Annotated in this window: 48 protein-coding genes (1 of these 48 running past the window's edge); 18 read left to right on the forward strand and 30 right to left on the reverse strand. The window is 69.3% G+C overall.

Going from position 1 to position 40675, the window contains the following annotated elements:
• The 4 genes in view from LPA44_RS09230 to LPA44_RS09245 are tightly spaced (at most 60 nt apart) and all read right to left on the reverse strand, a layout consistent with a single transcriptional unit that may run on beyond the window.
• A protein-coding gene (locus tag LPA44_RS09230; RefSeq protein ID WP_230889294.1) for a glycerophosphodiester phosphodiesterase crosses the window boundary here: on the reverse strand, window positions 1-489 show its 5' portion. The gene continues 267 nt to the left of window position 1, outside the view; the window shows 489 of its 756 coding nt (coding positions 1-489); it begins with the start codon at window positions 487-489; its stop codon lies beyond the left edge, outside the window.
• On the reverse strand, window positions 489-761 hold the full coding sequence (locus LPA44_RS09235) for a ubiquitin-like small modifier protein 1 (protein WP_230889295.1): 273 nt from the start codon (window positions 759-761) through the stop codon (window positions 489-491). The genes LPA44_RS09230 and LPA44_RS09235 overlap by 1 nt, the downstream gene beginning before the upstream one ends.
• A 60-nt stretch (window positions 762-821) precedes the next feature.
• Window positions 822-1973: a TrkA C-terminal domain-containing protein gene (locus LPA44_RS09240; protein WP_230889296.1), complete on the reverse strand. Its 1152-nt coding sequence runs from the start codon at window positions 1971-1973 to the stop codon at window positions 822-824.
• Window positions 1973-3190, reverse strand: a complete 1218-nt coding sequence (locus LPA44_RS09245; protein ID WP_230889297.1) for a potassium channel family protein — start codon at window positions 3188-3190, stop codon at window positions 1973-1975. Before LPA44_RS09245 ends, LPA44_RS09240 begins: the two co-directional genes overlap by 1 nt.
• A gap of 82 nt (window positions 3191-3272) precedes the next feature.
• On the opposite strand from LPA44_RS09245, the gene LPA44_RS09250 reads away from it, so the two are divergent.
• Window positions 3273-4436, forward strand: a complete 1164-nt coding sequence (locus LPA44_RS09250) for an NAD-binding protein (protein ID WP_230889298.1) — start codon at window positions 3273-3275, stop codon at window positions 4434-4436.
• Here the strand turns inward: LPA44_RS09250 and LPA44_RS09255 are convergent, their stop codons facing one another.
• The 6 genes from LPA44_RS09255 to LPA44_RS09280 are packed head-to-tail and all read right to left on the reverse strand — an operon-like array spanning window position 4437 to window position 10381.
• Window positions 4437-5879, reverse strand: coding sequence for an HPP family protein (locus tag LPA44_RS09255; RefSeq protein ID WP_230889299.1), 1443 nt, complete (start codon window positions 5877-5879; stop codon window positions 4437-4439). It lies immediately after the preceding gene.
• Between the two features lie 45 nt (window positions 5880-5924).
• The gene (locus tag LPA44_RS09260; RefSeq protein ID WP_230889300.1) at window positions 5925-6653 is read right to left on the reverse strand and encodes a nucleoside phosphorylase; all 729 of its coding nucleotides are present in this window, start codon (window positions 6651-6653) and stop codon (window positions 5925-5927) included.
• 44 nt (window positions 6654-6697) lie between these two features.
• Window positions 6698-7633, reverse strand: a complete 936-nt coding sequence (locus tag LPA44_RS09265; protein ID WP_230889301.1) for a WD40/YVTN/BNR-like repeat-containing protein — start codon at window positions 7631-7633, stop codon at window positions 6698-6700.
• A 36-nt stretch (window positions 7634-7669) separates the two neighbouring features.
• Window positions 7670-8560: a carbohydrate kinase family protein gene (locus tag LPA44_RS09270; RefSeq protein WP_230889302.1), complete on the reverse strand. Its 891-nt coding sequence runs from the start codon at window positions 8558-8560 to the stop codon at window positions 7670-7672.
• Between the two features lie 23 nt (window positions 8561-8583).
• Window positions 8584-9402, reverse strand: a complete 819-nt coding sequence (locus LPA44_RS09275) for a DUF63 family protein (RefSeq protein ID WP_230889303.1) — start codon at window positions 9400-9402, stop codon at window positions 8584-8586.
• Between the two features lie 34 nt (window positions 9403-9436).
• Window positions 9437-10381: a ribose 1,5-bisphosphate isomerase gene (locus tag LPA44_RS09280; RefSeq protein ID WP_230889304.1), complete on the reverse strand. Its 945-nt coding sequence runs from the start codon at window positions 10379-10381 to the stop codon at window positions 9437-9439.
• Window positions 10382-10460: 79 nt separating this feature from the next.
• Between LPA44_RS09280 and deoC the strand changes: the two genes are divergently transcribed.
• Together deoC and LPA44_RS09290 are read left to right on the forward strand one after the other, a co-directional pair.
• Entirely contained in the window at window positions 10461-11099 is a 639-nt protein-coding gene (gene deoC / locus LPA44_RS09285; RefSeq protein WP_230889305.1) for a deoxyribose-phosphate aldolase, read from the forward strand.
• 73 nt (window positions 11100-11172) lie between these two features.
• Window positions 11173-12426 carry a tRNA (N(6)-L-threonylcarbamoyladenosine(37)-C(2))-methylthiotransferase gene (locus tag LPA44_RS09290; RefSeq protein ID WP_230889343.1) on the forward strand — a complete coding sequence of 418 codons (1254 nt, stop codon included), beginning with the start codon at window positions 11173-11175 and terminating at the stop codon, window positions 12424-12426.
• A 3-nt stretch (window positions 12427-12429) separates the two neighbouring features.
• Here the strand turns inward: LPA44_RS09290 and LPA44_RS09295 are convergent, their stop codons facing one another.
• Both LPA44_RS09295 and LPA44_RS09300 read right to left on the reverse strand, forming a co-directional pair.
• Window positions 12430-12930, reverse strand: a complete 501-nt coding sequence (locus LPA44_RS09295) for a hypothetical protein (protein WP_230889306.1) — start codon at window positions 12928-12930, stop codon at window positions 12430-12432.
• 68 nt (window positions 12931-12998) lie between these two features.
• Window positions 12999-13145 (reverse strand): hypothetical protein, encoded by a 147-nt coding sequence (locus tag LPA44_RS09300; protein WP_230889307.1) that lies wholly within the window; start codon window positions 13143-13145, stop codon window positions 12999-13001.
• A 101-nt stretch (window positions 13146-13246) separates the two neighbouring features.
• On the opposite strand from LPA44_RS09300, the gene LPA44_RS09305 reads away from it, so the two are divergent.
• Complete coding sequence (locus LPA44_RS09305; protein ID WP_230889308.1) at window positions 13247-13519, forward strand: hypothetical protein; 273 nt, start codon at window positions 13247-13249, stop codon at window positions 13517-13519.
• Here the strand turns inward: LPA44_RS09305 and LPA44_RS09310 are convergent, their stop codons facing one another.
• On the reverse strand, window positions 13520-14413 hold the full coding sequence (locus tag LPA44_RS09310) for a cation diffusion facilitator family transporter (RefSeq protein ID WP_230889309.1): 894 nt from the start codon (window positions 14411-14413) through the stop codon (window positions 13520-13522).
• A 40-nt stretch (window positions 14414-14453) separates the two neighbouring features.
• Window positions 14454-14996, reverse strand: a complete 543-nt coding sequence (locus LPA44_RS09315; RefSeq protein WP_230889310.1) for an HIT family protein — start codon at window positions 14994-14996, stop codon at window positions 14454-14456.
• Between the two features lie 121 nt (window positions 14997-15117).
• Between LPA44_RS09315 and LPA44_RS09320 the strand changes: the two genes are divergently transcribed.
• On the forward strand, window positions 15118-15318 hold the full coding sequence (locus LPA44_RS09320; RefSeq protein WP_230889311.1) for a DUF7835 family putative zinc beta-ribbon protein: 201 nt from the start codon (window positions 15118-15120) through the stop codon (window positions 15316-15318).
• Here the strand turns inward: LPA44_RS09320 and map are convergent.
• The 5 genes from map to LPA44_RS09345 all read right to left on the reverse strand — a co-directional run bounded on the left by map (window position 15315) and on the right by LPA44_RS09345 (window position 19795).
• Window positions 15315-16205: a type II methionyl aminopeptidase gene (gene map, locus LPA44_RS09325; protein WP_230889312.1), complete on the reverse strand. Its 891-nt coding sequence runs from the start codon at window positions 16203-16205 to the stop codon at window positions 15315-15317. The genes LPA44_RS09320 and map overlap by 4 nt on opposite strands.
• A 59-nt stretch (window positions 16206-16264) precedes the next feature.
• Window positions 16265-16714 (reverse strand): NUDIX domain-containing protein, encoded by a 450-nt coding sequence (locus tag LPA44_RS09330; RefSeq protein WP_230889313.1) that lies wholly within the window; start codon window positions 16712-16714, stop codon window positions 16265-16267.
• 180 nt (window positions 16715-16894) lie between these two features.
• Window positions 16895-17707, reverse strand: a complete 813-nt coding sequence (locus tag LPA44_RS09335; protein WP_230889314.1) for an ABC transporter permease — start codon at window positions 17705-17707, stop codon at window positions 16895-16897.
• Complete coding sequence (locus LPA44_RS09340; RefSeq protein WP_230889315.1) at window positions 17707-18639, reverse strand: ABC transporter permease; 933 nt, start codon at window positions 18637-18639, stop codon at window positions 17707-17709. The genes LPA44_RS09335 and LPA44_RS09340 overlap by 1 nt, the downstream gene beginning before the upstream one ends.
• Window position 18640: 1 nt before the next feature.
• A complete protein-coding gene (locus tag LPA44_RS09345) occupies window positions 18641-19795 on the reverse strand; it encodes an ABC transporter substrate-binding protein (protein WP_230889316.1) in 1155 nt (384 codons plus the stop codon).
• 214 nt (window positions 19796-20009) lie between these two features.
• On the opposite strand from LPA44_RS09345, the gene LPA44_RS09350 reads away from it, so the two are divergent.
• A complete protein-coding gene (locus LPA44_RS09350; protein WP_230889317.1) occupies window positions 20010-21119 on the forward strand; it encodes an ABC transporter ATP-binding protein in 1110 nt (369 codons plus the stop codon).
• A 168-nt stretch (window positions 21120-21287) separates the two neighbouring features.
• Here the strand turns inward: LPA44_RS09350 and LPA44_RS09355 are convergent, their stop codons facing one another.
• Window positions 21288-22184 carry an isoaspartyl peptidase/L-asparaginase gene (locus LPA44_RS09355; RefSeq protein WP_230889318.1) on the reverse strand — a complete coding sequence of 299 codons (897 nt, stop codon included), beginning with the start codon at window positions 22182-22184 and terminating at the stop codon, window positions 21288-21290.
• A 152-nt stretch (window positions 22185-22336) separates the two neighbouring features.
• Between LPA44_RS09355 and icd the strand changes: the two genes are divergently transcribed.
• Entirely contained in the window at window positions 22337-23596 is a 1260-nt protein-coding gene (gene icd, locus LPA44_RS09360) for an isocitrate dehydrogenase (NADP(+)) (protein ID WP_230889319.1), read from the forward strand.
• A gap of 158 nt (window positions 23597-23754) precedes the next feature.
• Window positions 23755-24045 (forward strand): translation initiation factor, encoded by a 291-nt coding sequence (locus tag LPA44_RS09365; RefSeq protein ID WP_230889320.1) that lies wholly within the window; start codon window positions 23755-23757, stop codon window positions 24043-24045.
• An 11-nt stretch (window positions 24046-24056) separates the two neighbouring features.
• Here the strand turns inward: LPA44_RS09365 and LPA44_RS09370 are convergent, their stop codons facing one another.
• The 4 genes from LPA44_RS09370 to LPA44_RS09385 all read right to left on the reverse strand — a co-directional run bounded on the left by LPA44_RS09370 (window position 24057) and on the right by LPA44_RS09385 (window position 26805).
• Window positions 24057-24308, reverse strand: coding sequence for a lipoyl domain-containing protein (locus LPA44_RS09370; protein WP_230889321.1), 252 nt, complete (start codon window positions 24306-24308; stop codon window positions 24057-24059).
• Window positions 24305-25336: an alpha-ketoacid dehydrogenase subunit beta gene (locus LPA44_RS09375; protein WP_230889322.1), complete on the reverse strand. Its 1032-nt coding sequence runs from the start codon at window positions 25334-25336 to the stop codon at window positions 24305-24307. Before LPA44_RS09375 ends, LPA44_RS09370 begins: the two co-directional genes overlap by 4 nt.
• Window positions 25336-26349, reverse strand: a complete 1014-nt coding sequence (locus tag LPA44_RS09380) for a thiamine pyrophosphate-dependent dehydrogenase E1 component subunit alpha (protein ID WP_230889323.1) — start codon at window positions 26347-26349, stop codon at window positions 25336-25338. Before LPA44_RS09380 ends, LPA44_RS09375 begins: the two co-directional genes overlap by 1 nt.
• Before the next feature lie 63 nt (window positions 26350-26412).
• A complete protein-coding gene (locus tag LPA44_RS09385) occupies window positions 26413-26805 on the reverse strand; it encodes a hypothetical protein (protein ID WP_230889324.1) in 393 nt (130 codons plus the stop codon).
• 66 nt (window positions 26806-26871) lie between these two features.
• Here LPA44_RS09385 and LPA44_RS09390 point away from each other — a divergent pair, with 66 nt between their 5' ends.
• Window positions 26872-27396, forward strand: coding sequence for a DUF5817 domain-containing protein (locus LPA44_RS09390; protein WP_230889325.1), 525 nt, complete (start codon window positions 26872-26874; stop codon window positions 27394-27396).
• Window positions 27397-27442: 46 nt separating this feature from the next.
• Window positions 27443-27784 carry a hypothetical protein gene (locus LPA44_RS09395; protein WP_230889326.1) on the forward strand — a complete coding sequence of 114 codons (342 nt, stop codon included), beginning with the start codon at window positions 27443-27445 and terminating at the stop codon, window positions 27782-27784.
• Here the strand turns inward: LPA44_RS09395 and LPA44_RS18080 are convergent.
• The 3 genes from LPA44_RS18080 to hmgA all read right to left on the reverse strand — a co-directional run bounded on the left by LPA44_RS18080 (window position 27781) and on the right by hmgA (window position 29581).
• Window positions 27781-27915 carry a hypothetical protein gene (locus LPA44_RS18080; RefSeq protein ID WP_269069896.1) on the reverse strand — a complete coding sequence of 45 codons (135 nt, stop codon included), beginning with the start codon at window positions 27913-27915 and terminating at the stop codon, window positions 27781-27783. The genes LPA44_RS09395 and LPA44_RS18080 overlap by 4 nt on opposite strands.
• A gap of 63 nt (window positions 27916-27978) precedes the next feature.
• Window positions 27979-28323, reverse strand: a complete 345-nt coding sequence (locus LPA44_RS09400) for a hypothetical protein (protein WP_230889327.1) — start codon at window positions 28321-28323, stop codon at window positions 27979-27981.
• Window positions 28324-28369: 46 nt separating this feature from the next.
• A complete protein-coding gene (hmgA, locus tag LPA44_RS09405; RefSeq protein WP_230889328.1) occupies window positions 28370-29581 on the reverse strand; it encodes a hydroxymethylglutaryl-CoA reductase (NADPH) in 1212 nt (403 codons plus the stop codon).
• Between the two features lie 109 nt (window positions 29582-29690).
• On the opposite strand from hmgA, the gene LPA44_RS09410 reads away from it, so the two are divergent.
• The 4 genes from LPA44_RS09410 to LPA44_RS09425 are packed head-to-tail and all read left to right on the forward strand — an operon-like array spanning window position 29691 to window position 32957.
• The gene (locus LPA44_RS09410) at window positions 29691-30032 is read left to right on the forward strand and encodes a thiamine-binding protein (protein WP_230889329.1); all 342 of its coding nucleotides are present in this window, start codon (window positions 29691-29693) and stop codon (window positions 30030-30032) included.
• A complete protein-coding gene (locus LPA44_RS09415; RefSeq protein WP_230889330.1) occupies window positions 30029-31183 on the forward strand; it encodes a thiamine ABC transporter substrate-binding protein in 1155 nt (384 codons plus the stop codon). The genes LPA44_RS09410 and LPA44_RS09415 overlap by 4 nt, the downstream gene beginning before the upstream one ends.
• A 57-nt stretch (window positions 31184-31240) precedes the next feature.
• Window positions 31241-32758 (forward strand): amidohydrolase, encoded by a 1518-nt coding sequence (locus tag LPA44_RS09420; RefSeq protein ID WP_230889331.1) that lies wholly within the window; start codon window positions 31241-31243, stop codon window positions 32756-32758.
• Between the two features lie 37 nt (window positions 32759-32795).
• Window positions 32796-32957 (forward strand): hypothetical protein, encoded by a 162-nt coding sequence (locus LPA44_RS09425; protein ID WP_230889332.1) that lies wholly within the window; start codon window positions 32796-32798, stop codon window positions 32955-32957.
• 6 nt (window positions 32958-32963) lie between these two features.
• On the opposite strand, the gene gpmI is transcribed toward LPA44_RS09425, so the two are convergent.
• Both gpmI and LPA44_RS09435 read right to left on the reverse strand, forming a co-directional pair.
• On the reverse strand, window positions 32964-34493 hold the full coding sequence (gpmI, locus tag LPA44_RS09430; RefSeq protein WP_230889333.1) for a 2,3-bisphosphoglycerate-independent phosphoglycerate mutase: 1530 nt from the start codon (window positions 34491-34493) through the stop codon (window positions 32964-32966).
• 52 nt (window positions 34494-34545) lie between these two features.
• Window positions 34546-34809: a hypothetical protein gene (locus tag LPA44_RS09435; protein WP_230889334.1), complete on the reverse strand. Its 264-nt coding sequence runs from the start codon at window positions 34807-34809 to the stop codon at window positions 34546-34548.
• A gap of 160 nt (window positions 34810-34969) precedes the next feature.
• Between LPA44_RS09435 and LPA44_RS09440 the strand changes: the two genes are divergently transcribed.
• From LPA44_RS09440 to LPA44_RS09450, 3 genes are read left to right on the forward strand one after another with little or no spacing between them, the layout of a single operon-like run.
• A complete protein-coding gene (locus LPA44_RS09440) occupies window positions 34970-36214 on the forward strand; it encodes a DNA double-strand break repair nuclease NurA (RefSeq protein WP_230889335.1) in 1245 nt (414 codons plus the stop codon).
• A gap of 60 nt (window positions 36215-36274) precedes the next feature.
• On the forward strand, window positions 36275-37033 hold the full coding sequence (locus LPA44_RS09445; RefSeq protein WP_230889336.1) for an ABC transporter ATP-binding protein: 759 nt from the start codon (window positions 36275-36277) through the stop codon (window positions 37031-37033).
• A gap of 1 nt (window position 37034) precedes the next feature.
• The gene (locus LPA44_RS09450; RefSeq protein WP_230889337.1) at window positions 37035-38642 is read left to right on the forward strand and encodes a hypothetical protein; all 1608 of its coding nucleotides are present in this window, start codon (window positions 37035-37037) and stop codon (window positions 38640-38642) included.
• Here LPA44_RS09450 and LPA44_RS09455 read toward each other — a convergent pair.
• Window positions 38639-38980 (reverse strand): DUF7113 family protein, encoded by a 342-nt coding sequence (locus tag LPA44_RS09455; RefSeq protein ID WP_230889338.1) that lies wholly within the window; start codon window positions 38978-38980, stop codon window positions 38639-38641. The genes LPA44_RS09450 and LPA44_RS09455 overlap by 4 nt on opposite strands.
• Window positions 38981-39073: 93 nt before the next feature.
• Here LPA44_RS09455 and LPA44_RS09460 point away from each other — a divergent pair.
• The coding region (locus tag LPA44_RS09460; RefSeq protein ID WP_230889339.1) for an ATP-binding protein at window positions 39074-40675 on the forward strand (1602 nt) is incomplete at its 3' end.

The following is a 40675-nucleotide window of genomic DNA, read 5'->3' on the forward strand; positions in this document are numbered from 1 at the left end:
CGGCAGCACTTCGGTGGCGGCTTCGAGCGCGCCGTCGAAGAAGGAAGAGAGCACGACCGGCGCGTCGCAGTCCGCGAGCGCGTCCGCGACGGACTCGACGAACGGCCGCCAGACGGCTGCGTCCGGTCCCGAAAGGCCGAGGCGGGCGTCCTCGTGGCCCGGGTTCTTCAGTTCGACGTGGAACTCCACGTCGGCAGGCACGAGGTCCGCGACGTCGGCTAACGTCGGCACACCCTCGCCACTCCCGAGTACGTCCACGTCCGCGAGCGTGCTCGGGTCCGCGTCCCAGACGAAGCCCTCGGCGTCCGTGACGCCGCGCGAGTCGCCGTCGCCGTCGAGGCGCTGGTCGTGGAAGACGACCGGCGTGCCGTCGGCTGCGGGCTGGACGTCCACTTCGATGCCGTTCGCGCGCTCGCGGGCCGCGCGGACCGCCGCTGCGGTGTTCTCGGGCGCGACGCCAGCGAACCCGCGGTGGGCGATGGTAAACATCAGCCGCCGCTCACCGGCGGGAACAGCGCGAGCTCGTCGTCCGGGTCGAGTTCCGTGTCGAGGCCGTCCGCGTGGGCGACGTTCTCGCCGTTGCGCAGGACGTTGATGTGCTCGTGGACGTCGCCGTCGTCGGTCAGCACGCGATCTCGGAGCGCGGGGCGGTCGGCGAGCAGGGCGTCGAGGGCGTCGCCAACCGTCTGGGCCGACTCGTCGACGGTGATTCGGCGGTCGCCGCCGACCTCCGCGAGGTCCGCGAACAGCTTCCACTCCATGTACGACCCTCGGCGACGGCGACGCATAGGTGCTACGGGGTCGGCAGCGCGTGCAACGAGCTACTGGCTCGGCGACTCCTCGGCCGGTTCCTCGGCCACGGCTGCGGCGGCGTCGACGCGGCGCGCGACGTCCGGCCGCGCGACCACGTAGAGCGTGTCGCCGGCGGTGAGCGTCCGTGACGCGCTCGGGATGGCGGAGACGCCCGCTTCGCTGCGGACCGCGACGACGGTTCCATCCACTGTCGCGACGGTCGCGCCGTCGAGGCTACTGTCGGCTTCGACGGTGACGACGACCATCGTCTCGTCGGCGGCCCGCAGCAGGGACGCGAATTGGCGGTCCGCGCCCGGCTCGTACGGCAGCGTGAGCAGTCGGTAGTCGCCGCCCGCGAGCTTGCGAGCGTCGTACTCGTCCAGCGACAGCGTCACGGTGTCCTCGCGGGTCGCACGAATCTCAGCGGTGGCGACGCGCTCGGCGGTCTGGTCTTTCGTGCTCGGCTGCCACACCTGCACGAGGTCGCCAGGACCGGCTGCGTTCGGCGGGTCCGCGTGCACGCCGACGGCCGCAGTTCCGGGTGGGAGCGTCGGGCCGATGCCGGCGGTGCGGCTCCCGAGCGCGAGGTAGGTCGCGGTGCCGTCGTCAGCGAGTTCGACGTCGACGTAGCCCACCTCGTAGTCGTCTTTCAGCCGCGTGACGACGCGCTCGCGGAGCTCCTCGACGGTGAGCCGGCGCGGGAAGATGAGGGTCTTCCCCGACAGCTCGGCTTTGACGTTGTCGGCGACCGGGTCGTACCCCTCGATGTCCTCGATTTCCTCGGGGAGTTCGACCGCGACCGCACGCCCCACTGCTTTCACAAGCCGGCCGACGTCGCCTTCGAGCTCGCGGACGCCGGTCGCGGCCAGAATCTGGATGCCGACACGGTCGCCGCCGCGGCGCGCGGCGGGCGCGACGAGCACCGCAGCGCCGAACACGGCGAGGTTGAACACGACCGCTTCGAGGGAGAGCACGTCCGTCCGACCGGCGATGGCCTGCCCGAGCGCGACCCGCGTGTTGAGGTAGAACGCGACCACGGAGACGTTCACGAGCAGCGCCACGCCGGACGGGAGTTCCTGCCGGAAGTACCACCGGAACGCGGCCGCGAGCACGGCGACAGAGACGCCGGCAGCGAGGATGACGCCGCCGCCCTGCGCAATTTCGGTCGTCGACACCGGCATCACTTCGCCACCTCCTCGAAGGCGTCGAGTTCACGGCGCGGCCCGGCGACGAACAGTTCGTCGCCGGCCGACAGCGCGACGTCGCCGTTCGGAGCGACCGTCCACGAGCCGTCGTGGCGGACCGCCAGCACTGTGATACCGTACGTCTCTCGGACGTTCGCCTCGCCGAGCGTGGTTCCGACGACGGGGGCGTCCGCGCGGAGCGTGAGCCGACGGACGCGCTGGCCGCCCCGGCGCAACAGTCCGAGGAGTTCGTACTCGCGGCGGGTACCACGGGCGCGCACGACGATGCGCGTTCGGTCGGCGGCGAGTAGGGACTCCGCCTCCGGCCGTTGCACGGCGACGGTGACGCGGCCCTCGCCACCAGTCGTCGTCGGCGCGGGCGTCGCCGCGGGTTCGGCCTCCTCCGCTTCCTCGGCCGCGGGCGCGGTCGGTTCCGTCGCGGGTTTCGTGCCGGATTTCGCGGAGACGACGGTGCCGTCAACGCGCTCCTCGCCAGCCAGCACCGAGACATCGTCGCCGCGCGCGATGCCCGTGGGGACGAGCGCGGGCACCGACACCGCGCGCTTTCCGACCGGCGTGCGCTTAGAGACGCCCGCGGCGGGCGGCGCTGCGGCGACGGTCGCGCGACCGTGCTCGTCGACAGTGACAGTCGCTTCCTCGACGTCGAAGTCCGACCGCAGGCGGTCGACGAACCGCGTCTCCAACTCCGAGAGCGGGAGGTCGGCGGGGAAGCGCCACTCCGCGTCGTGAATCGACGTACGCAGCGACTCCGGCAGCGGCGGGTAGCCTTCGAGGTCGCGGACGCCGCCGACGACGCTCACCGTGACCTCGTTGCGGCCGCCGACGAATTCGATGGCGTCGGTGTGGAGCGTGCGCTCGCGCAGCGACTTCAGGCTGAGCCGACGCGGCAGCGACGCGCCCATCTTGTCGCCGACCGAGTGCGTGTAGAACGTCAACATCGCGACGACCAGCAGCGCCACCACCAGCGTCGTCGAATTCGCCGCCTGCGTGATTGTCGGGTCCGCGAACGCGAGGAAACCGCCGTTGACCCCCGCGAGCGCGACGCCCAGCACCACGACACCGAACGCGGGCACGGAGAGCCCGGTGACGTACCGGAAGAGGAAGCCGAACCCGAACGACACCAGCGCCGGAATCACGCCAGCCAGCAGTCCGAGATAGATGCCGTGCAGCGCTTGCACGGGAGTGGAAGTCATACGACCGAGCACTCGCGCCCGGGACAAAACGCTACCGACGCGTGCCGCCGTGTTTAAGACGGGCGACCACGCCCGTGGTGACATGGACGTACCGGGCGTGAAGCGAGTGACTGGACGGGTCGCGGTCGCGTTGACCCTCGCAGTCGCCGCGCTGTCGGTCGGCGTCGGCATCCTCGGCATCGTCAATCCGACCGCGAACTTCGGGCCGTTCGCCCAGCACATTCCGCCCGCAATCAGCCAGACCGCCGGGTTCACCGGCTCACTCACCGGCTTCTTGATGGTGATGAGCGCGTTCGGCCTGCGCCGCGGCCTCCGGGTGGCGTGGTACTCGACGATGGTGTTGCTCCCGGTCACCGCTGGCCAGGGGCTCGTGCAGGCGACGCCGTACTCGGTGCCGCTGGTCGTGTTGTCGATTGTCGCGTTCCCCGTGCTCGCCGTCGCGCGCAGCCGCTTCGACGAGCCGATTTCGCTGTCCACCAGCCAGTTGGCAGCGGGCGGCGCGCTCGCCGGCGTGCAGGCGTACGGCACCATCGGCACGTACGCGCTCCGCGGCGAGCGCGGGTTCACGGGCGTGAACACGATGCTGGACGCGTTCTACTACACGCTCGTCACCTCCAGCACCGTGGGCTACGGCGACCTCACCCCGACCACGCAGGAGGCGCGGCTGTTCTCGCTGTCCGTGCTCGTGCTCGGCACCGCGAGTTTCGCCGTCGCGCTCGGCGCGCTTCTCGGCCCCGCCCTCGAAGCCCGGTTCGCGAGCGCCCTCGGACGCATGACACAGAGCGACCTAGAGTCCCTCGACGGCCACGTGGTCGTCGCGGGCTACGGCGACCTGACGGAACCGATTCTGACCGAACTCGCCGCCAGCGGCCGCCAGTTCCTCGTGGTGGCCCGCGGCGGCACCGACACCTCGGAACTCCGCGACCGCGACATCGATGTCCTCGCCGGCGACCCCGCCGACGAGAAAGTCCTCGAACGGGCGGGCGTCGAGCGCGCCCGAGCGGTCGTCGCGGCGACCAACGACGACGGCGAGGACGCGCTCGCGATTCTCACCGTCACCGAGGCGTTCCCCGACGTTCGCGTGGTCGCCGCCGCCACCGAGCAGGAGAACGAGCCGAAACTCCGCCGCGCGGGCGCGAACACCGTTATCAGCCCGATGGTCATCGGCGGTCGGCTGCTGGCCCGCTCCGCGCTCGGCGACGACCAGGCCGAGCAGGACGCCGCCGACGTCGTCGACGAAGTGTAGTCAGGCGGTGTGGACGACCGCGATGTCCGTCTCGAGGTCGCGGACGCGCTCGTAGGTCGGCCGCGAGAAGAACTTCGAGGCGGCCGAGCGGTCGGTGCTCGCGCCGAGGAAGACGAGGTCGTAGTGGGCGTCGTTGCGCTCGACGAACTCCTCGATTGACGACCGCGAGACGCGCGTCTCACAGCGCGTGCCCACGGTCTCCGTGAGGTTCGCGAGCATCGACTCGGTGCGGCGGCGCTCGCGCTCGGTGTCGATGCACGAACAGACGCTGATAGAGCCGTTCCGGCCGGCGAGGCGCTCGGCGTAGTCCAGCATCGCGTGCGCGACGTCGGAGGCGCTGCGCACGGGAACCATGATGCGCTTCCAGCGTGTGCGCTCGCCGGTCGACTGGAGCGCGACGACGTCCACGCCGCTCCCGAACAGCGTCCGCAGGAACGGCGTCAGTGCGCCGTCCTCGTCGCACTCGAAGGGCGTGACGACGAGGTCGCAGTTCGCCTCGTCGGCGGTCGAGAGCACTGTCCCCGCGGGGTTGCCGTTCGCGACCGCGACCGCCACGTCGCAGGGGACGCCGACGCTCGTCTCGATGCGCGCGGCCTGCTGTTCGAGTTCGCGCGCGGCAGCGTCGGCGGCCCGCTCCTCGCCGGTGGACTCGGCGTCCTCGACGTAGTCCGCGCCCTCGCCGCCGATGCACTCGCGCTCGGCGGCCGCGATTTCCTCGTCGTCGACGACGTCCAGCAGCACGACCTTCCCGGCGTCGTGGGCGGCCGCGATGCGCGCACCCAGCATCGCGGTCTGCTCGGCAGTCTCCCCGCGCATCGGCACGACGACATGGTCGTCGGCCTCCGTCGTCCGGTAGAGGTAGCGGGCGCGCTCCTCGTAGAACTCGCGGCGCCACAGCACGAACACGACCGCGACCAGCGACGCCGACAACGCGACGGCGACGACGTACGCGAACTGCGCGGTGCCCGTGACGAGCACGAGCAACGCCGTCGAGAACGCAGTCGGGAGTTCGAGGTCCAGTGCCCACGTCACAGCGGCCGTGAGGAACACGCCGAGCGCGGCCGCGCCCGCGTCGAGCCCGACCGCAGAGGTCGGGACGCCGTACGCGAGCGCGGTGAGTTCGACGGCGCCCCACCCGCAGAGCGCGCCGACAGTCAGCCCGCCGACAAACGTCCGTGGGTTCGAGTAGCGGCCCTCGGGCTCGGCGAACAGCGTATACGTCCCCGACGCAAGCGGCGGGAACAGGAGGAACGAGACCACGTCGACCGTCTCCGAGAGCAGCGTCACGAGCCCGACGAGTAGCGGCACGAACAGCAGCACGGAGACGTGGAGGAGGTTGCTCGTCGTCTCCAGCCACTTCCGGAACGAGCGGAGTTCGCGGCGCTCGATGCGCGCGGCGCGCTGCCGGGCCGCCGCGAGCCGCCGCCGCAACTCCGAGAACATGTGCACGCAGTCGGCGAGCCCGGCAGTTGGGTGTTTCGGCTGTGCCTACGCGAGTCGCGTCACGGCGTCCAGCGAGATGTCGATGGCGCGCGCGACGTTGTTCTTCGCCTTCTCGGGGAGTTCGTCGTCGCTGTCCGCGCCCTTCTGCGTGCCCGCGACGAGGTTGCCGTCGACCGTGCAGATAGCGCCCGCGGCGAGGCCCTTGCGGCGCGCCAGCGAGAAGACGGTCGCGGCCTCCATCTCGACGGCGAGCAGGCCGGCGTCGTTCCAGTCGTCGACGAAGTCCTCGTCCTCGTTGTAGAACGCGTCGTCGCTGACGATAGGGCCGACGTGCACCTTCTCATCGTTGGCTTCGGCGGAGTCGACGACGCTCGTGAGCACGTCGTAGTCCGGGACGGCTGGGTAGACGGCGGACTCGTAGCGCTTGCTCGTGCCCTCCTCCTTGGCGGCGCCGGTCGCAACGATCATGTCGCCGACCTCGATGTCCGCCTGGAGCGCGCCGATGGTGCCGACGCGGAGGAACGTCTCCACGCCCACGCGCGAGAGTTCCTCGACGGCGATGGCTGCCGAGGGACAGCCGATGCCGGTCGAGGAGATGGTGAGGTCGACGCCGTCGTAGGTGGCGTTGACGACCTTGTACTCGCGGTTCTCAGCGACGACCTCGCTGTCGTCGCAGTGGCTGGCGATGCGGTCGACGCGGCCCGGGTCGCCGGGCAGCAACGCGATGTCGTGGACGTCGCCTTCCTCGACTAGCAGGTGGGGCTGTTTGGCCATGCCAGCGATTCGACGCTCGCGGAGAAAAAGAGCGGGGATTGCGGTCAGCGCGCGACCAGCCCGCGCGGGCGCTCGGATTCGAGCGCAGCAGGCCACTCCGCGTCGATGCGGGTCCACGACGCGCCCCAGTCGTCGGTCCGGAAGAACCCGCGGTTCGTCGCAACGACGGCTTCCCCGGGCCCAGTCGCCACGAGCACGGACGCGAGCAGCCCGTTCGGACCGGGCAAGTCCTCACTGCGCTTCCAATCAGCATCTGCGCCGTCCTTCCGGAAGACCGCGCTGCTGGCGGTCCCGGCGTCGTGGGCGCTGCGCGGGCCGTTCGCGGCGGAGACGAGCACGCGCTCGGGGTTGGCGGGGTCGCAAACGACGCTCCAGCAGTACGAGCGGTCCAAACCCGCTTCCACGGTGCGCCAGGAGTCGCCGCCGTCCTCGGTGACGTAGAAGCCGTCGCCGGCGGCCGAATACGCGAGGTCCGGGCGGTCGTCGTGGGTTGCCATCGAGTGCGTGTCGTACGGACCCGACGGAACTCGGTCCTGCCACGTCTCGCCGCCGTCCGGAGACCGCACGAGCGCACTGGCTTCGACGGCGACGTAGAGCCGTTCGGGCGTGGGTTCGAGCCAACGGACGTGGTGCGTGGAGGGACGTGGCGGGAACGCCCAGTCGTCGCTGGACGGCAGGTCGGTGAGCCCCTCTCGCTCGGTGAACGTCTCGCCGCCGGGCGCGTGGTAGACTGCGCTCGGCTCGGTTCCCGCCCAGACGCCCGACTCGTGGACGGCGACCGCGGTCACGTCGCCGACGGCCGCGACGCACGTCCACTCCTCGGTGTCGGTGTCGGACTGGCGGTAGACGCCGTCGCTGGTTCCGCAGTAGACGCCGAATGGGCCGGCGTCGAGACACTGCACGTCGCCGGAGAAAACGGTCTGGAGGCTGCCGTCGTCGAACGAGAGCACGCGGTCGGGGAACGCCGCGAGGAGTCGCATATGCCGTACTACGAGCGCCACCTACCTAAACGTCAGTCAGAACTGCTGGTCGAGGAACGCCTCGACTTCCGGGTACGTCGGCGCGGTGCGCGCACCTTCGGCCTGGGCGGCGAGCGCGCCGCAGGCGTTCGCGAACTCCAGCGCGCGCTCGTAGTCGTCGGGATGGTCGAGGAGGACGGCGATGAAGCCGGCGGCGAAGGCGTCGCCAGCACCCGTCGTGTCCACGGGTTCGACGTCGAAGCCGGGGTGTTCGAACGAGCCCGCGGGCGTGTGGACGGTCGCGCCCTCCGCGCCGTGTTTCACGACGACGACGCGGTCGCCGACCTCCGATTCGGCGTACGTGGCGTCCTCCTCCAGAATTTCGAGGGCTTCGCGGTCATTGACGAAGAGGACGTCGCAGCGCTCGATGGTCGCCGCGTAGTCGCGCTCGTCGAGGCGGCGGCCGGGGTCGAACGAGACCGTGGCGCCGGCTTCGGTGGCGAGTTCGGCGATGCGCGTGGCGGTCTCGGGGCGCTGGCTGGTGAGGTGGACGTGGTCGGCAGCCCGGACGTAGTCGGCGTCGACGTCCGCGGGCGCGACGGCTTCGTTGGCGCCGTCGTTGCCGAGCACCATCACCTCACCGTCGCCGTCCACGACGAGGTACTTCACGCTGGTCTCGGCGTCCTCGACGACGCGGAGGCCGTCGAGGTCGACGCCGACGCGGTCGAGCTCCCGGCGCGCGAGCAGCCCGTTCTCGTCGTCGCCGACGCTCCCGACGAGCCCGGTGTCGACGTCGAAGCCCGCGAGCGCGACCGCCGCGTTGGCCGCACTGCCGCCCCCGGAGCGGCGCTGGGAGACGATGCGGGCTTCGCCGTCGGGCTCGGGGAGGGCGTCGACGCGGAGCGTGACGTCCCAGTTGACGTGACCGGCGGCGACGACACGAACCATGGCCGGCGGTTGGGTCGGTCGCGCTAAAACCCTGCGGGATTCGCGGCGACGAACAGGAGGACGTTGTGCGCGCCCGGACCGAGGCCGACCGCGGCGACGACGGCGAGCAGAAGGCTCCCTTCGACGGGGTCCTCGCGGACGTACTCGGCGAGCAGGAGGACGACCGCGGCGCCGAGCGCGGTCTTCACGAGGACGAACAGCCAGCCGACGCCGATGATGGAGGCAGTGGGGAGTTCGGCGGCGGCGTGCATGATAGCGGCGGAGAGCGGCGTCTGCTCGCCGAATCCGAGCACGTCCACGCCGACCGCGGTGGAGGTGCCGTCGAGGACGTGTGCGAAGACGGCGAGCGCGCCCGCGGCGCCGACGGCGGCGACGTCGTCCGGTCGCAGTTGCTCGACGGCCCACCACGCGACGTGCCCGATGACGGCAGCGGCGACGACGGCGGCGAGGGGCCACGCCAGCGTCAGCGTGTCGTGCGCGAGGCCGTAGCCGACGGCGGCAGCGGTGGGGAAGACAGCGAGCACGCCGCCGACGGCTGCGGTGGCGAGTAGTGGACGAGCGGTGCGCCGCGCGGCGAGCCACGTCGCGCCCGCGACGGCGAACGTGGTCGCGTAGACGGTCGGGGAGCCGAAGAAGGGCGCGACCGTGCTGGGGTAGAGGTCGAGTTGGAAACAGACGTACAGCGTCGACCCGAGCACCATCCACGGGGCGAACGCGAGGACCGTGCGGTCGGTGACGGGCGGCGCTTCGCGGACGAGCAGCCACCCGACCGCGAGCACGGCGGCGGCGACGACCGCGAGGTACGGGAGCGACGGGAGCGCGAACCCGGAAGGCAGGACCATACCGAGAGGGTGGACGCGCCGCGTGAAAACCTTGTTATTCCTCCGCCCAGGGCTCGCTGGTGCCCTCGCCGTACAGTTCCCGCATCAGCGTGACGACGCTCTCCGGGGGGAACTGGCCGCGCTCGGTGACGATGGCGTCGACGTAGCGCGGCGGCGTCACGTCGAAGGCGGGGTTCTCCACGTCCGGATTCCCCATCTCCGCGCGCTCCTCGTCGCCGAGGACCTCGGTCTCGTCGCGCATCTCGATTTCGACGGTGTGGCCGGTGAGCGTGTCCGGGTGGAGTTTGAGCGTCTGCGCGGCGACCATCACGGGGACGCCGCGCTCGCGGGCAGAGACGGCGAGCATGCTGGTCCCGATTTTGTTGACGACGGAGCCGTCGGCGGCAATGGAGTCCGCGCCCACGAGCACGTGGTCGACGTCGTCGAGGTAGCGCCGCGCGGCATTGTCTACGACCATCGTCACCGGGACGTCCCACTCGCGGAGCTGTTTCGCGGTGATGTGGCCCTGCTTGCGCGGGCGTGTCTCCTTGACGACGGCCTCGATTTCCTTGCCGTCGTCGAGGGCGGCTTCGACGCACGCCAGCGCGTCCGTCGAGTGGCAGTGCGTCATGATGGTGTCGCCGTCCCGCAGGCGGTTCGCGCCGATTGCGCCGAGGTCGTCCTGCGCGCGGTCCAACTGGTCGCGGAAGCGCTCGGTCGCCTCGATAGTGGACGCGCGGAGGGCCGCCACGGAGTCGCCGTCGACCTCGTTGAGCACGTAGCGGAGCGCGTTCGGCAGGCTGACCGCGGTCGGGCGGGTGTTCCGCAGGCGGCGCGCGGCCGCCCGGAGTTCCTCGCGGAAGCCCGCGGGCGTGTCGGCGTCGCTGTCGCGAGCCTGCGCTTCCAGCGCCTCCGCGGCGGCGCGCGCGATGGTCGCCGCACCCCTGACTTCCATCTCCGCGATGTCCTCGGCGGTAGTCTCGACCTCCGGTGCGAGCATGCCCCTCGGTTCGTGCCGCGGGTAAAAGGGGTTGGCGTCCACCGGCCGACTTTTCACGTGGCCCCACCTCGCCTCGGGTATGAACCGCGAGGAGCTCGCCGCGCGCATCGACCACACCGTGCTCGGCCCCGTGACGACGCCAGCGGACGTCGAGCGCGTCGTCGAGGAGGCTACCGAGTACGGGATGAACGTCTGCATCCCGCCGTGTTACGTCGCCGACGTGCGGAGTTACGCGCCCGACGACCTCACCGTCGCCACCGTCGTCGGGTTCCCGCACGGCCAGCACGCCACGGCAGCGAAGGTCAGCGAGGCCCGCATCGCGCACGCCGACGGCGCGGACGAACTCGACGTCGTGACGAACGTCGGCCGCCTGAAGGCCGGCGAACTGGACGCCGTTCGCGAGGACCTCGAAGCGGTCGTGGACGCCACGCCGCTGCCCGTGAAGGTCATTATCGAGACGCCGCTGCTCGACGACGAGGAGAAACACGACGCGTGCCGGGCCGCGAAAGCCGCGGGCGCGGACATGGTGAAGACTGCGACCGGGTTCTCCGACGGTGGCGCGACCGTGCCGGATGTCGAACTGATGAGCGAGTACCTCCCCGTGAAGGCCAGCGGCGGCGTCGGCGACTACGAGGACGCGCAGGCGATGTTCGACGCGGGCGCCGAGCGCATCGGCGCGAGTTCCGGCGTGAACATCGTGGAGACGTTCGACGAGTAGGCAGTCCTCGCCGGGAGCGTCGCCGGCTATCGTCGTACTTTTGGCCGCGGACGGCCAACGATTGAGTCAACGCATGGCCCAGTACCACATCGAGACGTACGGGTGTACCTCGAACCGCGGCGAGAGCCGCGAAATCGAGCGACGCCTCCGCGACGCCGGCCACCACAAGGTCGAGGGGGCCGACGAGGCGGACGTCGCCATCCTCAACACCTGTACGGTGGTCGAGAAGACGGAGCGCAACATGCTCCGGCGGGCCGAGGAACTCGAAGACGAGACGGCCGACCTCATCGTCACCGGCTGCATGGCGCTCGCGCAGGGCGAAGAGTTCGCCGACGCGGAGGTCGACGCTCAGGTCCTACACTGGGACGACGTGCCGGAGGCCGTGACGAACGGCGAGTGCCCGACGACGACGCCGGACGCCGAACCCATCCTGGACGGTGTCATCGGCATCCTCCCCATCGCCCGCGGCTGCATGAGCAACTGCTCGTACTGCATCACGAAGCAGGCGACCGGGCGCGTGGACTCCCCGCCGGTCGAGGAGAACGTCGAGAAGGCGCGCGCGCTCGTCCACGCCGGCGCGAAGGAGATTCGCATCACCGGCCAGGACACCGGCGTCTACGGCTGGGATAAAGGCGAACGGAAGCTCCCCGAACTACTGGAGCGCATCGCCACCGAAATCGAGGGCGACTTCCGCGTTCGCGTCGGGATGGCCAACCCCGGCGGCGTCCACGGCATCCGCGAGGACCTCGCGGAAGTGTTCGCCGAGCACGACGAAATCTACAACTTCCTGCACGCGCCCGTGCAGTCCGGCAGCGACGACGTGCTCGAAGACATGCGCCGCCAGCACGAGGTCGAGCAGTACGTCGACATCGTGGAGACGTTCGACGACTACCTCGAGGAGTGGACACTCTCGACGGACTTCATCGTCGGCTTCCCGACGGAGACCGACCACGACCACGAGCAGTCGATGGCGCTGCTGCGTGAGACGCGTCCGGAGAAAATCAACGTCACGCGGTTCTCCAAGCGCCCCGGCACCGACGCAGCCGAGATGAAGGGCCTCGGCGGACAGACGAAGAAGGACCGCTCGAAGGCGATGACCGACCTCAAGATGGACGTGGTCGGGGACGCCCACGAGTCGATGGTCGGCACCGAGCGCGAGGTCCTCGTCACCGAGCAGGGGACCGGCGACTCCGTGAAGTGCTACGACGGCAGCTACCGCCAGATTATCGTGCAGAACGCCTCCGACTACGGGTTGGAACCCGGCGACTTCGCCACTGTGGAGGTCACCGGCCACCAGACCGTCTACGCGTTCGGCGACCCCGTCTAATTCTCACGCGCCCAACTCACCCGCGGACCGCCGCGCGGCGTACTCGATGCCGACCGTGAGCGCGGTCGCGGCCGACAGTATCGGCCCGAAGAAGAGTGCCCACACCCACAGGATGTCGGTCTCGCCGCCGATGCGGAGGAACAGGTACCACGTCGCGGCGACGGCGGCGAACACCGCGACCGGGCCGGCGACGAGCCGCCAGCGGGCGAACGCGTACGCGGCGAATCCGGCCTGCGCGACGGCGACGACGAACGCGAGGGCGAGCCAGGCCGCAAGCAGGTGTAGGCCGCCGTAGTCGGGGAACGGGTACGCGGCCCAGTACCGGACAGCCCACCACAGCACCAGCGACGCGACAGCCACGGGGACGCCGACCAGCGCGGCAGCGTGTCGGGGCGACCGGTCGGCCACGTGCACGGTCGCGAGCGCGGCGACGAGCGCTGCGTTGCCCGCGACGGCGACCGTCGCGGCGGTGCTGCCGAGGACTGGCCAGGGCTGTCCGGGCATACACGTCGACTCGCAGCGACGCCACTTGACGGTGCGGGGCACTCTCGAACGTGCTGCGAGCGCGCCGACTACCGCTTCGTCTGGACGTTCGTGCTCCCGCACTCGGGGCACTTCGTCATCGACCCGAGCGTGGGATGGGTCCCGGACTCCCAGTTTCCGTTCGGCGGGTCTGTACGGCCGCATTCGAGACACTGGAGCTGTCGGGTCTCGCTCATGGGAGAGGCTTCGGTAGACCCCCTCATAGAACTTCCCGCCGAACGGTCCTGACAGCCACAGTACCTTTGTGGCTGTGAACGTGTGTCACAACTGACCAGCGATGGTAGCACTCGTCGAACAACTCTACGACGTGCGACCGGGCGACGACGTCGTCGTCGAGACGGACGACGGTACGCGCGTCGCGGGACGGCCGTCGCGTATCGAGCGCGACGAGGCTGGCGTCCGCATCGAACTCTGTCCCGGGCCGCGGAACGCCCCACAGTACCGGGTGCGCGCTGTCAGAACACCGGGCGGCTGGGAATCGCCGCGCGTCGAACGCCGACCGATGGGCGGCGAGTGGACGGACTGCGGCGAACTCGCGGCGCTGGCGTAGTCACTCGGTGTCGGCGGCCTTCCACTCGCCGAGTTCCTTCGGGTCGACGTGGACGAACACGTCGTCGACCTCCGGAATCTCGCGCACCGACTCGATGATTTCGGTCTCGATGTCGTGGGCCTCGTAGAGGCTCATCTCGCCCTCGACCTCGACGTGGAGGCTGACGTCGACCTCCGGGCCGACGTAGTGGGCGACGACGTCGTGGGCACCCTCCACTTTGGGGTGGGCGAGCGCGCGGTCGAGAATCTCCTCGCGGAGGTTCTCGGGAGGCGCGGCGCCGACGAGGTAGTTGACGTTGTCGCGGACGATTTCGTAGCCCGTGTAGAGGATGCCGAGCGCGACCACGAGCGCCGCCACGGGGTCCAGAATCGGGTAGCCAGCGGCGGAGCCGAGGACGCCCGCCAGCGCCGCGCCCGCGGTGAGGATGTCGTTGCGGTTGTCGAGGGCGGTCGCGCGAATCGCCGGCGAGTGGTAGCGCTCGGCGACGTCCAGACAGTAGTAGTAGAGCGCGTACTTCGCGACCGCAGTGCCTGTGAGCACGACGACGCCCGCGAGCCCGGCGCTACGGCCGTACGTCCCCGCCAACAGGGAGGTCGACGCCGACCAGATGACGGCGGCACCGGCCGCGAGCACGCCGACGGCGACGAACAGCGAGACGAACGGCTCGATGCGCTCGTGGCCGTGCGGATGCTCGAAGTCCGGCGGCTGCGTCGTGAGGTAAAGCCCGCCGAGCACGACCAGCGAGTACGCGACGTCCGCGAGGCTGTTGACTGCCTCGGAGCCGACCGCGATGCTGCCGGTCGTCCACCAGACGACGGCTTTCGCGGCGACGAGGGCGAGGTTCGCAGCGAAGACGACGCCGCCGACCCGCCGGACCGCGCGTCTCCGGTCCATCGACACGACCTACCCCGCCCGGGTGGTTCGGTGTTTCGATTCAGTCGAAATCGAGGCGCGGCGCCCCAGAGTCCGTCTCGACGGCGGCAGGATGGTCGGCGAAGGCCTCGTGGAGGCGGTCGTAGGACTCGTCGAGGGCTTCGACGATGACCTTCGTGTCACTGATGACAGGCATAAAGTTCGTGTCGCCGCTCCAGCGCGGCACAACGTGCGTGTGAAGGTGGTCGTCGATGCTGCCGCCGGCCGCGCCGCCACCGAGGTTGAGACCGGCGTTGAAGCCGTCCGGCCCGAACGCGTCGTCGAGGGCGTCGAACGTCGCCTGCTTGAGACGCGCGTGGCTGAGCAGCGTCTCGTCGTCGAGGTCGGTGTAGTCGCCGGTGTGCGTGTGCGGGACGACCATGCAGTGCCCGGGGCTGTACGGGTAGTTGTTCAGCATCACGAACGCGTGCTCGGCGCGCGCGACGACGAGGTGCTCGCGGTCGTCGCCGCGCTCAGGGTACTCGCAGAACACGCAGTCGACGTCCTCGTTCTTCTCCTCGCGTTCCACCCACTCGATGCGCCACGGCGCGAACACCTGGTCCATAGGCGGGAGTTGGGAGCCCGCGTCAGGTGCTTTTCGGTGCCAAGTGTGCTAGTTGTTCACATTCACCGTTTTAGTCGGTTATTTACTGGTAGCGACGAAAATGACAACTGGAGTGGTACCGATGGCCAGCAAGACACCCCAGGCCGACGCGATGACGGAGCCGTGTCAGAACTGCGGGTACGAGACCCCGCACACGGTCACCGTCGAACTCCGGACGGAGAGTGCCGACGACCAGAACGCGGCGTTCTCCCGGGAGCCCTATCGGGTAGCGACCTGCCGCGAGTGCGGCGACGTGCGGGCCAAGCGGATGAACGACGCCTAGTTCGTCGTGATTTCGCAGCCGTCCTCGGTGACGATGAGCGTGTGCTCGTCTTGGCTGACGAGCGCGCCCTCGCTCTCCTTCAGTACCGGGTACGACCGAACGATGTCCGCCATCTCGAGCCGCCGCAGACTCATCTCCGCGCGCGGCGCGTCGACCCAGCGCGCGGCGAACGGGAGCCCGTCGAACTGTTCGAGGTCGTCCAAGAGTTGGCGCGCGCGGCGGTCCCGGACGCTGCCCTCGCCGACGACCTCGTAGATTTCGGTGGCCGAGCCCTCCGAGACCTTCCCCGTCCCGTCGGTGGCGAACGGCTCGATGGCGAGCACGTCCCCGACCTGCAGTTCGGTGCCGGACTCGACCGAGCGGTTTGGGACGCTCGGCCCCGTGTGCGCGTCGTAGACGTCGACGCCGTGACCCGTCAGATTGACCACGGGGTTGTAGCCGTACGCCTCGATGACGTCCTGAATTTCGGCGCCGATTTCGCCCGTGTGGACGCCCGGTGCCACAGCGTCGACGGCAGCATTGAGGGCTTCCTCGGCGGCTTCCACGAGTTCGGGGTTGCCGGAGAGGTCGACGGTCGTCGCGGCGTCCGCGATGTGGCCGTCGACGTGCACGCCCACGTCCAGGCACACCATCTCCTCGCCGAACTCCGTGTCGTCGTCGGCGCCCGGCGCGGCGTGGCTGGCCTCCTCGTCGACGCTGATGTTCACGGGGAACGCCGGCTCGCCGCCGAGTTCGCGGATGCGCTCCTCGGCGAACTCCGCGACCTCCAGTTGCGTGACGCCGACCTCGACGCGGTCGGCTGCCTCCTCCATCACGTCCGTCAGAATGTCGCCGGCTTCCACGTACTTCTCGTACGCCTCGGAGCCGACTTCGACGCTGTCTGCCATGCCGTAGTCTTGGCCCGAACGCGGGAAAGAGGTTGCGGGATTGCGTGCTCGACGCTGGATTACTCCTCGAGGAACCACTCGACGTCGCCCCAGAACGCGTCGTCGGCGGCGCGCTCGGGCACGCTCGCGAACCAGTCGTCGGCCCACTCGTCGCGCTCGCTGCTCCGCTTCGCTTCGAGGTGGTCCATCGGCGTCGGCTCGTTCAGCGGCCGCGCGCGGAACACCACGTCGTAGCCCGTGGTCTGTCGCGTCGCCGACCCCGCGAGCCGGTAACTCGTCCGCTGGACACGCTCCACGCGATCGAGGTTGACCGCCAGCCCGGTCTTCTGGGCGACCCAGCGCCGCGCCACTGCCGCCCAGTCGTCGCCCGCCTTCACCGGACTCGCAGGTAGTCGCCACCCCTCCGGGCCGTTCACGAGTAATACGTCGCCGTCGTCGTTCAGCACCGCGACCGCAGCCGTCCCCGCCCACGTCTCGTGGCCGTTGAACGCGCCGCGGTCGTCGACCACCTCGGTCTCCTCGCGGAACAACACGTCCGTGCGCTCGCGGCACTGCTCGGGGTCCAGCAGACACGTTTTCGAGAAGCCGTCGTACGTGGGGCGGAGGGGGATGGTGAAGTGCTGGCGGCGCGCCAGCGTGGCAATCGCGTACGACGCGAGAGGTAAAGGACGCTGTGCCGGTTCGGAGTGCTACTCGCCAGCGGTGACGGCGCCGACGACGTCGCCGACGTTCATCGCGACGGCGAGCACCACCGCGAGCACGAGCAACACGAGCGTCGCGATGACGTTGAGCCGGGGCGCCGTGCCGTACGCGAGCATCGCGTACATCGTCGTGGTGAGGACGTCCGTCGTCCCGGAGACGAAGTACGCACGCACGAACTCCTCGAAAGAGCGAATCCACGCGAACAGGAACCCGGCGGCGACGGCGGGCGCGACCGCGGGCAGCGTCACGTCCCGGAACGCTTCGAGGGGGGACGCGCCGAGGTCGCGCGCGGCCTCTTCGAGGCTCTCGTCGAAGGCGGCGAGCCGCGCGGAGACGAGCAACACGACGAACGGCAGCCCGTAGACGGCGTGCGTGAGCACGGTCGGGACGAACCCGGGCGTCACGTCGAGGACGGTCCGGAGATAAATCAGGAGGCCGATGCCGAGCACGACGCCCGGCACCACCATCGGCAGGACGACGGCGACCCGGAACGCGCCCGACAGCGGGAAGTCGTAGCGCACGAGCGCGACGCTCCCGGGGACGCCGACGGCGGTTGCGGCAGCGGCCGCCAGCGTCGCGATGCTGAAGCTGTTGGCGACGCTGCGGAGCAACTCCTCGTCGGCGAGCGTCGCCCGGTAGTGCGCGAGCGTGAGCCCCTCGAAGGGGAACAGCGTCGACGCGTTCTCGGCGACCGAGAGCGCGACGATGAACACCAACGGCACCCAGAGGAACGCGAGCACGACTGCGGTCCACCCAGTGAGCGCGTATGAGAGTAGCCGGCCGCGCGTGGTCGCCGCCATCACTGCTCACCCCCGGCGGAGGCGCCGAGACGGGCGTATCGCACAGCGACGCCGAACGCGACGGCGACGAGCACGACCACGAACGTCGCGGCCGCGCTCGCGCTGGCGATGTTGTACGACTCCACGCGGCCGGCGATGAGCTGGCCGACCATCAGCACGGTCGAGCCGCTGAGGAACTGCGGCGCGACGAACGCGCCGAACGCCGGCACGAACACGAACAGCGACCCGGCGACGACGTTCGGGAGCGTGAGCGGCCAGAGCACGTCCCGGAACACCGCGACGCGGGATGCGCCGAGGTCGCGCGCGGCCTCCACGAGTTCGAAGTCCACGGCGTCGATGCCGGCGTACAGCGTCAACAGCATGTACGGGAACTGGGCGTGCGCGAGCCCGACGACGATGGCGGGGATGCCGAAGTCGAACGCGCCGACGGGACCGACGCCGAGCAGCGCCGCGAGGTCGTTGAGCACGCCACCCTCTCCGAACAGCAGGTACCACGAGTAGACCCGCACGAGGTACATCGTGAAGAACGGCAGCAGGACGAGGAACAGGACGATGCGGCGGCCGCGCTCGCGGCGAGCGAGCGCGTACGCGACCGGGAACGCCGTCACCAGACAGACCAGCGTCGTCGCGGCCGCGACGCCGATGGAGAGCGTCAGCGACTGGAAGAACGGCGTCGTCCAGAACGGCGTGCCGTCGAACAGCGCGGCGTAGTTCGCCGCCGACGGCTCCCAGATTATCTCGTAGGCATCGCCGATGCGCGCGAACGACAGCGCGACCATGAACGACAGCGGCGCGAGCAGCAGCGCGACGAGCAGGCCGCCGCTTGGCGCCAACAGCGCCGCCAGCCGCGTGCGTCGAGAGCCGAATATGCGCTGGAGTGCGCCGCTCTCCGGGGTTCTCGTGCCGTTCGCGTCGGCGTCGGCGCCCGCCATCTCAGGCCGTCTTCACTTCCTCCCACACCGACCGCCAGGCGTCCTCGTTCTCGACGGCCTTGAACGGAATCATGCCGTCGAGGCGGCTGGGGTCGATGGAGCCGTAGAGCTCGTTGCGGCGCTCCGAGAGGTGCTCGGAGGTCTGGGGGTTGACGCTGGGCGCGTGCCCCTCACGGGCGAGCGTCGCGCCGCTCTCGGGTGCGATGTACTCGTCGATGACTTCCCACGCGAGGTCGGAGTGGTCGGTCTGCTTGGAGACGACGGCCGCCTCGAACCACGACATCGACCCCTCCTTCGGCGTCGCCATCTCCACCCAGTCGTTGCCGTCGATCCACATGTTGGTGAGGTTCATGCGGCCGGAGTGGCCGACGTGGAAGTCGCCCTTCTTGATGCCCTTCACGAACGAGGCGTCGCCGGCGATGTAGCTGGAGAGCAGCGACTGTTTCTGGTCGACGAGCACCGACTTCACTTTCTCCAACTGGGACTCCGAGAGCGTGATGCGGTCGCCCTCGAAGGCGTCGTTGTAGCCGAGGTGGAGCGCCGCGGCGGTCATCGCCTTGAAGTGGTTGTCGTAGAGCGCGACCTTCCCGTTCAGGTCGACGCCGTCGACGCCCTCGAAGAGCACGCTCCAGGACTCCTCGTGCTCGGGGACGTCGCGGGAGTCGTAGCCGTAGCCGTAGAACCCGAAGCGAATCGGGACGCCGTACGGCGTCCCGTCGACCGACAGCTGGCCGTCCGTGAATTCCTGGAACTTCTCGTAGATGTTCGGGTAGTTGTCGAGGTCGTCCAGCGGCGCCGGCTCGACGAGCCCGGCCTCCGCGAACCGCGGGACGTAGTTGTTGTTCGGGACGGCGATGTCGTACTGCTCGTCCTGCCCGGACTGCCACCCGGAGAACATGTCCGCCGAGGACGTCGACTTCGTGATTTCGAGGTTGACGTCGACGGCCGACTCGACGGCCTCCACGACGTCGTCGCGGGCGTAGTGCTCCCACGTGATAACGTTGAGCGTCGGCGTGTCCGACCCACCGCCGATGCAGCCCGCGAGCGCCGTCGTCGTCGCCGCTGCGCCGGCGGCCGCGAGGAACGACCGGCGGTTCACCGTGCCGCGGCCGGCGCCGTCCCGGGCGCCGCTCGCGGTGTCGTCGTGCGTAGTCATTATAGTGGCCCACTGTAATTGCGCCCCGCGAATAAGGGGGCGACTACATGCAACACGTTCGCCGACGCGTGACACCGCCAACAGCCGTAATCACGAGTGTGTCACCACGAGCGCTCCCCTACTAGCATAATCCGCCGATTCGGGGCGTGACGGAAAGCGGCAACATAGTCGGAAGACAACGGGCGCATACGCGCCTACGGGCTAGCGTGAGTCGATGGACGCAGGTGCAGACGGACGCGGCGCCGCGACGGACGGGACCGACGGCGACGTCCTCGTCGAACTCGACGGCGTGCGAAAGACCTACGGGGAGACGACGGCCGTCGAGGACGTGACGCTGCGCGTCGAGCGCGGCGAGTTCTTCACGCTCGTCGGACCGTCGGGCTGCGGGAAGACGACGACGCTGCGGCTCGTCAGCGGGTTCGAAGCGCCGACGGACGGCGCCGTCCGCATCGACGGCCGCGACGTCACCGGCGTTCCGCCGGAACACCGCGACACGAACCTCGTCTTCCAGCACCACGCCCTGTTCCCGCACATGACCGTCGCGGAGAACGTCGGCTACGGCCTCCGCAAGGACGCCAGCGTCTCAAGCGACGAGCACGACCGACGCGTCGCCGAGATACTCGACCTCGTCGACCTCGACGGGTTCGGCGACCGGTCGCCGACGGACCTCTCGGGCGGCCAGCAGCAGCGCGTCGCGCTCGCCCGCGCCCTCGTCAACGAGCCCGCCGTCCTGCTGCTCGACGAGCCGCTGGCGAGCCTCGACCGCAAGCTCCGCAAGCAGATGCAGTCGGAGCTGCGCCGACTGAACGACGCCGTCGACGGCTCCTTCTTCTACGTCACCCACGACCAGGAGCTCGCGATGGCGACCTCGGACCGAATCGGCGTGATGCGCGACGGCGAAATCGTGCAGGTCGGCACGCCCGAAGACGTCTACCGGAACCCCGCGTCCCCGTTCGTCGCGGACTTCGTCGGCGACACCAACCTGCTCGACGGCCGCGTCGAAACCGCGGCCGGCACGCCGACGCTGACCGTCGGCGACTGGCTCTCGACCCCCGTCGAGACGGACGCCACCGGCGACGTCACCGCGTCGATTCGCCCCGAGATGCTCCAGCGCGTCGACGACTCCACTACCGACGGCGCGTTCCCCGCAGACGTCCGCGAACGAACCTTCCAGGGCGAATCGGTCCGCTACCGCCTCGTTCCCATCGAAGCAGCGGGCGACGTCGAACTGCTCGCGTCAGTCCACGACCCGAGCACACCGCTGTCCCCGGGAGACGAGACGACGTTCGCGGTCACCGGCGACCCAGTCGTCTTCGACGACTGACGGCTCGCTAGCGTTGGTATCGTACTCGGCTGCTTACGGTCTCTTGTTTCGTAGCAGTTCGGTACGCTCCGCGTTCGTTGTAATGTGGTTCTCGCTCGCTGCTGCTCGCTCCGAACCACGCTGCTCGCGGGTCGCTTCGCTCCCCGCTCGCCGTGACGAGAGCCCTCCCTACGGTCGGGCTCTCGCTGTCTGCATCTGCTCGGAGTTGAACGCCTCTCCGACCGTCCCGTCGCTCCCGAGCACGATGACGCCCGCAGACGACCCAGTGAGTTCGCCGAACTCCTCGATGGCGCGGTCGGCCGCTTCCTGCGCGTCGAGCCCCGATTCGAGGTGGCGGACGGCGCGCCGCGTCAGCGTCGTCTTCGCGATGTCCTCGCCCGCGCCGGTCGCGGATGCAGCACCCGCGGGCGCGGCGTAGAACCCCGAGCCGATTTGCGGGACGTCGCCGACGCGCCCCGCGAGTGCGAGCCAGCGGCCACCTGTCGACGTCGCTGCAGCGAGGTCCTGGCCGTCGAATGCGACCGCGCCGACGGTGTCGTGGTCCTTCGAGGACGCTTCGCCATCCCTCCCCTCGGGGTCTGTCGTGCCGAATTTGTCTTGAATCCACTTCAGGTGGTCGAGCGGGCTGCCCTCGGGTTGGTCGTCGAAGTCGTCCCAGCGCTGCTGAGTGTCCTCGCTCCAGAGGTCGCACTCCACGTCGACGCCGACGTCCGCAGCGAAGTCGACGGCGTGGACGCCGTTCAGGAGGACGTGGGGTGTCTCTTCCATCACGGCACGCGCGACCGAGACGGCGGCCTCGACGCCGGGCATCGACGCCACCGCACCAGCATCACGGTCGCTGGTCATCACGCCCCCATCCGTCCGAATCACGCCGTCTGACTGGACCGCGCCGCCCGTCCCGGCGTTGAACCGGGTGTCGGCTTCGAGCACGCGAATCGCGGCCTCGACCGCGTCCACGGGGTCGTCCGCGCTCGCGCCCGCGTCGGCAGCCTCGTCGAGTGCCGCCTGGCGCGGCACCGGTTCGTCCACGCTCGTGCCCGCGCCGCCGTGTACGATGACCTGCATACGCCGACCTGCCGGGCCCGGACGCTTAGTGTGTGCGGGTTCGGGCCGCGTACCGCGGGAGCGCGGCGGTTCCGCGCGCGCTACGTCACGTGTTGACGTACCTGCGCGAAACAGCAGTCCTTTTAGGCGCCTCGGGTGACCTTCATACGACTATGAGCTACGAGAACGTCGACATCCCCGAGAGTGGGGAGAAGATTACCTACGACGAGGACGCCGACGAAATCGAGGTTCCGGACAACCCGATTATCCCCATCATCTTCGGGGACGGCATCGGGAAGGACGTCGCACCCGCTGCACAGAAAGTACTCGACGCCGCCGCGGAAGCGACGGGACGAAACATCGAGTGGGCGCGCGTCCTCGCTGGAGAGTCCGCACGTGAGGAGTACGGCGAGAACCTCCCCGAGGAGACCGTCGAAGCCATCCGCGAGCACCGCGTCGCCATCAAGGGCCCGCTGACGACGCCCGTCGGCGCCGGCTTCCGCAGTCTCAACGTCGCGCTCCGCAAGAAGCTCGACCTCTACGCGAACGTCCGTCCGACCTACTACCTCGACGGCGTCCCGTCCCCCGTGAAGAACCCCGAGGAGATGGACATGGTGAACTTCCGGGAGAACACCGAGGACGTCTACGCTGGCATCGAGTGGGAGGCCGGCACCGACGACGTCGAGGAGGTACGCGACTTCGTCGAGGACGAGATGGGCTTCGACGAGACCATCCACCAGGGCGACGTCGGCATCGGCATCAAGCCCATCTCGGAATTCGGCACGAAGCGCCTCGTTCGCCGCGCCATCGAGTACGCCATCGAGAACGACCGTGACTCCGTCACGCTCGTCCACAAGGGCAACATCATGAAATTCACCGAGGGCGCGTTCCGCGACTGGGGCTACGAGGTCGCCGCCGAGGAGTTCCCCGAGGAGACCATCGACGAGGACACCCTCTGGGAGGAGTACGACGGCGAAGCCCCCGAGGACAAGGTCGTCGTCAAGGACCGCATCGCGGACAACATGCTCCAGCAGCTGCTGACGCGCACGGAGAACTACGACGTTCTCGCGATGCCGAACCTCAACGGCGACTATCTCAGCGACGCCGCGGGCGCCCAGATTGGTGGTCTCGGTATCGCGCCCGGCGCGAACTTCGGCGACGGCCGCGTGCTCGCCGAGCCCGTGCACGGCTCCGCGCCCAAGCACGCCGGCAAGGACAAGGCGAACCCGACCGCGCTGATTCTCTCCGGCAAACTGATGCTGGAGTCCATCGGCTGGGACGACGCCGCCGACCTCGTCCACGAAGCCGTCGAGGACCAGATCAGCGAGCACCGCGTCACCTACGACCTCGAACGGCAGGTCGAGGGCGGCGTCAAGCTCTCCACCTCCGAGTACGCCGAGGAAGTCGTCGAGCGCATCGAAGAACTCGCCTGAGGCGAGTTCTTCGGGCCATCGGCTCGCGCCGAGGATATCGAGGACCTCGCGTAACGAGGTCTTCGCGCCGTCTCTAACTCGCTTCTTCTTTCGCCACACCACCGGCCAGCAACGCATCGGCGACAACGCATATGCGTCTCGGTAGCGTACTTCGGGGCGTGCCAGAGGACGACGACTTCGGCGGCATCGACGTACCGGGGATGGAAGATATCGCGCGGGCCGAGCAAGAACTGTCGGTCCACGTCGAGCGCCGCACGTACGACAAGCCCGTCACGGTCGTCGAAGGGTTCGACCCAGAAGTCACCGACGTCGGCGACATGGCGACCACGCTGAAGAAGCGTCTCGGCGCGGGCGGCACGGCCAAAGAGACCAGCGTCGAGGTGCAGGGCGACCACGAGGACCGCGTGAAAGACATCCTCGAGGAGGAAGGATTCACCGTCGAGGACTGACGCGGCGAGCGTCAGTCCGGGTCGATGCGTCCGAGCACGTCACCGCGGCGGAACTCCTCGTTCTCCGCGACGGTCCGCTCGACGAGCGTCCCCGTCGCGGGCGCGGGCACGTCGATGCTGACTTTCTCGATTTGAATCTCGCAGACCGCCTCGCCGGCGTCGACGTCCCCGCCCTCACGGACGAACCAGTTCGCGACGACGGCCTCGTCGACGTCCTCGGCGTCCTCGGGCCAGACCGCGGCCGAGTCGATGGCCACCGTCATTTGATCGATTCGATGGCCGCCACGATGTCGTCTGCGCCGGGGTTGACCTCGTTCTCCAGCGGCCGCGAGTACGGCACCGGGACGTCCGGGAGCGCGACGCGCTCGACGGCCTCCAGCGAGCCGAGCGCACGCTCGGCGACCCGGGCGGTGACTTCGCCGGTCACGCCGAACGACTGGTAGTCCTCGTCGACGACGACGAGCCGGCCGGTCTTCTCGACGGAGTCGACGACGGTCTCGGTGTCGAACGGCACGAGCGTGCGGAGGTCGATTACTTCGACGTCGACGTCGCCCGCGAGTTCCTCGGCGGCTTCGAGCGCGCGGTGGACGTGTAGGCCGAGCGTGACGACGGTGACGTCGCTCCCCTCGCGTTTCATGTCCGCTTCGCCGAGCGGAATCGTGTAGTCTTCCTCCGGAACCGGTGTCTTCGGGCCTTCTGGCGCGGGCATCCAGCCGATCCCCATCAGGCGCTTGTGGAACATGTAGACGACGGGGTCGTCGTCGCGGATGGCGGCGTGCATCAGCCCCTTCGCGTCGTACGCCGTCGACGGCACCACGACTTTCATCCCGGGGAGGTGGGCGAATAGCCCGTACAGCGTCTGGGAGTGCTGGGCGGCGTCGTTGTACGTGCCGCCGACCGCGGTCGTGAGTACCATCGGGACGTTGACCGCGCCGCCGCTCATGTACGTGTTCTTCGCCATCTGGTTGTACACCTGGTCGAGGCAGACGCCGACGAAGTCCGCGAACATGATTTCCGCGATGGGGCGCATCCCTGCCTGTGCAGCGCCGACCGCCGCGCCGACGTACGCGGTCTCACTGATGGGGACGTCCATGATTCGGTCACGGCCGAACTCCTCGAGCAGGCCTTCCGTGGAGTCGAAGATGCCGCCGTAGTCCTGGACGTCCTCGCCCATGTAGAAGACGTCGTCGCTGGCGCGCATCTCCGCGGCGACGGCGTCGACCATCGCGCGACTCATCGTGAGTTCGCGGTCCGCGCCGCCCGTCCCGGGGTCGCTGGCGGGCTTGGACATCAGTCCTCACCCCCGCTAGCCGCGGCAGTACCGTCCACGAACACGTTCTCGTAGGCGTCCTCCGGGGCGGGCTCGGGCTGGTCGCGCGCCCACTCGATTGCGTCCTCGACGCGCTCCTCGGCCGTCTCGCGGATTTCGTTCAGTTCGGCGTCGTCGACGCCGTGCTCGCGGAGGTCGTCGGCGAGACGTTCGATGGCGTCGAGGCGCTGTGCGCGCTCCTGGTCCTCGTCGGGTCGGTAGCCTTCGGCGTCTCCCATGAAGTGCCCCATCCGGCGGTGGACCTGTACGTCGAGCAGCGTCGGGCCGTTGCCGTCCCGCGCCCGGCCGACTGCGTCGCGGGCGGCCTCGTAGACGGCGACGGCGTCGTCGTGGTCGACGCGGACGCCAGGCATGTCGAAGCCATCGGCGCGTTCGGCGGTGTTCTCGACGTCGGTGACGCGCTCGACGGGCATGCTAATCGCCCAGTCGTTGTCCTCGACGACGAACACAACCGGGAGGTCGTGGAGGGCCGCGAGGTTCAGCGACTCCAGGAACGCGCCCTGGTCGACGGCACCCTCGCCGAGGTACGCGACGGCGACGCTGTCCTCGTTGCGCTTCTGGGCGGCCATCGCGGCGCCGACTGCCGGGGGACAGCCCTGCGCGATGATGCCGCTGCACGCGAAGTTCACGTCCGGGTCGAAGAGGTGCATGTGACCGCCTTTCCCCTTGCAGAGGCCGGTTTCGCGCCCGAGTATTTCGGCGGTCATCCGCGGGAGGTCGACACCCTTCGCGATAGCGACGTGGTGCGGGCGGTGGGGCGCGGTGACCGTGTCCTCGTCCCGGAGGTGTGCACAGACGCCAGCGGCTGCGGCCTCGTGGCCGGCTGCGAGGTGGAGTTCGCCGGGAATCGTTCCCGCGGAGATGTCGAATGCAGGCTGTTTACCCTCCAGGTAGACTTCCTGCAGGCGCTCCTCGTAGTACCGCGCCGTCACCATGTCCTCGTACATCGACTGTATTGTGTTAGCGCCCACCATACTCGGTCGTGCGTCGGCAACCACGATAAAAGTTCGCGAAAGAACATGAATGATAGTCGCCAATCAGCGCTCGTCCGCGAGCGGATTCGCGGGCACGCCGACCTGCTCGTGGCGCCGATAGACGTAGGCGGCGGCGACCAGCGGAGCGACGAGCGGGACGACCATCAGGAAGTACAGCGCCGATGGGTTCCACGCTCCCGTGGCGGCGAGGTACTGTTTGTCGAAGTAGACGAACGCCGGCGAGCACAGCGCGAGCAGGAAGCCGAGCGCGACGACGGCGAACACCGGGAGCATCGCGACCGCGTCCGGCGGGAGGACGACGCTGAGCGCGAGCGTGACGGGGAACGTCGCCGCGAGGAGTGCAATTGGCACCCACCAGCGGTCGCTGCTCCCGTGTCGGCGGGTGAGTCGGTCACGACGGAGACGACGACACGGGCCGGTATCAGTATTGTCCATGTTCGCGCCGACAGCGAGCGCGTGGGGACGGGACGTTTATCAGCGAAGCCGCCCGAATCGGAGGTGATGACGTACGCGGTCGTCGGCTGTACGGACTGTGGCGCGCTGTGGGTCGTGGAGGGACGCCCCGACACCTCGGGGTGTCCGCGCTGTGAGCGGCGCCACCAGTTCTCAAAGCTCCGGAAGTTCGTCCAGGCCGACGACGAGGACCACGCCCGCGAGGTGCGGGCGTCGATGCTGGCGAACCGCGCGGGCCACGGCGACGCGTTCGCGGAGCTGGACGACTTCACGACGCTCGGCGACTTCGCGGAGGACGCCGGGATGAGCGACGAGGAGTTCCTCGACTCGGCAGGCGTGGACGTCGAGGAGGTGTCGGCCGTCGAGGAACGCGTCGAGCAGTCCGGGCGCAGCCTCGGGAAGCGCGAGGCCGTGCGGACGGCGCTGCGCGAACTCGACGAACCCACGGAAGCGGAGGTGAAGGCGTTCGCGGCCGAGCACGGCGTCGACGGGGAGTACGCCGAGCGCGCGCTCGACAAACTCCGGCGTGCTGGCGACGTCACCGAGTCCGGCGACGGGTTCCGGCTACTGTAGCCGGCGACCCACACGTTCTTGCCGGTGGCTGTGCGAGGTTCCGACGATGGACGGACGGCTGGCGCGAGTCTGGCAGGTTGTCGTCGGTGTGACGCTCGTGAGCGCAGCGGTCGTGGTCGTGCTGGCGAGCACGGACCCGTCGTGGCCGGTGCCCGGCGTGTCGACGCTGGCGGCGCTGGCTGGCGTGTTCGTGGCCGGGTTCACGCTCGCCGCAATCCTGCGCGTGCTCGCCGGCGAACACAACTACGGCGTCGGGAACCTCCTCGCAGTTATCGGCTGGCTCCTCCTGCTGTTCGGCGAACTGTTCGAGAGCGAGGCCGCGACTGTCGGCGGTATCGCGGTCGTGCTCGCGGCGGGCTCGTACCTCGTCTGGCTGGCCCTCGATTAGAGCGGGCCGCTGGGGAGCGCGCGCAGCAGCGTCAGCACGAGGACGAGTACCGTCAACAGCAGCTTCAGCACCCGGAGCACGCGCACCGCCCGCGACCGTCCCTCCGGCTCGTCACCCGAGTGTGCGTTCATATTCCAGTCCAGGGAGTGCGGTAAAATAACTCCGTGTCTGCCGCGGGGTGAAACTGAAAGTGCTCAGAACGTGGCGGCCAACAGGACCGCGCCGGCGACGCCGACGCCGGACAGCCAGCATACGACGTCGAGCGGGTCCGGAACGGGGAGGATGCGGTCTGGCTGGTGGTCCGACGGGTCGCCGGCCTCGGCCCCGACGAGGACGCTTCCAGCCGCGGTCTCGATGCCGGCGTCCGTGGCACCGACGACGGCGGGGACGACCAGTAGCGGGACGCCGAGCGTCAGCACGCCGAGCAGTTTCAGGGGGAAGTCCACGAGCACGGCGACGCCCGCTAGCAGGGCGACGGTGACGGGGCCAGCGACGACGCCGTAGCGAAGCGCCGCCGTACGGAGGGAGTCGCTCGCCATGCGCGGCGAATCGCGACGCCGCCGGAAATGTCTTCTCTTGAACAGTTCAGCGGCCGAGCTCGGCGTGCGCCGAGGAGAGGTGGCGGGACGCGAGCGCGGCGAGCAGGCTGAGTTCACCGGCGAGCGCGCCCGCGGCGATGATTTCTGCGAGCGCGTCGGCGTTCGTCCCGGCCGGGTCGCCGCCCCCTCGCACGCCGAGCACGTCCAGCGCCTCGCGCTGCGTCGGGAGTTTGGTGCCGCCGCCGACGGTCCCGACTTCGAGGCTCGCGAGGTTCACGGAGGCGTACAGCTCGTCGCCCCTGTCTTCGACGGTCGTGATGGCGTTCGAGCCCTCGACGACCTGCGCGGCGTCCTGCCCGGTCGCGAGGAAGACGGCGGCGACGGTGTTCGCGGCGTGCGCGTTGAACCCGAGGCTGCCGGCCTTCGCGGAGCCAATCAAGTTCTTGCGCATGTTCGCTTCCTCGATGGCTTCTGGCGTGGTGTCGAAGCGCTCCTCGACGACGTCCCGGGGGATGGTGACGTCCGCGGTGACGGTGCGGCCGCGGCCCTCGACGGCGTTGATGGCGGCGGGCTTCTTGTCCGAGCAGAGGTTCCCGGAGAGCGCGACCAATTCGGCGGGCGTCTCCGCCTCCACGACGTCGGCGGCGGCCTCGGTGGCGATGGTGGCCATGTTCATCCCCATCGCGTCCTTCGTGTCGTAGGCGAACCGGAGGAAGACGCTGTCGCCGACGACGTACGGCGTGACTTCGGTGAGTTCGCCGTGGCTCGTGGTGCTCTCGGCGGCCTCGCGGAGCGCGTCGACGTTGTCCTCCACCCACTCCGCGACTTCCGCGCCCTCAGTAATGTCCTCGACGCGGAAGACGGGTGCGCGCGTCATCCCGACTTTCGTCACGCGGGCGTTCGCGCCGCCGGCCGCGGTAATCGCCGAGCAGCCGCGGTTGACGGAAGCGACCAGCGCGCCCTCCGTCGTCGCCAGCGGGAGGTAGAACTCGTCGTCGGCAGCGCCGCCGTTGACCGCGATAGGGCCGGCGACGCCGAGCGGGAGTTGGGTGCCGCCCGCGAGGTTCTCGATGTTCGGGTCGACCTCGTCGGCGTCGAACGCGAACGCGCCCGTGGCGTCGAGGTTGGCGTCGGTCTCGCGTTCGAGAACTTCGCGGCGCGCGGCCGCTGCGGTGTCGGCGTCGGCGTGGCCTTCCAATTCGTAGAGCCGGAGGTCGCCGTCCTGCACGCGGTCGGCGAGGTCGCTGGCGTCGGTCATACCGGGGCGTCGTCGGCGCGAGGCCCTGAAGGTTGCCCTTTCACGTGCGACGGCCGACTCCCCGAGGTAAATAGTGGGTTATATCACTCAGTAATCGAGAGTCGCGGGTATGACAGTCACCGCGATGCTGTCGGTCGCACCGCTGGACAGCCCGGACGTCGACTTCGACGCTCAGATAGCGAAGGCCATCGACGCGCTCGACGACTACGACGTGCGCTACGAGACGCACCCGATGGAGACGACAATCGAGGGGGAGAGCCTCGACGAGGTGTTCGCTGCGGCGCAGGGTGCGACCGAGGCCGTGGCCGCGAGCCGCGTCAGCACGAACCTCAAAATCGACCACTTCCGCGAGGAGGACCTCGCCGTCGAGGAGAAAGTCGACCGCGTGGAGGCACACCTCGGGCGCGCCGCTGCCAGTGCCGACGCGCGCAACGGAGGGGCCGAGCAGTGAGCCGGGAGAGCGGCGAGCGTTCGTCGTCGCGCCGCGACTTCGTGGCGGCCGTCGGGAGCGCGACCGCACTCGGGCTCGCGGGCTGCATCGAATCCACGGACGCGAGCGAGCCGTCCACGACCACCGAGGGGACGACTACGACGACTGGCGGGACGACGGCGACCACGTCGGGCGAGCCGCAGTCGTTGAAGATTGGGACGACGCAGGCGTACGTCGACGCGGTGTCGACGAGCGCAGGCGACTGGGTGAAGTCGACGTTCGAGTCGGAGTACGACGTCGACTTCGAGTGGGTCGTCCGCGAGAACGAACTCAACGACTTCGTCCAGCGCAAACAGCAGGGCGTCGACCTCGGCGCGGACGGCTACGTCGGCGTCACGCCGACCGGACTGGTGCGCGCGGACCGCAACCTCGACGAGTCGCTGTTCGCGGCGTTCGACACCTCGCGCATCTCGAACAGCGACGACGTCGTGGACGCCTACCGCTTCGACCCCCAGCAGCGCGTGCTCTCGACGGGGTCGTCGTACGTCTGCATCGTCTACGACGAGAACGAGGTGGACGCCCCCGAGACCCTCGAGGACCTCACGAAGGACGCGTGGGCGGACAGTCTCATTCTCGCGAACCCGCAGAACACGGTAACGGGCCTGAGTTTCCTGCTGTGGACGGTCCAGGAGTACGGACCGGACGGCTACCTCGACTACTGGGACCGCCTCGTGGACAACGGCCTCCGGACCTCGGGGTCGTGGAACGCCGCCTACACCGCGTACTCGAACCAGGAGGCGTCGATGGTCGTCTCCTACAGCACCGACCAGGTGTACGCCTCCCAGAGCGAGGACACCGACATGGCGCGCCACCAGATTGCGTTCCCGAACGACCAGGGGTACGCGTACGTCTCCGGCGTCGCGCAGTTCGCGGACAGCGACAACGGCGACCTCCTGCACACGTTCGCGGACTTCATGCTGGAGGCCGAGACCCAGCGCGAGGTCGCGGTGAAGAACGTCGGCATCCCGACGGTGTCGGATGCCAGCCTCCCCCAGGAGATGCAGCAGTACGCCCACGTTCCCGAGAACAAACTCCAGTACGGCTACGAGACGCTGCGGGACAACGCCGACGAGTGGCGCGAGGACGTGTCGCGTCGCATCGCCACGCAGTAGCCAGTCGCGGCGACCGCTTCCCTAATATCTATGCGGCCGGCCCTCCGCCTTCGAGACATGACTGCGGCAGCCGACCTCGTGTTGCGCAACGGCGAGGTCCACACGCTCGGCGACAGCGAGGAGACCTACGACGCGCTGGCGATTCGGGACGGGCGCGTCGTCCAGCTCGCCAACGACTACGACGTCGGATTCCTCGTCGGGACCGGCACCGAGGTAATCGACCTCGACGGCGGCGTCGTCCTCCCCGGGTTCGTGGACGCGCACACGCACATGGAGACCGTCGGCCAGTACGGTGTGCACGCGGACCTCCGCGGCGCGAGCGGCCCCGAAGAAGTCACCGAGCGCCTGCAGGAGCGAGCAGCGGAGACGGACGACGAGTGGATTCTGGGCTACGGCTACGACGAGTCGACGTGGGACGCCGACGACCTCCAGCAGTCCGACCTCGACGCCGTCAGCGAGGAGCGGCCGGTGGCAGCCATCCGCGAGGACATGCACACCGCGACCGTGAACGCCGTCGTGCTCGACGCGTACGGCGAGGAGTTGCCCGACGGGGACGTGCTCGGCGACGGGCGCATCGTCGAGGATGCCGTCGAAGTCGTCTACGAGGCGACCGAACCCGGCCCCGAGGAGACCGAGTCGCTGCTGCGCGCGGCCCAGCGGGAGGCCAACGAGCAGGGCGTGACGTGCGTCCACGACATGGTGCGGCAGTCCCACTCGCCGCGGGCGTTCCGCGAATTGGACCTCGCCGACGAACTGACCGTCCGGGTGCGCCTGAACTACTGGAGCGACCACCTCGACGCCCTCCTTGAAACCGGCTTGTGGACGAACCACGGCTCTGAGATGGTCGAAGTCGGCGGCGTGAAGACGTACACTGACGGCAGTCTCGGCGGCCACACTGCGAAACTCTCCGAGCCGTACGCGGACGCCCCCGAGGAAACCGGGCAGTGGGTCGTCGACCCCGACAAACTCCGAGACTTCGTAACACGTGCGGACGATGCCGGGCTCCAGGTGACCGCGCACGCCATCGGCGACGAGGCAATCGACGCCGTGCTCGACGCCTACGAGGAGTGCACAGACGCCGAAGCGAGCCGTCACCGAATCGAGCACGCCGAACTCGCCAGCGGCGACGCCATCGAGCGCATGAACGAGTTGGGCGTGGTGGCGTCGATGCAGCCGAACTTCCTCAAGTGGGCCGGCAGCGAGGGGCTCTACGAGGACCGCCTCGGCACGGAACGCCGCGAGGCGAGCAACCGCTTCCTGGCCTACCGCGACGCGGGCGTCCCGCTCGCGTTCGGCAGCGACTGCATGCCCCTCGACCCTCTCTTGGGCGTTCACTACGCCGTCAATCCGCCCGCAGAGTCGCAAGCACTCTCGGTCACGGAGGCACTCCGTGCGTACACCGCGGGCGGCGCGTACGCCGGCTTCCACGAGGACGAGATGGGGACAATCGAGGCGGGCGCGTTCGCAGACCTCGTGGTGCTCGACGAGTCGCCGTGGGAGCAGCCCGAGGCAATTCGGGACATCGACGTGCAGGCGACCGTCGTGGACGGCGAGGTCGTCTACCGCGCGGACTGACGCAACGAATACGTGGCTGCGCGGGCTACGGCCGCCCATGTCCGCAGCCGCCCTGCTGCTGTTCGTCGGCGTGTTCGCTGTCGTCGCGCCGCTGGCGCTCTACGTGTTCGTCCGGTCCGAAGCCGAGAACACCGAGCGCATGAGCCGCGAGGAAGCCCGCGAGCGCGTATCCCGCGAACAGGACGACGACCGCCGGTAGCGCCCGCTACTCCAGCAGCGTCTCGCCGGTCATCGCGGTCGGTTTCTCGATGCCGAGCAGGTCCAGTAGCGTCGGCGCGACGTCCCGGAGCGCACCGTCCTCGCGGACGTCGCTGGCCCTCTCTTCGCTCTCCTCGGCGGGGAGGTGGACGAACGGGACGGGGTTGAACGTGTGCGCGGTGTGGGGGTCCTCGTAGGTGCCCATGTCGTCGGCGTTGCCGTGGTCGGCGGTAACGCAGACGTCGGCGCCGGCGTCGCGGAGTGCGGGGACGAGCCGTGCGAGTTGGCTGTCGACGGTTTCGACGGCCTCGATGGCGGCCTCGTAGTCGCCGGTGTGTCCGACCATGTCGGGGTTCGCGTAGTTCAACACGAGCACGTCCGGGTCGTCGGCGTCGAGGACGTCGAGCGCGACGTCGGTGACGCCCTCGGCGCTCATCTCGGGCGCGAGGTCGTACGTGGGGACGTCCGGGCTCTCGACGATTTCGCGGCGTTCGCCCGCGAATTCGACCTCGCGGCCGCCGTTCAGGAAGTACGTCACGTGAGGGTACTTCTCGGACTCGGCGACCCGCAGTTGGGTGAGGGAACGCTCTGCGAGCACCTCGCCGAGCGTGTCCGCGGGGCGCTCGGACTCGAACGCGACCGGGAGGTCGAACGTCTCGTCGTACTCGGTCATCGTCGCCACCGGCACCTCCGGTGGGTCCGTCGAGACGCCTTCTTCCTCCCAGTCCTCGGGGCGGATGTCCGCGAGCATGCGGACGAGTTGGCGCGCGCGGTCCGCGCGGAAGTTGCAGAAGACGACCGCGTCGCCCTCGCTGAGCGCGTCTCCGCCCCGAACGATGGTGGGTTCGACGAACTCGTCGGTGTCGCCGCGGTCGTAGCTCTCCTGGACTGCTTCGACCGCGGACTCGGCGCGGTGGTCGCCGTTCCGGTCAACGATGGCGTCGTACGCGCGCTTCGTGCGCTCCCAGTTCTGGTCGCGGTCCATCGCGTAGTACCGGCCGATTACGGTGGCGACGTCGCCGGTGTCGTACTCGTCGGTGACCTCCCGGAGGGTCTGGAGGTAGTTCTCGCCGCCGTGGGGCGCGGTGTCGCGGCCGTCCGTGAACGCGTGCGTGGTCGCGGGAAGGTCGCGGCTCGCCGCGCACTCAAGGAGTGCGTGGAGGTGTTCGTGGTCGGAGTGGACGCCGCCGTCGCTGACGAGGCCCATGAAGTGGACGCGGCCGCCGGTGCGTTCGACGTGGTCGAGCGCGCCGCCGATGGCGTCGTTCTGGCAGAGTTCCCCGTCCGCAATGGCGTCGTTGATGCGGGTGTACTCCTGGAGGACGACTCGGCCCGAACCGATGGTGAGGTGGCCGACTTCGCTGTTGCCCATCTGGCCGCGCGGGAGACCGACCTCGCGGCCGTGGGTGGTGAGCGTGCCGGAGCCGCCGCGGCGCGAGTACTCGTCGAAATTCGGCGTGTCCGCCGCGAGCACAGCGTTCAGTCTGTCGTGGTCGGCGAGCCCCCAGCCGTCGAGAATCACCAGCGCGGCCTGCATGTTCGGGGGTCCGCAGGCCGCCCGTATTTACGTGTCGTCTCCGGCCGGTGCGTCAGTCGCCGTCGGGCGCGCGGGCGTCCGCCGTCGCGTCGACGTCGAACTCGGCGCCGCAGTCCGCACACACCATGTGGCGACCGGGAACAGTTCGTTGGGCCGCGACGAGCCCGCACTCGGGGCAGACGCTATACGGTCGCTCCTCGGCGGGTGCGCCGGGCTCTACGGCCATCCGAATCCAGGCGTCGGAGTCGGCTTCGTCGTAGAGTTCCACGCCGTCGTCGGTACGTCGCCAGTTGACCGTGGAGTCGCCCTGCGACATCTACTCCACCCTCTCTCCCCCGGCCATTTAACTATTCTGACAAAACTTACCTCGTACGCGAGTAAACGCCGCCACCTGGCGATTAGCGCGAGTAAAGAAGTCGGCACTCGTGGCCGCGCGAACGACGGACTATTTGGCCCTCCGCGCCCGAGGGGAGGCCATGACCCTCGACCCCGTCCACTTCGACGGCATCGCGGAACTCGCGAGTCAGATTCGCCACGAGGTGGACGCCGAGGAGCACCGCGACGTCGCCGAGGAGACGTGGGCGAACTACCTCGACCCGCTCTACGGCGACGACGGTCCCGTCCTGGAACCGCTCGCAGAACAGCGCCGCTCGGCCGCAGACCTCGAGGAGTTGGCGCTCCAGCCGTCGCCGTTCGACACCGCCCACGGCCTCGACTCGGGCACTATCAACCCGAAGACGTTCAAGAACGGGCTCGTGCTCGACCTCGCGCAGGCCGCGATGAGCGCGACGCCCAGCGACCTCGACCTCCATCGCTCGCGCACCGTCATCACGAGCGTCCACTCCAACGACGCCACCGTCCGCACCGACACGGACTGGAGCAAGTGGGACGAGGGGTACAGCCGCGGCCGTATCGTCCATACCACGCCGCTCGCCCGCGATCAAGAGCGCGTCGTCCACGGCCTCGCGCTCTACCTCGCGGAGAGCCACCACGCCCTCGAACACGCCGACGACGTGGGCGACCTCCTGCTGCTCGATGGCCCGGTCTACCCGAAGCAGTTGGTGAATTGGGCGGACCGCCACGCGAGCCTCGCGGACCTCGTCACCGAGAACGAACTCGTCGGCGAAGTCCTGGAGAATTACGTGCGCCTCGTCGAGCGCTTCGCCGAGAAAGACGTGCCGCTGGCGGGGTTCGTGAAGAGCCCGGCGAGCCAGGCGCTCGTACGCGCGCTCCGCGACCGCGGCCGGCCGACGCCGTGGGCCAGCGACGCCGCGTTCTTCGGGCAGGTGCTCGAACGCCGCAACTTCGACGGGCAGGACTACCACCGCATCACGGACGAATTGGCGTGGACGGGCTGGTTCACGTCCACGCTCGGCGCGGACGGCGTGTTCGCCGACGCGAGCGAACTCGGCGTCGAACGCGAACTCCCCGCGGAGTGCTACGAAGTCGCGTTCTTCGTCGTCTACGATCCGCGCACCGACCTCGTCCACAAGGTCGAACTGCCGCGCGCGTTCGCCGACGGCGAGGACTGCCGGGACGCCGTCGAGCGCTACGTCACCAGTCAGGTCGCCACGGAAGCCGGGCCGCCCAAGCCCGTCGGGAAGGCCGATGAACTCGCGCGCATCGGCGCGACCGAGAAGGAAGAACTCGTCCGCAAACTCGAACGCTCCTTCGACAGCCGCCGCGACGAGAACTACGACGACCAGCGCTGGGACACCTGATTGCGCGGCCCACGAACCCGCGTCCACCTTTAAGCCCGGGGAGCGGAGAGCTCCGAGTGAATGACCGACCGCGCCATCGAGACGCGCAACCTCACGAAGCGGTACGGCGACGAGACCGCCGTCGAGGGACTGGAACTCGCCATCCCCGCCGGCAGCGTCTACGGCTTCCTCGGCCCGAACGGCGCCGGGAAGACCACCACCATGCGGATGCTCACGACGCTCACGAAACCCAGCGACGGCACCGCGACAGTCGCGGGCGCGGGCGTCGCGGACCGGGACGCCGTCGTCTCGAACGTCGGCTACCTCCCCGAGGAGCCGCCGCTACACGCCGAACTCACGGGCCGCGAGCAACTCCGCTACATCGCCGGCCTCCGCGACCTCCCCGAAGCGGAAGCAGAAGCCAGAATCGACGACCTGCTCGACCGCTTCTCACTGGCCGGCGACGCCGACAAGCGCATCAGCGCGTACTCGAAGGGGATGAAACAGAAGGTCGGCATCATCCAGGCGATGCTCCACGACCCGGACGTGCTCTTCCTCGACGAACCGACGTCGGGGCTGGACCCGCGGGCCGCCCGCACCGTCCGGGACACCATCGCTGACCTCACCGAGGGCGACGCTACCGTCTTCCTCTCGACGCACATCCTCCCGGTCGTCGACGAACTCGCGGACACCGTCGGCGTGCTCTACGACGGCCGCCTCGTCACCGAGGGCTCGCCGGAACACCTCAAGACTCGCGCGGAAGCCGGCGACGAGCGCACGCTCGAAGACGTCTTCCTCGAAGTCACCGGCGGCATCGGCGACGCTGCCGAGGAGGCCTGAGATGCCCGCGTTCCCGGACCCGAACCACGCCGTCCGCATCGCTGCCAACGAGCTCCGCATCGCGTGGCGGAAACTCCGCGGGAAGAGCACCGCCCAACTCGCGTCCGTCGGTATCGTCGCCGTCTTCGGCGTCGCGTTCACCGCGGCGGCCGCCTACGGCGCGTACCTGGGTGGCCGCGGCCTGGCAGAGAACCCTGGCGAACTGAGCCAGCTCGTCAGCCTCGTACCCGCCGGCCTCGCCACCATCACGCTGTTCATGGCGGCGTACCTGACTGTCGTCCAGCTCGGCGACATCGACGTCCGCGACGGCTACCTCACCACGGTCCCCGCCCGCGATGTGGTGGGTGGCCTGCTGCTCTCGGGCTACGTGCGCGCTGCCGGCCTGTTCACCGCGCCACTGTTGGTCGCGTCGGCTGCGTTCGCGGTCGGCGCGCGCTCCCCGCTGACGTTCCCGCTCGCGGCGCTCGCCGTGCTCGCGCTCACTGCGACCGCGTTCCTCGTCGGCTTCCCAATCGGCGTCGGCATCGCCTACCTCGCCAGCCGGTCCGCAATCGTCGTGCGGTTCAAGACGCTCATCGGCGCCGCCGCGTTCCTCGCGTACTTCGGACTCATCGTCTCCGGCACGTTCGACGAGGCCATCGACCCGATTCTCGGCGTCGCGCAGGCCTCGCCCGTCTCGTGGTACGCCGACCTCGCCGTGCTCGCGGTCGTCCCCTCCGCAAGCGCCGCGAAAGCCGGCGTCGTTCTCGCTGGCTCCGTCGTCCTCGGTGCGGGTGGCGTGCTCGCTAGCGTCCGGCTCTCCGAGCGCCGCTGGTACACCGAGAGTGTCGAGGCCGGCGAGCACGAGACCGACTCCGTCTCCGGCGGCCGCCTCGACCGCCTCGTCGGGCGGCGGCCCGCGTGGGTCGCGCGGAAGAGCTGGCTACGCGCCCGTCGCGCCCCCATCAAACTCGTCTTCGTCGCGTACCCCGCGTTCCTGCTCGTGACGCCCGTGCAGGCGAGCGTCGAAGCCGGCCACGTCACTTCTTCACTTCCGCCCTCTATCGCACTGTACGGCGCGTGGATGACCGGCGCCGCGTTCACCCTCAATCCGCTCGGCGACGAGGGCGCAGTGCTCCCTGTCACTGCGATTTCAGGCATTTCGGGCCGCGACTTCGTCGGCGGGCTCGTCGTCGCGAGCGCCGTCTTCGGCGTCCCACTGACGGTCGCCGTCGCTGGCGGGCTCGCCGTCCTCAGCCCGCTCCCGCCAATCGCGCTGGCGTGCACGGTCGTCGCGGCCGCGGTCCTGCCGGTGCTCGCCGCGGCACTCGCGGCTGGCGTGGGCACGACCTACCCGAAGTACCACGCCACCAGTATCAGCCGCAGCCGCGAGGTCGTCGTCCCCTCGATGTGGGCGTTCGGCGTCTACACGCTCGCGTTCCTGCTCACTGCCGGCATCGCCACCGCCGTACAGGTCCCTGCGGCTGCCGGCGCGCTCGCAAATCTCCTCGGTATCGCTGACGCCGCCGCCCACGTCGGCGCGCTCGCTGTCGGCGTGCTCCTCGCAGGAATCCCCGCGACTGTCTCCGTCCGAATTGCGGTGCGCGCGTTCGACGACTACACCGCCTAGAGTTCGGCTTCGTGCTCGGGCTCGACCTCGATGTCGACGTCCGCGGGATCGACGCCGATGCGCGCGAACTGCGTGCGGACGTGCTCGCGGGCCGCGTCCAGGGCCTGCTCGCGCGTGTCGAACCCGCGCGGCATCGGCGACTCGAAGGCGACGTTGACGTCCTTCCCACCGACCTCTTGGGTGCTCCCACCGCTCTCTACCGCGTAGAACTCGTCGCAGACCCAGACGTACGGCGCTGCCTCGTCGGGCGCGCCCTTGAACGACGGCGCTTCCTCGCCGCGCTCGTACAGCGTCCCCGTCAACGTCGTCCCGGCCGCCGAACCGCGCACCAGCAACATGCACGACCGTACGAACGCGACGGGCATAAGCACGCGGACACCGGGCACGGAGGGAGGGAAAGGGGTTAGTGCGCGGCCCGCCACTCCGAGAGCATGAGCGACCTCGGGGACTTCGCGGACCACGACCGCGGCGACGACGCGGACGCCGCCGAGAGCGACGCCGACGACTTCGAGCGCCCGGACCTCGACGACACTGGCAGCGACGACGGGCTCGGCGCGCTCGCCGTCTCGGAAGGCCTGCGCATCCACGAAGACGGCCAGGAGACCGCGCTGAAGGCGTACGTCACCGCGAGCAACCGGTCGTCGGTCCGGCTCGGCTCGTACCTCGTCGCGCCGTACCCCGGCGGCGAGAAACTGTTCTGCAAGATTACCGGCCTGGAGTACGTGCAGGCGTTCCAGAGCGACGATGCCACCGAGATTCACGCCCGGCGCGCGATGCGCTCGGAGAGCGTCGACGAGCAGGACTACAAATTCCTCGCGGAGTTGAAGCCAGTGGCCGTCCTCTACCGGGACGGGGACGACCTCAAGCGCCGGATGGCCGACCGCGTGCCCAAGCCGGAGACGGTCGTGCGAGCGGCCGACGACGCCACCGAAATCAAGACCGGACTGAAGATTCCCGAGGAGGGTGTCTTCCTCGGCCACCTCTCGGTCGGCGGCGAGAAGGTGCGGACCGCGGCAGAGCCACCGACCATCGACTACCGCGTGAAAGACGACTACGAGGCTGGCGACCCGCTCGTCTTCCGGCACACGCTGGTTGCGGGTGGGACGGGGTCCGGGAAGACCCACTCCGCGAAGAACGTGCTCCGGCAGTACCTCCACGAGGACCGCCGCTACCCCGTGGACACGGGCGGCGCGGAGCGCCGGATGGCGGTCGTCCAGTTTGACCCGCAGGACGAGTACGCGCAGATGCACGACGACAACCCCGAAGCCGACGCTAGCGACGAGCGTCGCTGGGAGACGCAGGGACTCGCGCACGGCGGCCACGACGACACGGTCGCGTTCGTGCCGAAGGTTGGGTCGGCGTCGTACGCCGCCGATCACCACGACGCCGAACGCGTCGAATTCACGATTCCGTTCTCGATGGTGCGCTCGAACCCGTGGCTGGTCGCGTCCAGCGGCCTCAACGACAACCAGTACGGCGCACTCCACTTGCTGCTCGACCGGTTCTTCGGGCAGTATGGGCAGGGCGGCACGTACGAAGAGTTCTGTTCATTCCTCGACGACCCCGCACTCAAGGAGGAACTCGACGAGTCCGGGCGCGTCCACGAAGCGACCTATGAGGCCGTCTTGCGACGCGTCCACGGGATGCCGTCGGGGCTGTTCGACCAGGACGCGCGCCCGATTACCGAACTCGTGGAGGACCGGCAGTTCGTCCGTCCGGGCCGGCTATCGGTGGTCCCGACCTACCACATCAGCAACTCGCGGGCCGCCGAGACGGTGGTGCTGGCGGTGTCGAGCCTACTCGTCGACCAGAAACTCTCGAACGACCCGCGCTACGAGACCATCAAGGAGACGCCGCTCGTGGTCGGGATGGACGAAGCCCACAACTTCCTCGCGGACGCCGACAGCGTGCAGGCGAACAAGGTTGTCGGGAAATTCACGGAAGCAGCCAAACAGGGCCGCAAGGAGCGCCTCGGGCTGTTCCTCATCACGCAGGACCCCCAGGACATCGCGGACCCCGTGTTCAAGCAAGTG

Origin of the sequence: Halobacterium sp. KA-4 (assembly GCF_021028995.1) — an archaeon.
Taxonomy (GTDB): Archaea; Halobacteriota; Halobacteria; order Halobacteriales; family Halobacteriaceae; genus Halobacterium.

Excerpts from the sequence above, each read along its gene's own strand:
- LPA44_RS09240 (WP_230889296.1), bottom strand. The coding sequence starts at position 1,973 with ATGCCGGTGTCGACGACCGAAATTGCGCAGGGCGGCGGCGTCATCCTC.
- LPA44_RS09390 (WP_230889325.1), top strand. The coding sequence starts at position 26,872 with ATGACGTACGCGGTCGTCGGCTGTACGGACTGTGGCGCGCTGTGGGTC.
- LPA44_RS09370 (WP_230889321.1), bottom strand. The coding sequence starts at position 24,308 with ATGACGGTGGCCATCGACTCGGCCGCGGTCTGGCCCGAGGACGCCGAG.
- icd (WP_230889319.1), top strand. The coding sequence starts at position 22,337 with ATGAGCTACGAGAACGTCGACATCCCCGAGAGTGGGGAGAAGATTACC.
- LPA44_RS09335 (WP_230889314.1), bottom strand. The coding sequence starts at position 17,707 with ATGGCGGCGACCACGCGCGGCCGGCTACTCTCATACGCGCTCACTGGG.
- LPA44_RS09345 (WP_230889316.1), bottom strand. The coding sequence starts at position 19,795 with ATGACTACGCACGACGACACCGCGAGCGGCGCCCGGGACGGCGCCGGC.
- LPA44_RS09355 (WP_230889318.1), bottom strand. The coding sequence starts at position 22,184 with ATGCAGGTCATCGTACACGGCGGCGCGGGCACGAGCGTGGACGAACCG.
- hmgA (WP_230889328.1), bottom strand. The coding sequence starts at position 29,581 with ATGACCGACGCCAGCGACCTCGCCGACCGCGTGCAGGACGGCGACCTC.
- LPA44_RS09270 (WP_230889302.1), bottom strand. The coding sequence starts at position 8,560 with ATGGTTCGTGTCGTCGCCGCCGGTCACGTCAACTGGGACGTCACGCTC.
- LPA44_RS09420 (WP_230889331.1), top strand. The coding sequence starts at position 31,241 with ATGACTGCGGCAGCCGACCTCGTGTTGCGCAACGGCGAGGTCCACACG.
- LPA44_RS09395 (WP_230889326.1), top strand. The coding sequence starts at position 27,443 with ATGGACGGACGGCTGGCGCGAGTCTGGCAGGTTGTCGTCGGTGTGACG.
- LPA44_RS09445 (WP_230889336.1), top strand. The coding sequence starts at position 36,275 with ATGACCGACCGCGCCATCGAGACGCGCAACCTCACGAAGCGGTACGGC.
- LPA44_RS09265 (WP_230889301.1), bottom strand. The coding sequence starts at position 7,633 with ATGCGACTCCTCGCGGCGTTCCCCGACCGCGTGCTCTCGTTCGACGAC.
- LPA44_RS09440 (WP_230889335.1), top strand. The coding sequence starts at position 34,970 with ATGACCCTCGACCCCGTCCACTTCGACGGCATCGCGGAACTCGCGAGT.
- LPA44_RS09410 (WP_230889329.1), top strand. The coding sequence starts at position 29,691 with ATGACAGTCACCGCGATGCTGTCGGTCGCACCGCTGGACAGCCCGGAC.
- LPA44_RS09320 (WP_230889311.1), top strand. The coding sequence starts at position 15,118 with ATGGCCAGCAAGACACCCCAGGCCGACGCGATGACGGAGCCGTGTCAG.
- LPA44_RS09305 (WP_230889308.1), top strand. The coding sequence starts at position 13,247 with ATGGTAGCACTCGTCGAACAACTCTACGACGTGCGACCGGGCGACGAC.
- LPA44_RS09425 (WP_230889332.1), top strand. The coding sequence starts at position 32,796 with ATGTCCGCAGCCGCCCTGCTGCTGTTCGTCGGCGTGTTCGCTGTCGTC.
- LPA44_RS09260 (WP_230889300.1), bottom strand. The coding sequence starts at position 6,653 with ATGGCCAAACAGCCCCACCTGCTAGTCGAGGAAGGCGACGTCCACGAC.
- LPA44_RS09315 (WP_230889310.1), bottom strand. The coding sequence starts at position 14,996 with ATGGACCAGGTGTTCGCGCCGTGGCGCATCGAGTGGGTGGAACGCGAG.
- LPA44_RS09450 (WP_230889337.1), top strand. The coding sequence starts at position 37,035 with ATGCCCGCGTTCCCGGACCCGAACCACGCCGTCCGCATCGCTGCCAAC.
- LPA44_RS09300 (WP_230889307.1), bottom strand. The coding sequence starts at position 13,145 with ATGAGCGAGACCCGACAGCTCCAGTGTCTCGAATGCGGCCGTACAGAC.
- deoC (WP_230889305.1), top strand. The coding sequence starts at position 10,461 with ATGAACCGCGAGGAGCTCGCCGCGCGCATCGACCACACCGTGCTCGGC.
- LPA44_RS18080 (WP_269069896.1), bottom strand. The coding sequence starts at position 27,915 with ATGAACGCACACTCGGGTGACGAGCCGGAGGGACGGTCGCGGGCGGTG.
- LPA44_RS09385 (WP_230889324.1), bottom strand. The coding sequence starts at position 26,805 with ATGGACAATACTGATACCGGCCCGTGTCGTCGTCTCCGTCGTGACCGA.
- LPA44_RS09350 (WP_230889317.1), top strand. The coding sequence starts at position 20,010 with ATGGACGCAGGTGCAGACGGACGCGGCGCCGCGACGGACGGGACCGAC.
- LPA44_RS09275 (WP_230889303.1), bottom strand. The coding sequence starts at position 9,402 with ATGGTCCTGCCTTCCGGGTTCGCGCTCCCGTCGCTCCCGTACCTCGCG.
- LPA44_RS09245 (WP_230889297.1), bottom strand. The coding sequence starts at position 3,190 with ATGACTTCCACTCCCGTGCAAGCGCTGCACGGCATCTATCTCGGACTG.
- LPA44_RS09235 (WP_230889295.1), bottom strand. The coding sequence starts at position 761 with ATGGAGTGGAAGCTGTTCGCGGACCTCGCGGAGGTCGGCGGCGACCGC.
- LPA44_RS09310 (WP_230889309.1), bottom strand. The coding sequence starts at position 14,413 with ATGGACCGGAGACGCGCGGTCCGGCGGGTCGGCGGCGTCGTCTTCGCT.
- LPA44_RS09455 (WP_230889338.1), bottom strand. The coding sequence starts at position 38,980 with ATGTTGCTGGTGCGCGGTTCGGCGGCCGGGACGACGTTGACGGGGACG.
- map (WP_230889312.1), bottom strand. The coding sequence starts at position 16,205 with ATGGCAGACAGCGTCGAAGTCGGCTCCGAGGCGTACGAGAAGTACGTG.
- gpmI (WP_230889333.1), bottom strand. The coding sequence starts at position 34,493 with ATGCAGGCCGCGCTGGTGATTCTCGACGGCTGGGGGCTCGCCGACCAC.
- LPA44_RS09255 (WP_230889299.1), bottom strand. The coding sequence starts at position 5,879 with ATGTTCTCGGAGTTGCGGCGGCGGCTCGCGGCGGCCCGGCAGCGCGCC.
- LPA44_RS09400 (WP_230889327.1), bottom strand. The coding sequence starts at position 28,323 with ATGGCGAGCGACTCCCTCCGTACGGCGGCGCTTCGCTACGGCGTCGTC.
- LPA44_RS09290 (WP_230889343.1), top strand. The coding sequence starts at position 11,173 with ATGGCCCAGTACCACATCGAGACGTACGGGTGTACCTCGAACCGCGGC.
- LPA44_RS09380 (WP_230889323.1), bottom strand. The coding sequence starts at position 26,349 with ATGGTGGGCGCTAACACAATACAGTCGATGTACGAGGACATGGTGACG.
- LPA44_RS09295 (WP_230889306.1), bottom strand. The coding sequence starts at position 12,930 with ATGCCCGGACAGCCCTGGCCAGTCCTCGGCAGCACCGCCGCGACGGTC.
- LPA44_RS09435 (WP_230889334.1), bottom strand. The coding sequence starts at position 34,809 with ATGTCGCAGGGCGACTCCACGGTCAACTGGCGACGTACCGACGACGGC.
- LPA44_RS09340 (WP_230889315.1), bottom strand. The coding sequence starts at position 18,639 with ATGGCGGGCGCCGACGCCGACGCGAACGGCACGAGAACCCCGGAGAGC.
- LPA44_RS09280 (WP_230889304.1), bottom strand. The coding sequence starts at position 10,381 with ATGCTCGCACCGGAGGTCGAGACTACCGCCGAGGACATCGCGGAGATG.
- LPA44_RS09375 (WP_230889322.1), bottom strand. The coding sequence starts at position 25,336 with ATGTCCAAGCCCGCCAGCGACCCCGGGACGGGCGGCGCGGACCGCGAA.
- LPA44_RS09250 (WP_230889298.1), top strand. The coding sequence starts at position 3,273 with ATGGACGTACCGGGCGTGAAGCGAGTGACTGGACGGGTCGCGGTCGCG.